The sequence below is a fragment of the Streptomyces sp. NPDC033270 genome (assembly GCF_055576575.1).
Map to the genome: position 1 here is coordinate 1 of NZ_JBVIRA010000037.1, position 54,371 is coordinate 54,371.

Sequence of the window (54,371 nt, forward strand, 5' to 3'; positions counted from 1 at the left end):
AAAAAAAACCCCGGGGGTTGGGGGCCTCGGGGGCCTCCACGGCCTCGGGGGGGGGGGAACCCGGCAAATTTGCCGGGTTCCCCTCAACCGCGGGCTTCTTAGCTCTCCACGATCTCCGCATCCACGACATCGTCAGCCGGAACAGTCGTTTTCGTGAGAATACGGCCAACCTTGCGCAGGCGCCCTTGCAGGTGCTCGGCATCGACCGCCGCACGTCGCAGGTTGGCGTTGTCATCCAGGAGCGCCTCGTCGACCCGCTGCAGCGCATGCTCCGCGGCGTTGACTGCAGCCACAAGGGGGTCTGTCGCCTCCTGGCGTGGCGCGGTCTGCCGGGTTCCACCTGGGGCCTTTGCCGGTGCGGGGATGACTGGCTGGGAAGCCTGGAGATCACGCCACTGCGTGACGACGGCGCGGACACGTTCTTGGGGGTTGGCCTCGACGGAAGCCGTCTCTATTGCCTTGGTGACCCGGGCCTTGATCTGGTGCTCGACCAGGCGCATCTTGCCGGAGTCGAACGCCCTTTTCAGCTGCACGTAATCGGCTGCGGCCTGTTCGTCGGATGTGCTGTGGGCGTACGGGAGCATGGCGCGGACGTGGGAGGCCGGGGCGGGCTTGCCCAGCGCTTCCTGCACCGTTTTGGCGAGCCGCCATTCCTCCTGCAACCGCCGGGCGTCGCGCTCGGTCATGCCGTCGTGTTCTGCGGCCAGGTACTGCACCCACGTGCGGGTTCCGTCGCCCCGGTGCAGGCGCCGGCGCCGCACGATCTCCAGGGACATGCCCAGCATCCACTGCGCGCTCCGGGCGTTGTCGATGGCGCGGTGACATTCGTCCAGCTGCCGCTGCTCCAGGTCGCTGAGGGGCCCGGAAGCCTCCTCTGCAGTCACGTCCCGCTCGGGCAGGCTGACGGCCCAGTGGGCAAGCGTGAACGGTTGGTCGCGCAGCCGTGCTGAGTCTGAGTCTGCTGGCTCAAGAACGGCCACGGTGCCTGTGGTGGCTTCCGCCCCGCCGCCCGTGCCGACGCCAGAGGTGGCGGCGGTGGCCTCTGCGCCCGCTCGCAGGTTCCTGCGCTTAGCCACGCTTGATAAGTCCCTTCGTCTCCATCTCGGTGATCAGTTCGCCGTACGGGCCGCGGGAGGCGTGCTCCACGCTGAACGCCGTTGCCTGCTTGATGTCGTCGAGCATCGGGATCATCACCGTGAACACGTTCCATCCGCTGTCGCGCAGCATGCCGCGAATCTCGTTGGCGGAGCGGACGCCAGTCCGTACGCGGTTGAGGAGCACCCACACGGGCGGGGCCTTGCGGTCCGCGCGGACGTAGGCGGAACGGGCCACCATGTCGGCGATAGGCGTGGACGTGCGGGGCTGGGTGACGCGCTGGTAGTCCGCCATGGACGGCTCCATGTGCACGATCGCCAGGTCGGCGATCTTCAGCACGCTGTCCGCGATGTGCGGGTGGTTCTCGGTGTGGCCGACGTCCACGATGTCGATTCCGTCCGCGAGTGGGGTGACGTCGGTCGCGAAAGTGGCCGTGGCGTTCTTCTCCACGGGGAAGGGAAATCCTCCGGCGGCCAGGGACCACTGGAGGAGGTGCTCGGACTCGTCGGCGTCCCACGCCCGTACGCGATAGTCCACCTCGTGCAGGGCATGAGCCGTCATGCCCGTGTCTGTCGTCTTCCCCATGGAGCGGGGACTGATGTTGGCGATAAGCACGGCGGGCGCTCCCTCGGCGTCTGGTTCTGGCCCGCATGATGCTGCCATGCCGCGTACGGCACAGGGATTCAGGGGAACCCGGCAAATTTGCCGGGTACCCCCTCAACCGCGGGCTTCTTAGCTCTCCACGTGGGCGATGGGCCCCCGGCTGCCGGCAGATCTGATCGAGCGGTTCCGGGAGCCGGCGCAGACGACGGAGGCGCCGCCGCGGCGTTGGCCCGCTGACCCGATGGACGCGTTCCGTGCGGCGGGCGTCAAGGTGTTCACGCTTGATGACCTCGACCTGGGCCCGGATGTGGACGCCTATCACCTGGGCCCTGTTCGTCGCCACATCGGCGGTCCTTGCGCGTTGGTGTGCCCCGCCCTGGCCTACGTGCGCTACCGTACGGATTGCGGTCATCGGACCGTGGGCCCGGCTCAAGGCCCGGTTCGTCTGGCCCAGACCGGACGAGCTCCACCGAAGGTGCTCCGCGCCGAGCCGCCCATCACATCGCATCACCCTTGCTGGCCTCGCTCTTGGCGGCTGGTGAGTCTGGGATCACCGCGAGCCGCGGAAACAGAGCTTGAGATGCCGAAGAACCACGCGCGCAAGAAGGCCCTGGCCGACCTTAAGAACGAGCTGGGCATCAAGCACGCCTGCGCCACCGCGCTCCTGGACCACCCCGACGCCGACGAGCGGGAGACCCTGGTCGAGTACCTGGAGACGTACGTCGACATCAACACGTACAGGGAAGCGGTCGACTATCTGCGCCAGGAACAGAACGACCCCCGCAACGAGGTCATGTGCCAGCGGTGCGGCTGGACGTACGGGATGGTCTGCCCGGAGTGCGAGGAGGGATGCGGCTGCTCCTACGGCTGCACGGGGTGGCGGCACGGCGAATACGCCGGCGACGACGAGGAGTACGACAGCGGCGGGTGCCCGGATTGCGGCGCTGGCGGTGACCCGTACGCCGAGTGCGTCTGCTACGACGACGAGGACGAGGCGGCGTGACCCCGGCGATCGACACCGAGGCCACCGTTCGCGCCGTCCGTCGGGGCCTGGCTGTCTTCCCTATCCCCGCCGGCGGCCGGGTGCCCGAACCGGGGTGGCAGCGGCTCGCCACGTTCGACGAAGACGCGCTCCCTGAGCTGCTCGCCGACGATCGCAACGTCGGGATCGGCTGCCGGGCCTCCAACGTCGTCGCCCTGGACCTCGACATCCACCAGGCCGACAGCCCGGCCCGCAACGGCATCGAGACCCTGCGGGCCCAGCTCGACCGCCGGGGCCTGACCGGCTGGCCTAACACGTTCACCGTCATGACCCCGCATCAGGGCCTGCACCTGTACTTCCGGGTGCCAGCGGACTGCACGATCGGCAGTAGCTCCGGTGGGCGGACCGCCCTCGGACCGGGGATCGACGTGCGCGGGCCCGGCCGCCGCAGCGGCGGCTACCTCCTCGGGCCCGGCTCGATCGTGGGCGGCCTGCCGTACGTCATCGTCCACGACGCACCCGTGGCGCCCCTGCCGGAATGGATAGCCGATCGGCTGCGCACCGGGAAGGGGGACCGATGAACTGGGACAGCACCCTGGACCTGTGCACGTACCAGACGGCCGGGTTCACCCGGGGTGAGCTGGAGGCGATCGACGAGTACCGCGAGCAGGTGACCCTGCGCGGGTACTTCGACCTGGAGGAGCTGCTGGAGGGGGGCGACGATCTGGCCGTCGCGCTGCGCGGCCGGGCGGGGGAGCTGACCCGCTGGCATGACGCGCTTACCAGGCTGATGGCCGACCCCCGGCTGGAGAACGAGCGGCGCCGCGCCGACCCGTATGGCCCCGCCTACGACAAGCACGGCAAGGGCCCGTACTGCGCGGCCGTCGCCCGGTTTCTGGGCTTCGCCGCCGCCGACTACCACCGCCACCGCGCCGGGTACGAGTACGCCGTCACCGTGTGGGCGCTGGGGCTCCAGGCCCCGGACAGCTACCCGCCCGAGTCTCGTCACGTCGATCTGCCCAACAGGTCGCTGAAACTCTGGGGCTGACGGCCCTCGGTGTACCGAACGTCTGACGGGACCGCCGGTGAACGGGCCCGGCCCGGTATCCCCAGCAGGGGCTACCGGGCCGGTGGGCGGTCAGTTACTGGTCCTGGCCTGGAGGCTGCGGGGGCTCGACCTGGCCGGAGTTGCCGGGGGCCGGCTGCTGGCCGCTGTTGCCGGGGGTGAGGGCGTACAGCATGCGCTGGTTCAACTTGTCGGCGACGACCAGGGCGCGCCGGTCGGCGACGCCGAGGGGGAGTGCGACGTCGTCCCCGCCGATGACGGTGTCGGTGTCGGCGGTCAGGGCGTGGGTGCGCTGCTGCTGGTCGATGGCATAGATACGGCCGGCGGCCGCGGCCTTGGGAGTGGCGCCGGTGACTTCGCGGCCGCTGCCGTCGGCGGTGTTGAGCAGCAGCGGGCCGATGGCCACCAGTTCGCCGGCGGCGCGCACGGTGGAGGTGTCGACGTCCTGGCCGGCCTTGGCGGCGGCGAGCTGCTTGCCGCTGTGGGCGTCGTAGACGGTGGCGATCGTGCTGGTGCCGGTCTGCCAGATGACGGCCAGCCGCTTGCTGTCGACGCCCAGGACGCGGGTCGGCTGGGCGCCGCCGCCCTTGGCCTTCTTGCCCTTGCTCTTGCCCGTGGCGGGCGGCTGCAGCTTCAGGCCCTTGCCGGGCTGCTTCTGGCCGGGCGAGAGGCGCCAGACGTGGCCGGTGCCGTCGGCGGCCAGGACGGAGGTGCCGTCGGCGGCAAGTGCGGTGGCCTTCACCGGCAGATCGACGTTGCGGACCTTGCCCTTGCTGATGACGCCGGCCGTCGCCTCGTCGAGGTTGACCAGGGGAGAGTCGCCGGCGAACGAGATGGTGCCGCCGCTGGCGGGAAGGTCCACCGAGGTGAGCGGGTGCTGCGTGCCGTCGAGCGGCCAGTAGTGCAGGGTCTGGCCGCTGCTGAGGGCCAGGACGTCACGGCCGTCGATGCGGGTGAACACCAGGGCTCCGTACGCGCCGTCGGACAGTTCCGCGGTCCACTTCGTGACGCCGGTGGCCGGGTCGAGGACGGCCAGCTCGCCCTTGTCGGTGACGGTGGCGATCGTGCCGTTGGGTGCGACGGCGGGCGTGACGTCGGTGCTGATGGGCAGGGACCAGGCGGCGCGGGTCGTCCAGCCGTCCGGTGCCGGCTTGGGCAGGTTCGCCGGCGGCGGCGTCGCTGGCCCCGAAGCGGTGGCACGCGTACGGGCGTTGGGGGCCTGGGTCACATCGCCGCTGCCGCCGGCGTTGAGGATGACCACCGCGATCAGGGCGATCACGCCGAGGAAGACGCCCGCGGCGATCAGGCCCTTGGTCTGCGACTTGCCCGCGGCTTCCTGCTGCTCGCCGGGGTTCTTGCCCAGGTTGACACTGCCCTTGCGGGGTGCCGGTGCGGGCAGGCGCAGGCCGCGGCGGCGGGCGGGTGCCTCCTCGGGCGCGGCCTGGACGGTTCCGTCGGCGGGGTCGACGATCAGCGGGAAGCGGGTGCCGTCGGTCTCGACGGCGGTGACGCGGATCGGCCGGCCGAGGCGGGCGTACTTGCTGGCGACGTGCTGGACCGCCCACCGGCGGGCCTCGGCGCCGTCGAGGCCCTGAGGTAGGCGCAGGCTGACCCCGTCGACCTCGACCATGCCCTGGCCGGTGAGACGGACCTCGGGCGCCGGCCAGGCGGGGACGGTGGCGGGATCGATGTTCGTGGTCACGCGGACACTCGCATGCTGTCGACTCTCCAGGAACTGCTCGTGGTGCTGCGGGTGAGGTGGATCCACGTCACCCAGTGCTCGTCGGGGCCCTTCCAACCGTCGCGGCCGCGGAAGTGGACGGCGACCTCGAACTGCCGGTAGGCGCTCTTCGGGGTGCTCGCCGGGGCGGTGTCGTGGGCCTGGCGGGCGGTGACGGTGGTGTAGCCGTGGTGGGCGGCCATCTGGTCCCAGCTGGCGCCGGGCGGCGCGACGGGCTGGCCCAGGGCGGTCTTGGCGTAGGCGGGGGTGAGCCAACGTGTGGTCCGGCGCTGGGCGTCGACCCGGGTGCGGTCCAGCTGGGCGTCGTAGGTGAACGCCACCTCGACGACGGCTTTGGCCACCGCGGTGGCGTCCTGCTCGTTCACGCCCTTGGGCAGGCCGCCCTTGGGGGTGCCGGCCTTCCCCGTCGGCATCTCCTTGGGCGGTGAGTAGGTGGCATTCGGGCGGGCGGTCGGCGCGGGGGAGGAGTGGGCCGGCTTCGGTTTCGGCTTGTCCTGGTCCTCGCTGCTGCAGCCGGCCGCGGCCGCGGCGACCAGCACCACCGTGGCGGCCGCGGACACCGCGCGAAGCGTCCTGGTTGTGCTCATGTGAACCTCCTGACGTCCCACGGGAATTTCCGCCAGTACGCGTCCAGGGGCACCTGCTTGACCACGGTTCCCGGGTGGGGAGCGTGGATCATCTGCCCGTTGCCGACGTACAGGCCGACGTGGCCCCAGTTGCCGTCGTTGTTGATGACTATGACGTCGCCGGGCTGCATATCGGCACGCGCAACGGAGGTGCCGGCGCCGCGCTGGGACTGCGAGGTGCGCGGGATGCTCCTGCCGGTGGCGGCATAGATCGCGTACTGGGTCAGACCCGAGCAGTCGAATCCACCGCCGGTAGGTCCGCCGGATCCGCCGCCGCCCCAGATGTAGGGGTACCCCAGGTACTTCTTGGCAGCGGCGACGGCCTTGGCGCCCGCTCCGGTTCCCACCGGGCCGGCGGCGTTGGCGCCCTGGTACTTCTTGGCCAGCTTGAGGATGTTGGAGACGTAGCCCATGGTCTCCCAGTACGGCGGTATGCCGTGGTACTTCCACACCTTGTTGGAGCCGGCGTTGTAGCCGGCCAGGGTCAGGGAGACGATGTCACCCTGCAGCTGCTTGCTGCTGACGCCCGGCAGCAGCTCCTTGGCGATCACACAGTCATAGGTGCCCTGGGAGATGATCGCGTCCGCGGGGTTGAACGGGTCGGCCTTGCCGTCGTTGTCGCCGTCGGTGCCGTAGGTCTTCCAGGTGCCCGGTATGAACTGGGACAGGCCCTGGGCACCGGCGGGGCTCTGGGCTTTGGGGTTCCAGTTGGACTCCGCCTCTATCTGGGCGGCGATGATGGCGGGCGGTATCTGGGAGCAGATGCTGCCGGCCTTGGTGATCCAGGCCCGGTACTTGGTGGGGACCGCGTTACTCAGCCCGCCGCGGGTTCCGCCGCCGTCGACCATTCCGCAGCCGGCGGCCAGGACCACCAGCCCGGTGGTTGCTGATATCGCGCCGACGATACGGCGCTGACGTTGCGTCATGCGCTTCCCCCGTGTTCGAAATCCTACTCACTCGGATGTAACGCCCCATCCGTTCCTATTCGCATAAAGGTATTTGCGAAGCTCGGACTTGAATGTCCGCCATGATCGCTTTGGACCTATTTGGAACCCTGGGAGGTGGTTCTCGCCGAACCACTTCACGACGGTCTGCGCTTCAACTCGGAGAACCGCAGCCACCTCCCCAGGCGTCATGACCTCTGGATATCCCGCCAGATGAGCATCGATCTCATCGAATTGGTGCACCCACCCACTCCCCCTTTGATCTCCGCTAAGCGAGATCGCACGCTATCAGCGGCTGTTCATGGACGTTCGAATTTATTAGTTGCTTTGAGCTATGGGGAAGGTACTGTAAGCGGTTCGCGATCACGCCTTTTGTGATAGCGGAGAAAGAAGGGAACGGGGATGGGGGACGAACGAGTCGATCTGTGGGTGACTCCGCAACCCACCACCATGCAGCCGCAAGATCACCAGCCCGCACCGCAGCCGCAGGCGCCCCGTCCGCTGCAGCCGGCCCAGCGTCAGCTGTCGGTACAGGCCCCGCAAATGCAGCTCGGCACAATCCCGATGGCTCCCGCTCAGGGGGTTATCTGGTGGGCGCTGGGCGTGCACGGCGGCGCCGGCGTCTCCACGCTCCTACGCACCGTCGGCGGCGGCGGTGACGCCCTGCGGCGCTGGCCGGACATCCACGGTGCCGTATCCGGCATTCACGTGGTGCTCGTGGCACGGGCCGACGCGCACGGACTTGCCTGTGCGCAGGCCGCGCTGCAGGAATGGCACACCGGCATGGCCCCGGCCAGCACGCACATCGCCGGCCTGGTGCTCATGGCGGACGCTCCCACCAAACCGCCGCGGTCGGTGCGCGACCGCATCCGGGTGCTGACCGGCGCGGTGGACAACAGCTGGGAGGTGCCCTGGGTCGAGGAGTGGCGCGAGGGTGGCCGGCCCGCCAAGCGGATCAAGGCGCTGGTCGCGTTGGAGGAGACGCTGCGCCAGCTGCCGCCGCCACACATCACCCTGGCCCTGCCGCCCGGCTCGACTGCACAGCCGCAGTACGCTCCTCAGCCCGCGCAGCAGCCGATGCCGACGGCCACCTACTACCAGCAGCAGCCCATGACACCCAGCGGCCGCCCTGGGCCCACCGGCCCGCCCGGGCCGGCTATGCCGCCGCCTGACCCGAGGACCCGCCTCGACCTGAACCAACCAACGGAGGGAACACGTTGAACAAAACGATCATGCTGGCGATCGGGACTTGCCCGCCCGGCGCCTGCACCAAGATCCAGACGATCGGCAACTGGATCACCTGGGTCGCGGCCTGGGCAGCCGGCGTCGCGTTCGTGATCAGCGGCGCGATCCTGTGCTGGGCCTACTTCTCCGGCCACGGCTCGAACCGCGCGATGAAGGCCCTGGGCGGTGCCTGCATCGGCTCCATCATCATCTCCGCCGCGTCCACGCTGGCCAACGCACTGATTCTCTGATCGACATCTAGGGGGAGCGCCATATGGCGAAGCGCACCACCGGCGACGGCGACGAAGCGGCCGGCGGCAACCGGCTCTTCATCGCGTCCGCCGCAATCATTCTCGTCGTGGTCCTGCTGGGCGTCTTCGTCGTTGCCACCTCGGGCGACGACGACAAGGGCGGCGGGACGGCCGGCGCGCAGCCGACCAGCAGTACCTCGACGTCCAGCTCCGGCGGGGCCGGCGACGGCCAGGCCCCGGACGACGGCGCCAAGGGCTGCAAGCCGTCCGACACGGACAAGAACGTGCCGACCACGGCTCCCGACGATGTCTCCTGGGACCTGGTCAACACCGTCGCGCTGCCCCGCTCGAAGAGTGCAGGCCCGCTCAAGGTCGACGGTCAGACCGCCAGCTGCTACGCGCACACCCCTCGGGGGGCGCTCATGGCCGCGGCCAACGGCTTCTACCGCTCGATTCTCTCCGCACCGGACGTCAAGCCGCTCAAGGCCCAGGTCCTGCCCGGCGCCGGCCGGGACGCGCTGGAAAAGCAGCTGAAGAAGGTTGACCAGCCCGTCCAGAGTGGGCAGATGGCCCAGATCGCCGGATTCCGCATCGTCTCCTACACCGACACCACCACCGTCGTCTCCCTCGTCAACGGCTCGCAGTCCGCGCAGTCGCTCAAGTCCTCCGACATCACCGTCCAGTGGTCCGGCGGCGACTGGAAGATCGTGCCGCCGCCCGGCGGCGGCCTGAACACCCCGGGCGACCAGCTCAGCAGCCTCGACGGCTACATCCCGTTCGGGGGCGTGTAGTGCCCGGCGGCCTGTGCGACATCCCGCCCATCTCCTGGGGCTGCGACGGCGCCAAGGAGGTGGTCGGTGACACCGTCGGCAACTGGATAGAAGACCTGCTGAAGTCCCTCGCCGCGGGCCTGGGCAAGATCGTCCAGCAGATCACGTCACTGTGGCTGAAGGTCTCCACCCCCGGCGTCGCGCCCACCACGGGCAAGGCAGGGGAGTCGGTCAACGGGGCCACATCAGTGGCCCAATGGCTGGACACCCACACGCTGTGGCTGTCCTCGGCCCTGACCGGGATCTGCCTGATCATCGCCGGCGCGAGGATGGCCTACTCCCTGCGCGGCAGCGGGGAGGAGATGCGCAACATCCTCCATGGCATGGTCAAACTGGTGCTGATCAACGGGATGTTCATCCCCGGCGTCCAAATCGCCATCACGATCGGCGACTCCTATACGAACTGGATCATCGACCAGTCCCTAGGCGGCAACGCCGACGAGAAGCTGGGTCTGGCCGCGCTGTCCATCGCAGGGCTGTCCAACCAGCTTGGCGGGCCGGGCGTCCCCCTGCTTCTGGTCTTGTTCGCCTGTGTCTTCAGCCTGATCCAGCTGATCATCATGTACTTCCGGGCGGCCGTGCTGGTACTGCTGGCCGGCACCGTCGCCATCCCGGCCTCGACCGCCGTCACGGGCATGGGCTCGCGCTGGCTGGCCAGGTGGCTGTCCTGGACGCTGGCGTTCCTCCTCCTCAAGCCTGCGGCCGCCACCGTCTACGCGGCCGCCTACCGCCTGATGGGCTCCGGCGCGAACCAGGACCTCGGTTCGGGCATCACCGGCTTCGTGCTGCTGTCCGCCACGGTCATCGTGCTGCCCGCCCTGCTCAGGCTGATGCAGCCGGCCGGTGTCGCGCTCACCAGCGGCGGCTCCTTGGGTGGCGGCGCCGATGCCGTCGGCCGCCTCTCCAGCATGGACACCAGCGGCGGCCCGTCCGGGTCCTCCTCGTCGGGCATGTCCGCCCAGTCCTCCCCGGCGGCTGATGCCCCCACTGGGTCCTCCAACGTCGGGCTGAGCAGCTCCACACCGTCCGGTGTCTCCGACGGCGGGTCGCTCGGCAGCAGCGCGGCCTCGGCAGGGACGAAGTCCGCCGGCGCCAGCACCGGGTCCGCGGGTGCCGGTACGGCCTCCGCGGGCGCGGGTACTGCCTCCGCCGGTGCGGGTACGTCCGCCGCGGCCGGCGGAGGCGCGGCGGCCGGCGGTTCGGCCGCGGCGGGTGCCGCGGGCGGTCCGGCAGGAGTCGCCGTCGCTATCGGTGCCCAGGCAGCCAAGGCCACCAAGGACAAGATCGTCGAAGGGTTCGAGGACGCTACCGAGGGAGGTGGCCCCAGTGGCTCCTGAGACCGAAACGCTGCGGACGTACGGCAACTGGCGCCGGCCGCGCCCGCCCGGCCTGGGCGGGCTGGGCCTGGTCCCCACCGCCGTCTTGTTCCTCTTCCTGGCCGTGGCCGGCACCGCCGCACCGCTCAACCTGTGGATCGCGGCCATCACCGCCGTGGTCGGCGCCGTCGTGCTCGTGCCGCTGGCCGTGCGCGACCGCTACGGCCGCCACATGGGAACCCTGCTCTACTCGCGCCTGGCCTGGGGCCGCGGCGTGATGAAAGGTCAGAACGTGTACCGATCCGGCGTTTTGTCGAAGGTTCCCGGCGGCAAGTCCCTGCTGCCGGGCCTGGCGATGCCCAGCGACATGTACGAAGCAACCGATGGCCTGGGCAGGGCCTTCGGCATGATCCATTACCACCAGGTCGAGCACTTCGCGGTGACCCTGTCCTGCAGCGCCCAGGGCGGCTCCCTCGTCGACCAGGGCGACATCAACACCTGGGTGGCCAACTGGGGCGCCTTCATGCAGTCGATGGGCGGCGAGCCGAACCTGGTGGGCTTCCAGGTGGTCGTCGAGGTCGCCCCCGACTCCGGCGAGAAGCTGCACACCGAGATCGCACACCAGCGCTCCGAGGGGGCCTCTCCCCTCGCGCAGCAGGTGATGGCGGACATCGACCGCACGTACCCGTCCGGCTCGCCCACCATCAACACCTACGTCAGCTTCGTCTACGACGCGGCCTCCTCGATCGGCCGCTCGAAGCGGTCGCCCAAGGAGATGGCGGTGGAGATCGGCCGTCGGCTGCCGTCGCTGACCAGCCGTCTGGCCTCGACCGGTGCCGGGGCGGCCAGCCCGCTGTCGTCCACCGAGCTGGCGGAGGTCGTGCGCACGGCCTACGAGCCGGGCGTTGCCCAGCTCATCGACCAGGCGCGGGCCTCGGGCACCGACTCGGGCCTGACCTGGTCGCAGGCCGGCCCCACCACGCACGTCGCCAAGACCAAGAGCTACTGGCACGACGGCGCAACGAGCGTGACCTGGATGATGGGTGAGGCGCCCCGCGGTGAGGTGTTCAGCGACGTGCTGCGCTCGCTGCTGTCCTCGCACGGCGACATCGACCGCAAGCGGGTGGCGCTGATCTATCGGCCGCACTCGCCGGCCGAGGCGGCCGCCATCGCCGACCGGGACTTCCGCGCGGCGCGCAGCCGTACGGAGACCTCCCGCAACGGACAGGCCCGCGCGGAAGCGGAGTACTCCGCGGCCGCCAAGACACGGCAGGAAGAGGCGCGCGGCGCCGGCCTGACACTGTTCGGCCTGGTGGTCACCGCCACCGTGCACGACGGCGACGACGGCGAACACCAGGTGCTGGCCGCGGAGACCGCGGTGGACAACCTCTCGGCGCCGGCGCGGATCGCCCTGCGCTACGCCTGGGGCAGTCAGGACGCCGGTTTTCTGGCCGCGCTGCCGATCGGCGTGATCCTTCCGGAGCATGTCGCGCTGCAGCTGCCCAAGACACTCAAGTAACAAGGGGGGTGCGTCGCATGGCTCGGCGCTCGAAGAAGACTGAGGAAGAGGCCGGGCTGGCGGTGCGCGGCCGCAACTGGGGCCTGCCGGTGCGGATCGGCGCCCGCGGGATGCGCGGCCCGAACGGCGGGCGGACGTCGTACCTGGACATGCCCACCGAGTACCGCGGCACCAGCCGGCAGGTCTGCGGCCTGTGGCCGTTCGTCGTCGGCGCCGGCACCCCCATGATGGGGGTGCCGCTCGGCCGCAACCTGGTGACCGGCGCGACGCTGTGCTGCGACCCGATCGCGTGGTTCGAGCGGGCCGGCCTGATCGCCAACCCCAGCATGTTCACCCTGGCCAAGCCGGGCCTGGGCAAGTCCACCATCAACCGCCGCATGGTCGTGGGGCTGGACTTCCGCGGCACGGTCTCCTTGGTACCGGGCGACACCAAGGGCGAATACACCGATCTGATCCGGGCGCTGGGTGGCCAGGTCATCCAGCTGGGGCGCGGCATGGGCTCGCTCAACCCGCTCGACCTGGGCGAGATGGGCGCGGCCGCGGCCCGGCTGACCGGCACCGCCCGTCGGCTGATGCTCGATGAAGCCACCGGCCGGCGTTCCACGATGGTGGCGGCGCTGGTCTCCATCGTCCGCAAATCCCCGATCACCGGCGATGAGGAGGCGCTGCTCGGCAAGGCGATCGAGATGCTCGATGACGTCGACCTGGGCCGGCCCGCGCTCCTCGACGACCTGGTGACGCTCCTCAAGACAGGCCCCGACGCGCTGCGCTCGATGACCCTCGCCGACAGCGAAGAGCAGTACAGGCAGGCGGTGAAACCGCTGCTGAAGTCACTGATGTCGCTGGTCGAGGGCACGCTGGCGTCCACCTTCAACCGCCAGACCTCTCACCGGCTCTCGCTCGACCGGCCGGTGAGCATCGACCTGTCCTCCATCCCCGCCTCCGAGAAGACCCTGGAGGGGGCGGTGCTGCTGACCTGCTGGGCCGAGGCGTTCGCCACGATCGAGGCACACGACCGGCTCACCGACGCCGGCCTCGCCCCGCGCCGCAACTTCTTCCTCGTCCTGGATGAGCTGTGGCGGATCCTTCGCGCCGGCGTGGGCCTGGTCGACCGGGTCGACGAGCTCACGCGACTGAACCGGCAGATCGGCATCGGCCAGTCGATGACCACGCACTCCACCGATGACCTGCTCTCGCTGCCCAACCCCGAGGACCGCAGCAAGGCCAAGGGCTTCGTCGAGCGGTCCGGGATGGTGTTCCTCGGCGGTCTGCCGCGTGCGGAGATGGACGCCCTGAACAAGATCGTTCCGCTGTCTTCGAGGGAGCGGGAGCTGATCGTCGAGTGGTCGATCCCGCCGAGCATCGACATCAAGACCGGTCAGGAGATGCCCCCGCCGGGCCGAGGAAAGTTCCTGGTCAAGGCGGGCGCCAACGCGGGGATCCCGATCCAGACGGCGCTGACGCAGGCGGAGATCCGGCTCAACGACACCAACCAGAAGTGGGCCAACAGGATCCAGGACAACACCGGCGGCGCGCTGGACCTGGACAAGGCGGAGGCTGGCCGATGAACCGCGGCGGCGGCGAGCGGATCACCCCGGGCCAGATCGCCGCCGCGGTGGTGATCGGCTGCGTGCTCCTGGTGATCGCGGCGGCCTACCTCGCCCTGACCGCCGCGCAGTGGTGGGCCACCGGCGCATGGGAGTTCACCGCGCCGTTCACGCCGTTGCTGGGGCTGGCGACCGGTGAGTGGCGGTGGACGTCGGCGGCCACCGTGTTCGCGCTCATCGAGGCGGCGGCCGCCGCGGCGGTCGGCGTTGTGGTGGTCCGGGCCGTACGGCGCCGGTGGCGGGCGGGTGTGTCCACCAAGGCCACCGACGAAGCGGCCCGCCGTATGTCCACGCGTCGCGATCACGTCGCGCTGCAGGCGGAGGTCGACCGCACCGCGCAGCGGCTGCAGATCGAGGGGGCCGAACCGGGCATCTGTGTCGGGCGGTCAGTCACCACCGGCAAGCGGGTCTACGCGCCGTGGGAGTACCTGCACCTGACGATCGCCGGCCCCGGCCGCCACAAGACGGTCGCCCAGGTGGTCCCGGCGATTTTGCGGGCCCCCGGAGCGTGCATGACGTCCACCAACAAGGACGACATCGTCAAGCTGACCCGGCTCGGGCGCTCGTACAAGGGCGAGACCTGGGTTTTCGACCCTCAGGAGATTGTCGGGGAAACCCCCTCGTGGTGGTGGAATCCCCTTCGGCAGATCAAGAAACTGTCGGATGCCGAGGAGCTGATGGGCGTCCTGGCCGACGCCAACTCCGACGCCGAACAGCGCGCCCGCGCCGACGGATTCTTCGACCCCAAGGGCAAGAGCGTGCTGGCGTGGTGCCTGCTGGCGGCCGCCCTCGACGGCCGGCAGGTCACCGTCATCTACGAGTGGCTGACCGACAGCCAGAACACCGACCCGGACGACATCCTGCGCGCACACGGTGCGACGGTCGCCGCGGTCGGTCTGCAGGGCATGCGCCGACTGCCGGAGAAGACACGCGAGAGCGTGTTCGCCACGGCGGAGGTGTTCGTGGGATGGCTGACCAATCCGGACATCACGCGCTGGGTGACCTGCCCTCCCGATCAGCTGGCGACGCGCGCAGAGTTCCGGCCCGAGGACTTCATCGCCTCCACCGACACGCTGTATCTGCTCTCCCGCAAGGGCGCAGGCTCCGCGGCCCCGCTGACCACCGCGCTGTCGGCCGCCGTCCTGAACACCGCGGATCGCGCGGCCGACCGGGCCCCGGGCAGCCGGCTCAACCCGCCGCTCGTCGCCCCGCTCGATGAGGTCGCCAACACCGTGCGCTGGCGCCAGCTGCCGGACCTATACACCTACTACCGCAGCAAGGGGATCGTCGTGCTGGCCTGGCTGCAGACCTGGGGCCAGGGCGTCGAAGCGTTCGGCGAGCAGGGGATGGAGACGCTCTGGGACGCGGCGGCCTGCAAGACGTACGGCGGCGGCCTGTCCGACACGTCCGTCCTGCTCAAGCGCGTCAGTGACCTGGTCGGCGAGTGGGACGCTCCGCAGATCACGCGCTCGACCGACCCGCGGACTCTCATCGGCGCCCAGCAGATGTCCGAGGGCACCCGGGAGAAGGCGATTCTGCCGGTCTCGGAGCTGGGCCGGCTCGCGCCGCGGCGCATGGTCGTCATGCTTCAGGGCGTCGCGCCGATGATGATCGACGCGGAACCGTACTGGGAGAGCGACCTGGCGCAGCTGGTCGAGGACAGCAAGCGGCTGTACGGAGAGCCGACACCGCCCCCGGCTGATGACGCTGAGAGCGGCGGCGACGTGTCCCTGGAGAAGTCGTCGTGAGTCGACTGACGCTGGAGGGGCTGGAGGACCAGCTCGACGAACTGGTCATGCTCGTCTCGGCGGTGACCGAGGACGGCCTGGAGCGCACCGACCGCCTGGACAAGGCGGTCGGTGCGCTGCGCGAGCAGCTGCAGGACCTCATCGAGCATGTGGCAGCCGCCGAGGCCGAGGAACCCAGCGAAGAAGAGGAACCGCCGCAGCCTGCCAGCTGGACGGACCGGGCCACCCCCGAGGAGTGGGCGGCCCTGGCGGACTGGGTCGACTGGCTCCAAGGTCACTACGAAGTCAGCGGCGAATACCGGCTCCCCCCGTGCTGGCCCCGGCACAAGGGTGCCGCCGATGAACTGGCCGGCCTCCACGGTTCGTGGAAGGCCGCGATGCTGGCGGACATGAAGGCGGAGGGCGTTGGGGACGCTTCCGTCTACTGGCACGACCGCTACCGGATGGAGGCCCTGCGGCGCGCCGTCAGCAGCCTCAACCGGGCCTGTCTCAACGGCAATCACACAGAGCCGAAGCCGGTGCCAGCTACCGACCGCAGCGCGCTGCCCGAGGTGGCAGAACCCCCTGAGGAACCGGAGCGTCAAGACCAGGCCGATGACGAGGGAGAGGAATACGCGCCTTGCCGCAGCGTTCCCGGCCCTGGCGCGGTAACCTTCACTTACCAAGACTGGTAAGTGAAGGTTACCAAGAGGGGGAATCATGACACTGACCACCGAACAGGCCCTTGCGGCCGCCCGGGAAGCCCGCACCGCCGAACTCGCGGTACGCGCCGCCAACAAGGCACGTTCCGCGCTCTCCCATGAGCGCACGGCCCTTGCAGCCCTGGCCGCGGCCGACACTCCCGGCGTCAGCCACCGCGACATCGGCCGCGAGATGGGGATCTCCCATGTCGCCGTGGGCACCCTGGTCACCGAGGCCCGGGAGCTGCCCCCCATCCCCAAGGGGCGGGCCGGTCACAGCCCGCTGCACGTCGCCATGCGCTACGCGGCCGGCGAGATCGACCGTGGCGCCCTCGTCGAGGAACTGACCTCCTGGCCGTACGTCCAGGCCGGCGCGCTCACCGACGGGCTGCACGACGACGCGGCCGCACAGACGGTGCCCGGCTCGTTCGATGAGGTGCACGACGCCCTGGTCCAGGGTTTCCTCGACGACGACGCGTACGACGAGATCCTGCGCCGCCGCGCTGCGCAGCAGTAACTACACAGAGAGAGAATCCCGTTGGATCCGGAGAAGGTAGCCGCGCACCGGCGCGCCCTGGAAGAGGCCGGCCGCGATGGCCGACTGGACCTCGACGCACCCACGGCAACGATCCGCAATCCGGAGTGGTTCGTCCACCTCGACGGCCGGCCGCACCCCACGGCCGCCCGGGCCCGTACACACCGCGAGATCCTCAACGCCTGGCAGTCCGAGACGCCCGAACCGGGCCGCAACCGGATCGCGGTCATCACCGCCGGCCCCTCCGGCGCCGGCAAGTCCAGCGTCCTGCCGGACGTGTGCAAGCGCCTGAGCGCCGAGCCATGGCGGCAGATCGATCCGGACGACATGAAAGACCGACTCCTGCAACAAGCCCAGCGCGATGGCTCCTACGACCAGCTGGTGCCGGAGGGCATGGGCGAGCCGGGGGAGCGGTTCTACCCGCGCGAACTCGCCGCCCTCGTCCATGAGGAGTCGTCCCTGCTCTCCAAGACCGCGCAGGCGCAGGCGATTGCCGCCGGGGAGAACGTCGTCATCGACGGCACACTCGCCAACGGCGAGAAGGCGCACCGCCTCGCCCAGACCTTGCAGCAGCAGGGCTACCAGATCCACATCGTGGATGTGGAGGCTCCCGAGCACGTCGCCCGGGAGCGCGTCGTCGGCCGCTGGCAGGGCCCGTACGAGGAGATCGAGGAACGTGCCGAACAGGGCCAGGACGTTTCCAAGGAACTTGGCGGCCGCTGGGTGCCCGGTGAGGTCCTCGACCCGATGTACGTCAACGGGCCAGATCGTACGGTGTGCGCCGACAACGCCGAGGCCCTCATCGAGCAGCACGAATCGGTACGCGAACTCGACAGGTACTTCACCCCGCACATGGAGTCGGCGCCGCAGCACACCGAGAGCTGGCAGCGCGACGAGTCCGGGCAGGTCACGCACCGCACGTACGGGTCCGAGCAGTCCCAGGACACCGGGCAGCAGCGCGATGCGCCGGCGCAGGAAGACCGCGAACAGGCCCCGCGCGAACGCGGGGATGACGGCCGCAGCCCCGGCGTCCAGCACAAGCTCGACCAGCTCCGGGCCCGGCTGGCGGGCCGGCCGCCGCTACCGTCCGCCGACGGCCCGCAGATTCCCCGGCCCTCGCGGAGCAATCCTGAGCGGGCGGCCAGCCGCGGCCACAGCGAGCCGAACCGCGAACGGGATGAGCAACGTCGACAAAAGGACCGGGACCGCGGGCAAGAGCGCTGAGCCCCTCGACGTCGGCGTCACAGCGCGGGAGCCACGGCGTCCAGCAGTCGCCGCAGCCGCAGCAGCGCGGCGTCTGCTGCCGGGGTCCCGGCCGCCTCCGCCACGGCGGCCGCGGGCGTGAGCACCTCCAGCAGGCGTCCGGTCCGTACGGAGGGCGACAAGGCGCGCAGCCCGGCCCGGAACCCGTGCGCATCCCAGTGGCCACGAGCCAGGTCCTCGGCGAGCTGCTGCTCGGCTGGCATTGGCTGCCAGGATCCGGTGTGCAGTGCTTGAAGTAGCGCGGCGGCGTCCCGGTCCAGCGCCCGGGCAAGGGCATCGGTCATGTCCAGCGCAACGAGTCGGGCGACGGAACGACGCGGCCCTCGCGATTCTCACAAACGGTCATCTGTGAGAGTTCTGCGAGAGGCCCGAAGCGTGATCCGTTTCCGCAGGTCGCCGTTCGCAGAAGTCCTCTCAAAACTCGGGCGTTCTGCGAGACACTTCTGACACACTGATCGCGTGGACCTGACGCCCGATCAAGCCGCAGATGCGGTAGAACGCAACGACTGCCCGAAGTGTGAAGTACCCGCCGGGAGCGCGTGCCGAACGCGCGGCGGGAAGACCGCGACGAAGTACCACACCCCGCGGTTCGTCCTCATCGCCGCGCTGCGCGAGGAACTCGAAGTCCTCGTCCCCGCCGGCCGCGGACCGGGACGGCCGTGGAAGCAGGGCCCCGCGCCCGCGGCAGTGCCCGCGCAGCGCGACGGGAAGCCGATCAGAATCGGATACGCCCGTACGTCGACGGCCCGCCAAGAACTGGCGAGCCAGCTCGAAGCCCTCCACACGGCCGACTGCCACAAGGTGTTCTCCGAGCAGATCAGCACCCGCATCAAGGTGCGGCCCGAACTGGAGGCCGCGCTCAAGCTGGCCCACCAGTTCAAGGAGGCCGCCCCGGACACGACGGTCATCTTCACCGTCCACGAGCTCAAGCGCCTCGCCCGCAACGCGGCGGAGCTGATGACGCTGTCCGGCGAGCTCCAGTCCGGCGGCATCCAGCTCGAACTCCTCACCGGCCCGCTCACCGGGATCTACGACCCCAACGGCATGGGCGCCATGTTCTTCGCCGTGCTCGCCGTCGCCGGGCAGATCGAGCGCAACTACATCCGGGAGAAGACCCTGGAGGGCCAGGTCAGCGCCGCGAAGAAAGGCAACCACGGCGGGCGCCCGAAGGTCATCGACGACGACATGCTCACCTTCGCCCTCGCCCTGAAGGACAAGGGCGTGCCCGTCCCCGACATCGCGAAGAAGCTCACCATCAAGACCGGCAAGAACAAGGACAAGCACCCCTCCGTCGCCTCGCTGTACCGGGCGTTCGCCGAGGCCGAGCAGGAGGCGACCGCGTGACCGCGCCCGGAGCCGCCGAGCCGGCCGCCACCTTCCGCGTCACCCTCCAGTTCCACGAAGGCGGCCCGTCCTCCAGCGGCTGGTGGCCCGACCTCGAAGTCGCCGAGCGGAAGTTCACCGAGTGGCTCGGTACGTACGGCTCCCTCGACCAGGTGCTCATCCAACTCGTCGAGGAGAAGGACGACGGACGGGAGACCGTCCGCAAGACCTGGACCAAGGAGCACGGCGAGGTGTCCGGCTCCGCATGAAAGCCGCTGGTCAAAGCCCCAACCGCCCAGACATGATGGGGACGTTCCAGCCAACGACGAGAGGATCACCCGCCATGGCTCTGCCCCCGTTGAGTCCTGAGCAGCGCCGGGCCGCGCTCGACAAGGCCGCCGCCGCGCGGCGCGAACGCGCCAAGGTCAAGGACGCGCTCAAACACGGCAAGTTCTCGCTGCGCGAGGTGCTGGCCAGCGACTCCGAGTCCATCCGCAAGATGCCGGTCCGCGCCCTGCTCGAATCGCTCCCCGACATCGGCAAGGTACGGGCCCAGAAGATCCTCACCGAGATGGAGATCTCCGAGAGCCGCCGGGTGCGGGGCCTCGGCGTCCAACAGCGGGAACGTCTTCTCGAACGGTTCGCGCCGCAGCGCTGACCGGTCGCGCTCTGTCGCCACGAGCGGGTGTCCGGCAAGGTGGGGACGTCCGGCAAGACGATCAACGGGAGGGGTGGCTTCGTACGCGGCAAGGAGCAGCGTTTCGACAGCAGTTCGGGCGGCACCGAGGACGCCGACGCCCCTTGGATGTTCGCGGCTTCGGGAGGCGCCGCGGACGCCAGGGAGGCAGCGACCCTGATCCAAGCGTCTGCGGCTGGTCACCGGCTGAGGACAAATGCGCTGGCTACGGGCGTGGGCGGTCGGTCGTGACCGCGCCGTTGCCGACCACCACGCCGCAGGTCAGAGGTGCCGCCCGAAGCCGTGAACATCGCCTCATCGCACGACCGTGCGACGCCCGGAGTCGTGTCGAAACGACGACGTGACTCGCGTACAAAGCCAGGAGGGGACACGGCGATGGCCTACGAGGACCGCACGTACCACGGCATCCAGGGAGTTGGCAGCGACGAGGACGAGTGGCAGCCCGCCCGGCTCCTGGTCGAAAAGCCCGAGGACGGCCCCACCCAGCGCGAGAACGTCACCGTGCTGCGCGAGCTCAAGGCGACCGACGAGGACGAACTGGGTGGCTTCGGCTGGGGCTACAACGGCGGCGGCACCAGCCGGACCGCCGCGGCGGTCCTGGCCGACGCCCTCGACCTCGGCACCCCGGAGAAGGCCGGCCTGTCCATGAGCGAGTGGCCGCAGGACGACACCCTCGTCGCGCTCCGCGAGGACTTCTGCATCGACTTCCTCTCGCAGTTCTGCGATGAATGGCGCCTGGGCCGCGCCGCCGTCCTGCGCTGGGCCCGCGGCTGGTACACCCAGCGCGGCATCTCCGAACTGCCCGCAGCCCTGCGCAACCTGCCGCCGCTCGTGGACATCGACGTCTGACATGGGCCGGAACACGACGAAGAAGGCGAAGGCCAGGCAAGTCGCACCGCTGTCCGCCGACCGGCTCCGCGAGGGCTGGCCCGGGCCCGCGGGCACCCGAATCCGGCGGGCGCGGGCCGAGGACAGCGAGGTCGCGAACGCGCTGCTGGAAGCCGCCGGAGTACGGCTCATCCCGACCTTGCGGTCGGCGATCGAAGACGGGACGGAGGGCACCGCGCTGCTCGACGGCCTGGACGGCACCCGGAAGACTTTTCAGCAGAGCTTCGCGCACAAGACGGCCGGACACACGTCGGGCGAGTCGATGAGCAGCACCAGCCTCACCCTGGTCGCCGCCGACGGCCAGGACCGGCCGGTCGGCGTCTTGTCCGTCACCGCCCCGGCCACCGTCATCGGCAAAGCGATGGACGCCGGCTACCCCGGAGACAGAGCCCTGGCCCTGAGCCTCTTCATCGCCAAGGTCCACGGCCTGGCCGTCACCGAGGAGGCCCGCGGCCAGGGGATCGCCGGTGTGCTGATGAAACGGGCCTGGCAGGTCTATCAGCAGCTCGACTACTTCCTGCTGTACGGCTCGTACGAGACCTACCGCGACCTGGGCGCCTTCTACACCCGGTGCGGCTACACCGTCCACGCCCCCGGCGAGGCCATCTCCCTCGACCGCATCGCCCTGCCCTTCAGCGTCGGCGTAGAAGACAGCGAGTGCATCTTCACCCGCTGGCGCCCTCGCCACTGACCAAGCAACGCAGTACGGCGGAGGAACCCCGGCGATGCGATCACCGGGGTCCTCCGCCGTAACCAGGCCCCTGAGCTGGGACCGCGGCCTACTCCACCAAGCCGTGCTCGGCCAGGACCGCCATGAGCTCCTTGCTCTGCACCGCCGGTGTCCCACGCAACACAGGGGTGCCCGGCGCCGACTCCCGGCCCGTCCGCTGCGCGGCCACGCGCTCGACCGCCGCCCGCATCTGCTGCTGCATGCGCTGCTCCACCACCTGCACGTAGGGCTCCGGCACCTCACGCGTGTCGTAGATGCCGATGAGCGCCACCTCGTCATCCGGGCCGCCACCGGAACCGTAGGTGCGGCACGTCCAGCCCAGCTCGCGCGCCGCCTTCCGCAGTGCGGCCCGGAACAAGTCCACACCACCCAACTGCGCGGCCGTCTCGCTCGGCAGGTACACCTGGACCGAACCGCCGTACCCTCCGGCGCCTTCGGGACTGCTGCGTTCCAAGAGCGGCACCAGGACCTTCGCCAGCCGCGCGCAGCGCTCATCCTTCGCGTACGACTGCCTCGCCCGACCCACCGCCTACACTCCCGGCCGCTGGTTGAACAGCGCCGCCAGGCCCAGTTCCTCGTCCGAGGCTGCCATCACCGTGTCGATGGTGCCCTTCGACAGCTCGTCGGCGAGGTCGAGCACCTTCTTGTTCAGCTCGCGAAGTTCGGCAAGCTGACCGGTGAGGGTGCTCAGCTTCGTGCGCCGCGACGGGCTGAGGTCGGGGAGTTCGCCCCACTCGGCCGCCTGCTCCTCGAACAGGGTGAGGTCGTCGGCCTGCTCGGTATAGACCCGCTTGATCCTCGCCACGTCGCTGTTCGCCAGCACGTACGGTTTCGTGCGGGCCTCCTCCAGCGTCTCCAGGTGCTCGCGCACGTCGACCGCCCACCGCCGGGTGTGGTCGATGAAGAACTCCAACTTGCTGATGGGGTGCCAAATCCGCTCGGGCATCACACGGAACTTCTCTCGTACGACAACAGACCCGGCGACCCTAGCCGCCCGCGACAGTCCGCCACCTCGGATCAGCCCAAGACCCCACGACCGTGCGCCTGACCTGCTGGGCGCTCAAGATCGAGTGCTTAGCGTTAATGGCTGTACCGATGTTCCCCAAGCCCGGACCCCTCCGACGTGTCAGCGGTCCGCTGACATCCGGCCAGGTTGGGCGTGATCTCTGATCGGTCCGCGCGGCGTGGACTCGTTCCTCGACACTGGGTGCATGACGACTGATGCCGCAACCGCCGCCTCCGGCCACCCTTGACCTGGTTATCCGCGGTCTGGCCCTGGCCGACGAGTCAGAGCACCTGTACCCCCTGTGTGGGCAGCAGGGCAGTGTCGAGGCTCGCCTGGATCACCACGAACGGCGCGTTGCGTTCTACCGGGAGGCGACGGCCGCCGGCTTTCCTGAGGCGGCCGCCGAACTCGACTACAACGAGCGCGTGCTGGCCCAGCTCCGCGCTGAGGCGGGGGATGGACTGACGGGGAACGCAGACATGACTGAGGGCCCGGCGATGCCGGGCCCTCAGTGCTCGGTCGGACGGTCAGCCGGTGGCGGGGTAGGCGATCAGCGTGCGGTGCTCGGCCTGGTCGAGGCCGACGCCGGTGTACTCGTTGACGGCGACCGGGGCGGCGCCGGGGGTGCTGCGGTCGGCGCCGGTCTTGGCGTCCAGGGCGACGGGGCCGTTGCTGGTCGTGCCGTACACCACGCCGTGCCAGGCGGCCGTGACGGTGGGCGCGACGCGGTTGCCACCCTTCTCGGGCAGGCTCCACAGCTGCTTGCCGGTCGTGGCGTCCAGCGCGAACGCCCGGGGCTCCTCGGTCTGGCAGACGGTCACCGACGCGTCGTCGTAGTGACACGTGAGGCTCGACGAATCGCCGGTGAGGTCGGCGGCCTTGCTGCCGTCGGGCTTCAGCAGCACGCCGATGCTGTCGCCGCTGTTGTAGTCGCTGCCGGTGATGGCGACCAGGTGGGGGCCGGCGGGGCGGACGATCAGCTCGTATCCGTCCAGCTGGCTCCACTTCTGCTTGCCGTCGTGGTTGATGTCGAGGCCGATGACCTGCTGGCGGACGGAGTCCTTGCTGGTGACTGCAAGGGCGGTGTCACCGATGACGGCGGCCGCGGCGACCTTGTCGTTGTGCCAGGTCGCCTTGCGGCTGTCGAGGTCGACGGCGTACGTGGCGCCGTGTTCGCCGTTGCCCACGCTGATCACGGCGGTGCTCTTCGTCGCGGCGACCACGCGGGCCCGGGTGGACGGCTGGCCGGCCCAGCTGGGCAGGTCGTCGAGGTCGAGTGTCCAGGCGGCCTTGTTGGTGGCGGTGTCCACTGCGTCCACCTCGATGCCGGCCCGGCTGGGAGTGGTGCCCTTGCCCGGGAATTCGACCAGGAACGGGACGAGTGCTTGCTGGCCGTCCTGGGTGAGGACCGGGGCGTTGGTCTCTGTGTCCTTCTCGGCGATCGACTTGTGGCGCGGCCGTACGGTCGACGTCGCCTTGCCCGTACTGGTGTCGATGACCTGGAGGCTGTCGGCGGCCGCGACGTAGGCCCCGGTGCCGTGCAGCGCGAGCGGCAGCGGCTTACGGATCGTGCCGCCCATGCTGATGCTGTCGCCCGCGGCGGACTGGGGGAGCGGCGCGCCCTTCGTGGCGAACTTCTGCGGTGGGTCGTAGCTCTTGCGCGGGGGAGCGCTGGCGGCCGGCTTCTTCGACTTCGATGCCTTCGGCTTGTGGTCGGCCCCTGGCTCCGCGGCTCCGCCGCACCCGGCCACCAGCACCAACGTGGCCGTGGCTGACAGTGCAGCGGAGACCTTCAGGATCGAGCGCATTCGAGGTATTCCTCCATTGTCCGGGGCCTGATCGCCCTGCCGAAACTACGTGTCGTGCCGCCACCGCTCAGCCGCTGCGCGGATTTTGACCGGATCGGAATCAGCGCTCGGGGCCGCCGCGGCCGCGGTCGTCGCGCTGCCGGTGCTCGCGTTCCTCGCGTTCGCGGCGGTCGGCCGCACGGCGCTCGTCCTCGCGCCCGTTGTCCGCCTGCGGGCTCGCGGGCCGGCCTTCCGCGGTCCGGTCGAGGATGTCCGCGCGCTCTTCGCGGCCGCGGTCGAGGCGTGCGCGGAGGTCGGCCATCGCGCGGCGCCGGGCCTCGTGACGGTCCTCCACGCTGCTGCCCTGCTCGGTGTCCTGCTCGGGCTCCGGCCGGTCGGCCAGGGCGGCTCCGCGGGCGGCGGCGGCCTCGGTCGCGCGGGTGCGGCGGCCGGTGGCGGCAACCTGCTCGTGCAGCTCGTCCCACGCGGCCGCGTCCTGCTGGCCGTTGGGGCGCGGCCCGATGCCGGGCTCGATGGGGCGGGTCTGGTGGCGGGTGCGCCATGCATCGGCAAGCGCCGCGGTGCGCTCCCAGGTCTCCCGTAGTTCGGTGCCCTGCTCGGGCACGGGGCCCAGCGGCCGCGCCCATGCCGGCGGGTCCGCGGCCAGTTCGCGGCCGGTCTGGGCAAGGCGGTCGGCCAGGATTTGGCGGCGCTCGGACAGGTGGGTGCGCCACGCGGTGGGGGTGTGCGCGTCGCGCTCGATGTCGCGTGGGGCGAGCCACTGCGGCACCGTCTCGTTGCCCTCGGGCAGGGCCTCGACGGGCCGGGGCAGCAGCGTGCGCAGCCTCTGCTCCGCCCGGATGCGCTGGTGGATGAGGTCGGCGCGCTGCAGCTGGATGGCCGCCTGGTCCTGCTCGTGCGGGGCGGTGCGCATCTCGTCGAGGGTGGCCTCCACGGGCTGGCGGGAGGTGTGGGCGTGACCGGTAGCCGGCTCTCGTTGCCAGTCCTCGCGGGCCCGGTCGAGTCGGCTCATGGACGCCCGCAGAACCTGTTCCTTGCGCAGCGCATGGAGGTCTTCGGCGGCCTCCCGTGCGGCATCACGGTTGCCGTCGATGGCGGCGATACGGCCGTCGCGGCGCGCCTGGGCGATGGCGTCGGAGAGCTGCCGGCGGGTGAGGTCTCCGTACGTTCGCCCGGGCCAGGCTGGGTTGGGCAGGCCGTCAACCACGACCGGCTTGGGCTGGCCGGCCAGCCGTGCGTCGGCGCGGCGCAGGTCATCCAGGGCGGCGCTGCGGCGGGCTTCGGCGCGGTCGGCGAGATGCTGCAGCTGGGCGTCGGTGAGTTCGATCAGCGGCCTGGTGGGCTGGTGCTGCTCCAGCCGTTCCCGGGCCTCACGGGCCTCGGCCAGGCGGTTGTCCAGGCGCCAGGATAGGACTGCGGATGCGTCCTCGGCGTCCCCGAAATCGCGCTGGTGGTAGGCGTCGTGGAGCAGCTTCTCGGGCGCGAATCCGGCCCGTTCGATGTCCCGCAGAGCGCGCGTCACGGAGGGCCAGGCGTCCTCGGCGATCAGGTGCTCGGCGGCCGGCCCCAGCACGTTGCGGGTCAGGCTTTGGTAGCGCAGCCCCGTCGCTCGGTCGTGGACGTCGTGGTACTCGGCGGCGAGTGTGCCGATGTTCCAGGCCCGGTCCTGCTCGGTGCGGATCGTCTCGCGTGCGGACAGCGATGCCTGGGTGTTGCGGGCGATGGCGGCCAGCACGTCGCGCATCCGCTCGCCCTTCTCCAGCACGACGTAGATGCGGTTGGTCAGGCGGCCGCGCGTCGTCTGAACGTAGGCGGATTCGCGGGTCGTGCTGCGGCTGAAGAGACCCGATCCGGTATCCACCGTGGCGCCTTGGCCCCGGTGGCCGGTGCTGGCGTAGCCCAGTTCGGCGTAGCGCTCGACGTAGTCGGCGGGCAGCGTTGTGCGGCCCCGGTGGCCGGTGTGCCGCACGACGAGATCGCCGTTGCGGCGGACCTTCTGGACCTCCCACTGGTCGCCGTTCTTAACAAAGTCCCGTCCGCGATGAAGGACGTTCCGCCGATCGTTGCGGCGGGTCACGATGAAGTCCCCGCGGTGGGCTTCCAACCCGTCCCGCAGTTCCACCCCACGGCGCATGTCGAGTTCACCGTTACCAGCGCGCCAAGCCTGGGCACGGGCGTTGAGCTGGGCGACGGTGTCATTGTCGTCGGCCATCATCATGGCCGTGTGGCCCTCGCTCTGGTCCTGCTGCCAGTCCCGGAAGATGGCGTGCAGCATCTCCTCACGGCTGCCTGCAATGACGCGGTTGTTGGCCAGGTACCAGTCCCATGCCTGCTCGGCTTCGCCGCTGCGCAGGATCAGCGATGCGGCGGCTTCCTGGGGATTGTCGAAGCGGTGCACGGTCTCCAGCTCGACCGCTCCCACCTCGTTGGCGAGCAGTCGCAGCGCGCCGCCAGACTCGACGGATGCCAGCTGGTACGGGTCGCCAACCAGGCGTACGACGGCGCCGGCCGCGGCGGCCTCGTCGACCACTTGGGCCAGTCGCAGGGTGCCGGCCATACCGGCCTCGTCGACCACGATGACGTCGCCCGGGTTGAGCTGGAACTCGGGACCAACCCGTCGGCCAGCACGGGCTCGTTCACGGGCGCCAAGCCATTCGTGGAGGGTGAACGCGGGTGCATCAATACCGTCCGCCAGCTCGGCGGCGGCACGTGCTGAGGGGCCCAGGCCGATGACGCGTCCGCCGCTCTCTCGGACCGCATCGGCGGCAACCCGCATGGACGTTGTCTTGCCTGCACCGGCCGGCCCGATGGCCACCGCAACCAGCCGCTCGGACGTGGCAAAGGTGCGCGCCATAGCCTGCTGCCCGGCATCCAGCGGACGGTCGGGGTGCGCCTCCTGATAGGCGCTCTCCACCCGTGCGTAAATGTCCGGGGTGGCTGCCGGAATGACGTCGGTACGCGCGGCGGCGACCATGCGGTCCTCGGCGGCCAGGACCTTGTCGCTGGTGTAGAGCTCGGTTTCGCGGTGCCGGTAGACGGAGGTTCCGTCAGCTCGCTGAAGCGGAGCGAACTCCGGATTTGGATCGGGCGGGGTGATCTCGATCGACCCGTCGGTGAGCACCTTGTGTGTGATGCGCTCGACGAGATCCCGGCCCGGTTCGGCACCTTTGAGCGTCTGGGTGACCCATCGCTGAGCCTCGGCCAGGACTTGTCGCCGGCCCCATACACTGCGCTCGTCGGACACCGTCGCCAGGACCTGCCGGGCGGCGGCGTCGATGTCAACATGTGCCGCTGCTGCGCGCCCCGGCTTCACTTCTCGTGCGGCGTTCTTGGCGGCCTGGAGCAGGGTGTCGATGCGGTCCTTGCCGAGGGCCTCGACTGCCTGCTTACGCCAGCGCTCGCGCAGCGTTGAAAGGGGCTCGGCCTTCTTCTTGTCGGGCCGGCCGTCCTGTGCTGCCTGCTTGGCAATGGCGTACATCTTCTTGGTGGAGGGTTCCCGCCCGTGGGTCCGGCGGTACTCCTCGACCAGCTCCTCGGTACGCCCCTTGATGTCGGTGCCGCGCGTGGACTGGAGCTGGATCAGCTCCTCGGGTATGCCCGCAATGCTCATCACCGGGCGCTTGCCGGGCGTGACTTCCCGGGCTGCTGCGCGCAGCTCCAGACGCGTGCATATCCGCTCCAGCACTCGCGCGTTGTAGTACTCGCTCGCCGAGACGACCATCCTGTAGAGGAGGGCGCCGTCGATCGACCGCCACTTCCCATCAGCACCCTGGACCTTGTTGGAGATCACGACGTGGTCGTGGAGCATCGGGTCGCCGTTGCGGTTCTCGTAGTGGCGCCACCGGGTGGCTATGAGTCCGCTGGCGACGTCCTCCTGGGCGATCCCGTTGACCCCGGTTCGGGTCATGATCGCGTTCTTCTCTAGCCACTCCAGCGTTTCGCCGATCGCGGCCTCGTGCTCCTCCTCGATGGCCCGCTGGACCTCGGGAGAGCCTAGGCTCCAGGCGGCATTGGCTCCTGGCTCCAGCTTGAACACTGAGTCGTATCCGGCGACGGCCTGGTTGGTCTTGGAGTGCTCCTGGCTGGAGATCCACTGGCCCAGCTCTTCCTTGCTGGATGGGCCTCGTCCGTGCTCCTCGCGGAAGGTGACGGCGCCTGCCTTGCCTCGCAGTTCGGCACGCTCGGCGGCATCTGGTTCGCGGAGGTTGAGTCGCTTGAACGTCGCCAGCTCCTCGGCCAGCTTGCGTCCGAACGCCGTGTCGGCCTGGTTGTAGCGGTAGTAGGAGCGTCCCAGCTTGGCGGCCCTCATGGCCTTCTTGGCGCTGTCGCCGGCGGCGATGCGCTCTGCAACGATTCGGTCTCGCTCCGGGTGGACGCCTTCGCCGAACAGAGCTTTCATCTGAGGTTCGGTCACGACGCCAGAAACGCCCAGGGCCTGGATGCCGGAACCCATCCAGACGCCGGGCGGGTTGCCCGATTCCAGGTAGTAATCACCCAGCTCTTGACTGGCTGGGCGGCGGACATCTGCGGACGCGGTTTCACGCAGATAGTAGGTATAGCCGTCCCCAGCGCTCAGCTTATGGACGGTCATCATGGCGCGTGATCTTACCTGCAGACGCTCCCATTGGGGAGGCAATACAACCCCTGGTACATTCATAATGCAAGAGCTCCGACCGAGATGAAGTCGTGGGAGTGCATCGATGCTGCACTGTGCGAGCTTGCGATGCACTGCAGCGAGATCGCTCACGCGACTTCATCTCGGTCACACACAATTTTGTGTGGCGACTATCCACAGGTGGGCTCTCCGAGCACGCCTGTGGATAGTCGCTCGCGCGGTGCTCCACTACGCGAGCGTCTTTTGCTCGCGTAGTGGAGCACCGCGGAGATACAGCCGCTCCATCGGAGCGTCCTTTTCCCGGTGTGGACGGACCCCGCTCCGGCCCCGCACGGGCCCCGGCGCCGCCGGCCGCGCCGGTTGGCGGCCGCCCGCCGGTCTGCGGCGGGGCAGAATGGCGCGCACCAGTCGGAAGCAACGGGAGGTGCACGTGGCGGAAAGCGCCCCGAAGAAGCGAAAGTCGGCAAAGGCGATCCAGGCCCGGAAGGCTGCGGCCGAACTGGCGGCACAGTTCCAGGCCGCCGAGGCGACGCGCCTGGACATCGCCGCGCAGCGCATGCTGCTCGATCAGCAGATCACCGAGTTTGAGGAAGAGACAGAGCGCCAGGTCGCGGCGCTCCGGGCGCGGCGCGAGAAGCTGACCGCACAGAAGCGCGCTACGGCGGAACGGCTCGTGGTCAAGCTGCTGGAAACCGGCGTGAACCAGGCTGAGGCTGCGCAGCGCCTCGGGATCACGGTGGACCAGGTGCGCACGGCCAAGGCCAACGTCGACCGACGGGTCCTGGCTGCGGTGGCTGCCGAGCAGCAGTCCGCCGAGGATGCCGGCGGGGCGGATTCCGCCTCGACCGATGCTGGCGCCGGCGACGCTGCGGGGGCCGGTTCGGCTACCCTTCCGCAGCAGCAGAACGGACAGCAGGATTCGGCGGCCGCGGGTGTGACCCAACCGCCAGGATCGGCGGTCTGAGAGCAGAACGCGGAACGGCTCCACCTCGAACTGAGGTGGAGCCGTTCCGCGTTGCGGGCTATCGGGTAGCTGCCCAGGCGGCGTACTCCTGCCGGATGTACGCCCGGAGATCCTCGGCCGGGCTGTCGACGGTGACGTCCGCGAGGAAGAGCGGGCCGGCGGCCGACTGGTGCTCGTCGTCGTGGCGGGCCAGCTTCCGCGCGGCGCTGATCAGATCCTGCGCGGCCTTCCCGTCCGCCGGCGAGACGGCAAGGCTGCTGCGGTCCGCCAGGGCGGCGCGGCGCAGCAGCCGCTCCCGGATCGGTAGCTGGCTCATCGTGCGGACCAGGTCCTCGTGCTCCTCCTGGAGCGGCGGGGCCTGCCGGTAGGCGTCGGGGGTCATGCGGTCCTCTCCGTTCCGGTATCACGGGCCTGGGCCAGGGTGCGCAGTGCGGTGCGCTCGCTGATGTCGAACCGCTGCCGGATGTCGTTGATGGTGACCTTCCCACGCTCGCCGCGGTCCGCGGCGTCGAGCCACTGGCGTACCTCGTCGGCGCGCTGCTGGGCGGTGCCGCGCCGGTCGGCTCCGCGCTGGTCGCCGGCCTCCTTGCGGGCCTCGACGTCGCGTCGGCTCCACCGGGGCCCGGGTGGGAGGTAGCCGTCGGTGGCGTACGCGCGCACGGTGGCCGGGTCGATGCCGAGGATGGCGCCTGCTTCGCGGTCGTTGAGCTGGTCGTCGGGGTGCGGCTTCGCGGTCTTCTCGGTGGGGGCCGGCGGGATCGGCTCGCCGGCGTAGTAGGCGGCCACCTGGGCGGCGTCATACAGCTTGAGCCGCTCACTGGGATTGACCGGCTTCAAAGCCCTGCGGAATGCAGGCGCCTCGTTCCGGCGCCAGGTGGTCAGCGCCATGCCCTGCTCGTCAGCAACTTCAGCTTCGCTCTTCACGGCGCGGCCCTCGGGAATCACGCTCGTACTCCTCGCTGTTGGGTGGGCCGGCCTCTGCGGCCGAACCCTTGGATGTGACGGGTAGGCTGTGCAGCAACATCCCCTCCTCGGAGGTGATGGGGTGGGCCGGTGGACGCTGCCCTCGCCTCCCTCGGGAGTCGGGGAACCACCGGCCCGTTTCTCGTCTTCGGCCAGCTAGGCCGCGATTGCGAATTCGCCGGTGCGGGCCATGGCGGCGAGACGTGCCTTCTGTCGGCCGATTCCGCGGCCGGCGAGTGGTGTGGCGGCCTGCGGCCATACGACCTGTGCGCGGGCGGTGTACTTGGCTCCGGCCAGGATCGTCACCTGGGGTGCGTCGTGGATACCCATGGCGCGTGCCTGCTGCCGGAGTTCGGCGCCGGTGATCGCCCCGGGGTCGTCCATCGTCATGTCGTACGGGTCGATCTCCTCGTCCAGGGGCACCAGCCCGTACTTGGCGCTGAGCACCAGGACCGTTCCGCCGTCGGCGGCCAGGGCCTCCGCGGCCTTGCGGCATGCCCGGTGATACGGGCCGGTGTAGAGGTCTCGTGCTGCCGCTCGGCGGGTCAGCTTGGCACCGGAGCAGGGCACGATGACCAGAGGGCCGGCGAGCGCCTCCTCTGTCGTGTTCTCCGGCTCCTCCTCGAACAGCGTGAGCTGGTCGGCGTCCTGGGGCTTGGCGGGCTGCTGCGGCTCCGATGCGGCCGGCTGGCTCGGAGTGTCGGCCGGCTCCATGGCTTGGCCGAACGCCAGATGCTCGGCGAGCGTCCACTGGCGCCAGTAGCGGTACCGGCTCGGGGCGTCGCGATCGATCGGCGCCCACTCGTGGGCGCAGTAGTCCACGCGCATCTCCGCCAGCGGCGTACGCAGCGTGCGCCGGGATCCCCGCGGCCGCCACGTCACGCAACGGCGGCCAATCCGGACGATGGTGCCACGGGAACCGTTCTTGCGACGCCACTGCTTGGACATGTCGCGGTACTCGACCCGGGTGCCGGGGCCGAGGATGCCGGGGCCGGCCCAGCTGATGTCGGTCTGCTCGAATTCTCGCTTCGACGCAGGGGCCTCCGCCTCTGCGGCCGCGGTCTGCTGGGTCTCCGGGTCGGCGACCGGGGCCGGGGCTTCGGACGGGCGGCGGTTGGGGTCATCGACAACCGGGAACTCGCACGCGGCGTCTTCGTCGTCGGCCTCGATGGCGGCACGCTTGCTGTGCTCGTCCACCACCGTCCACCGGCCGGTGACGGAGTAGCCGCGCTGCTCAGCGAAACCGATGGCCACCTCGGGACTGGCCTGCGCACCGCCAGCGAAGCAAGCGGGGCTCCGACCCGGGTAGACGTCGCGCTCCGTACCGCACGCGCAAGCCAGGTGATATCCCAGCTGGCGGGTGATCTCGTGGGTGGTGACGTACGCCCAGACCATCCGGTGGTCGCACTCGGCCGGCTCGACGGGGGCCGGCTCCGGCTCCGGCTGGAACCGCTGCTCGATCTCCCGGGTGCGCTCCTTCTCCGCCGCGATGGCGGCCAGGCGCTCGGCCAGCTCGGCGTCCCGTCGCGCTTCCTCGTCCCCACCGATCAGCGGCCGCAGGTTGGTGGACTCGAACCGCTTCTCGACCGGCTCCGGCTGGGCGGCGTACCACGCTCGCAGGGCGGCGCGGCCGTCGCGGGTCGGGATGACCGACCAGTCGCTCTCCCACAGCTGCAGGAACCCTGCCTCGATGAGGGCCTCGACGCGGGCCTTGGCGACGGTGCGGCCGCGGCCGGCGCGCGGGTCGTCCATGTCCTTCTTGAAGTAGGCCGCGCCGTCGTAGTGGAGCCAGTCCATGTCGGCCCAGTGCACCGCGTCCGCCTGGGCCTGGGTCCACTGGAGCGCGCCGGCCTGGATGGCGCGCCGGGGCGCGTCCATCACGTCCTGGCGCTGGCGCTCGTGCTGCTGGGCGTGGAACTCGGCCTCGCGCAGAGCGTTCAGGCGGGCGTCGTCGGGGTGGTCGGCGGAGCGCTCGGCAACGGCGATCGGCGCGCCGCCCCCTCCGCACCACAGGCAGAACACGGCCCAGCGGGTGTCCCGCAGGTTCCGGCTCTGGATGGTGACCTGGTGGGGGAGGTTCGAGGTCTGGATCACGGGGGTCTCCTCGGTGGGGTGGTGGGGTGTCGGTTCGGGCGCCGCCCCGTTCCGACATGACATATATTACCGCAACTAGAACCAGAACGCAAGGAAAACCCCTGTTCAGGGGTTGTTTTCCGCTCCGTTCGCGATGCGTTCGGGCCTCGGATTCCCGGGGCCCGAACGCGGGTCTCGCCTACCGTGCGGGCTGGTTCAGCAGGAAGTGCGCCACCACCGTGGCAACCTCCTTCGCGGCGCGTTCCATCTGGCTGGCGACGCACCGCAGATACTCGACCCTGGCCGTGCCGCGCTCGGGCCGGCCGGTGGTGGCGCTGTGGCGGTAGCCGCGCATCACCTCTGCCACGAACGGCAGGAACTCCTCGTCGAGGTGGTCACACACCGAGTCGGGCACCAGGCCGTCCAGGCATGCGTCGTCCAGGCGTCGCGCACCGTCGAGCGTGCGGCGGTGCGCGTCCGCGATGCGCCCGTGCAGCGCCTCTACCTCGGTGCGGCGGGCCTCGATCTCGGCCGCGATCTCGGCGTGGACGCGGGCCATCTCGGCTTCGCGCTGCGCGATCCGCTCGAAAACCTCGGGGTCGACGGTGGCGACGTGTTCCCGGATCGCCGTCACCACCTCGCCGTAGGTGCCGGCCACCTCTCGGCCGGCCACCTCGACGAACCATGACGGTCCGCCGGGGATCAACTCGCCGGTGTTGCTGAACTCTCCGGACGGCCGGCACTTCGCGGGGAAGCGGTGCCCTTCACAGACCAGGGTGGACAGCGTCGCGTTGCGAACGGTGGGGTCCTTGCGTGCCAGCTGCTCGCCGACGTGGAGCTTGGACAGGTCGCCGGCGTACGCGGGGAAGAGCTGGAGCTGGTTCATGGGGGCCTCCCTGGTTGAGGTGGTGGTGGGGTGTCGGTTCGGGCGCTGCCCCGTTCCAACATGACATACATTACAGCAACTAGAACCATGCGGTCAAGGGAAATCCCCTGCTCAGGGGCTATTTCCACGCTCCGATTCGGCGACTGACGGGGCCTCGGTTCTCGCCGGACCGGATCCGGTCGCGCTGGGCTCCCGGGCCGGGTCGCCGACCGGTGGCGGGGCCCGGACCTCCCGGACCCCGCCGACCGCGGGCTACCGCGCGGGCACGCTCAGCAGGAAGTGGGCGACGGTCCGGGCGATCTCGTCTGCGGCGCATTCCATGCCCGCGGCCAGGGCGCGCAGGAACTGGATCCTGACGGTGCAGCAGTCCAGGGAGCGGGGCGTCTGCCGGTATCGCCGGATCCCCTCCTCGACCCAGCGGGCGTGTGCGCTGACGCGGCGCCATTCCGCCTCGGGCAGCAGGTCGCCCGTGAACGCGTCCAGCGCGCGGGTGGCGCCGTCAGCTGCGCGCCGGTGGGCGACCTCGATGCGGTGGCGCAGGGATGCCACCTCGGTGCGCCGAGCCTCGGCCTGGGCGGCGACGCGGCGCTGGGTGCGGGCGACGATGAAGGCGACGACGGCGCGCACGCAGGCGGCGGTGTCGTCGGCGATGGGTGCGCCGTAGGTTCCGAGGTGGATGGTCTCCAGGACCTCGGGCTCCGCGGGGTTGGGCAGGTGGACCGCCCACCAGGGGCTGATGTGCTCGGCGACGGTGTGGTGGGCGCTGCAGTCTGCGTCAGCCACGTGGATGGCGCTACCGTCGCCGAGGTCGATCACGACGGCGGAGTATCCGACGTCGGTGAACTTGTGGCGTGCGGCGTATCCGGCGTCACGCAGGGCGCCGATCATGAGGTCGGCAACACAACGGTCGGTCATGGTCGTACTCCTCGATGTCGAGTGACGGGGTGTCGGTCCGGGCGCTGCCCCGTTCCGACATGACATACATTACCGCAACTAGAACCATCGAGCAAGCGAAAAGCCCAGGTCAGGGCGCGTTTTTGGCGAATCCGGCCCGCGCTGAGCGGAGCGCCCCCACGGTCTGCGCCACATCGCGGCAGCAGCTGCTCCCCCTCAGCCCCTACGGGCCGTTGGGTCTCCTCACGCGCCTGCATCCGTGACGGTGGGAGTACGGCGCCCGACCCCTGTACGGCCCGACTGGACGGCAACGGGGGCCGGCCCCTCCCCCTCCCTCTCCGTAGCCGGCCGTCTTTTGGCACCCAGGAACCGCCGCAGTCGCCGACGAGAGGCGGCCACGCGTGCCATGTGACCGTGGGCGCCCCTCGACGGGTCGAGGCGGTCAGAACAGCGGGAGTTGGGCGGCGCTGGGGTCGCTCGCCTCGACGGCGGCCAGGTAGGCGTCGGCGTCGTACCCACCCGCCAGGGCCTGGTGTACGAGCGGGCGCGGGTCGCCGTCGCGCATTGCGGCGGCAAGCGCCGGCAGGTCGAGCCCGTCGCGGAGGGCGGCCTGGATCGCCTGCGCCCGGCCCAGCGGTCCTCGGGTATCGGCCCGGCCCTGGTGGGCGCGGCCGGCGCTGCGGCCCTGCGCGGCCATCTGCGCCAGGTTGGCCCGCTGCGACGCGCCGGCCAGGTGCTCCAGGCACACGCACAGCGACTCGTTGCACGCGTGCGCTATGACGCTCGACGCCGGCAGCGGGTCGGGGCCTACCGCCTGCTCGTAGAGCCACCGGTGGACGCGGACCGTACGCTCCCGGCCCTCGGAGGTGATGACGGCCTTGGCGTAGCCGTCGCTCGTCAGCGCACCCGTCCAGTAGCGGCATCCGTGCGGCACCAGGATGCTGCGGGCCTTCACGTACGACAGAGCACGCTCGGCTGGGCTCACTACGCTCCCTCCCCCGATGCTGTGCCACCGGCGCGCCGTGCGCGCCGGTGGCTCCTGCTACCCGCCGAGGGGGAGTTGCGTGTGGACTTCCCACTCGTACATCCGCCGGTCCCGGTGCAGGACGATCAGCTCGACCTGGTCCACGTGGACAGTGGCCGGCTCGGTCGTCACGGTACCGAGGGCCGCGTGCACGGGAGCGGCTGGCCCGTCGGCGCTGCTGTAGGCGATGGTGATGTGCGGGCCGAACCCGTCAGCGGGCTCGGGGACGGTCTCCCAGACGCTGCCGATGGCGTCGCGCAGCACGGTCCGGACCGCGGCCGGCGGGCCGCTGGGCGCGGCCTCCCAGCGGATCGCCTCGGGGGTGACCTCGGGGCGGTGCACCGTCAGATCGAACGGGGGGACGGCGGCGAGACGATGCTGGGCGGCGGTGAGGATGCCGCGGAGATCGCCCTCCGGGACGCGGTCGACGAAGTTGAGCCCCTGCGTGGTCAGGTGGAGGGACTCGTCGGGCACCAGGTCCAGGCCGTCGACATCGGCCAGGGCGCGCCGGTAGTCGGCGGCCAGGCGGTGCAGGCCGTTCGCCTGCCGGAAGGTGAAGTGGAAGGTGTAGAAGCGGCTGCCCGGGCCCCATCCGGGCCTCCACCACCAGTGGTTGGCCATACGGTCGGTGAGTGTCATGGGCCGCATCCCATCAGTCACCCACCCCTCCGGCCAGAGCGCCCGGCGCGCCTGGCGGCAGGGCGAAGCGGCGGGGCGCCGATTCGAGACACCAGTGCTCGACCGCTGCTTGCAGGTGACTCGTTGCCCGCCCGTCCGCCATCGGGGATCGTGCGACGTCGCCGGCGAACTCCCGCAGCCGCGTCGCCACGGGGGCCAGCCGCTGCTCGGGCGCCAGGGCGAGCACGGGCTGAAGGGCCTCCAGCGCCCCCTCGGGTTGTCCGAGGGCGACGTGCGCGGAAGCGAGGGTGATGCGCATCTGGGCCTCCGTGCCGTAGGCGCGGCGGGTGGGCAGGGCCAGGGCGGCGGCCGCCTCGTCCCGTGCCGTTGCTGCGCCGCCGGTGCGCAGCTGTACGCCGGTCGTGTAGTTGACGCGCCGGAAGTCGTCGCAGCTGAACAGTCCGCCGATGTCGTCGTCCGGGCCGTGCTGCGCGGCGCGGGCCTCGTCCACGCGGGTCAGCGCCTCCTGGGCTTCACCCGTGGCCCCAAGCCTCGCCCAGACATCCGCCTCCTGGCAGGCCAGGAGCACCCCCACAGTGCCCGGCGGGCGGTGGGAGGCTCCCCGGCGGGCATGGGTGACGGCCTCGCGCATCCGGCCGTCCCACAAAGCCACCTTCGCCCGCGTGGACAGCGTCCAGGCGCGCAATCCGTCGTGGTCGGCCAACTCGGCGCACAGCCACGCGGTGCGGCCGTGGGTATCAGCCTGGTGAGGCTCTCCCAGGTCCGAGCTGATCCACGCCAGCAGTCCGCACAGATAGCCGGCCAGCACGTACAGCTCGCGAGTCTGCCGTGGGTGCTGGTGCCCCTCCAGCAGCGCGAACACCTTGTCGCGCAGGGTCCTGGCCGAGGTGAAGACGCGAAGCGGTGGATCCGCCGCGAGGTAGGCGCGGGCCAGGGAACGGGTGTTGGCCAGCAGCTGCTCGCACGCCAGGTCACCGACGTTGGTGGACTCCGCCCACATCGCCCAGGCCGCCGACTCGTCCGCGGCGGCCGCCGCCAGGGCGGCGCCCTGCGGTTCCGCCGCCGACGGTGGCGGGGCGAGCGTCGACGCCGGCGGCGCCGGCGCGGGCGCGGGCGCGGGCCGGTGCTCCAGCACCTGCAGATCGGCCGGCGGAAGCGCACGGCGGTCGTCGTAGTCGAGCAGATCGGCGACGTCGCACCCGTACAGCTCGGCCAGCATCACCAGCACTTGCGGAGAAGGCTTCCGGCCTGAGGGGGCCGGCCACTTCTCCCACTTCGCAACCAGCGATGCGTCCGCGGCAACCTCCACCCCACGGCGGGAACCCCCGAGGTCGCTAAGGCGGTCCGCGGCAGCCTGCAGCGTCAGGCCGTGCGCATGCCGCCACGCCTCACGCGGCCGCATCCGAAACCGCGTCCTCATCTCCATGCTGATCTGCGCCAGCTCACAGCCGGCCTCCGTCATCTCCTGCCGGAGCCGATCCCGGTCGCGTTTCGCGCCGGTCGGATGTGGGGCCATTTCCGCTCCTCGACGGTGTTCCTGCCCCTCACGGTAGAGCGGCGCCGGACCACGAACGCGTCAACTGGACGCTTTACACGGGCCCTTGGCGACCACGCCTGCCGCACGCATCGGCGTTGCCGCAGGTGGCGCCACCCGGCAGCGTCCACATTTTTTGGACTCCAGCGCCCGCGACAAGGACGGCGCGCCTTGGAACTGTGGAGTCCCAATCCTTCCTGTCGTCTCGGGGACGACAGTTCGCCGCTCGCATGAAGGGGCCGTCATGACACGCCCGACCAGCAACAACGCACAACGCGACGGCTATCTGGAGGGTTCGGCCGCGGCCTCGGACCTCGCGGCCGCGCTGGCCCGGCTGGACATCGTCCTGCCCTCGCTGCGCGGCACCGTCATGTTCAACGGTCGCGGCTTCGTGGAGCTGGGTGGCTGCAGCGCAGATCTGGCGTCCCGGCTGGCGCAGGGCATCGACGCCGCTGTCGATGCTCTGGAGGCATCAAGGGCGGGGGCGGGGCAGTGACCGTCGTGTACGACCCTGACGGCCGTCTCGACGCGGACCTCGGCCTGCCTCTGGACCGCGCGCCGCACATGCGGCTGGTGCAGGCCGCGATCGCCTGGTCCGGCCCCGCCACCCTCCAGCCCCGCGACTACGACCAGATCGCCCTCCAGCTGACCGGGCACGGCTGGGCGGTGGCGGCCGAAGTCCGGCGCTACTGCGCCGGCCTGCCGCCGCACGCCGAGGCGCGCGTCCTGGCCGAGGTGGTGCTGGAGGAATCAGACCGGCGCCTGGCACAGCCTCGCCTGGGTACCGCCCGGTGCGTGCAGATGCGCGCCCGACAGGTCCGCTCCCTCTACGAGCGACTCGACCGGCTGCAGGCCGCCCGGCCGGCTGCCGCACCACCCCCCTGACCGCCTGCAGCTTCCCCCGTAGCTCAGGCGAATGAAGCCCCGGCGCTCCGTACTCCATCGCGGAACGCCGGGGCTTCACCATGTCCCCGGACGTCACCGTGGGCGGCCTTCCGCCCACCACCATGTCAGCGGTTCACTGACGCCAGCGTTCGGTGCGTCGCCGACGCGCTCAATGCCGTCGGCTCGCCGCTGAACCAGTTCCGCGGCGGCCTCCGGGAATCGGAGGCCCGCGCCCTCGTGCAGCTCGGACACGATGGCGCCCGCGACGGCGGGCAGGCCCTGACGCACCGCGGTCGAAAGTGCGGCAATGGCGCTGTCATCCACCGCGGGCACCCCGATAGCGGCTGCGGCGGTCTCGTACTGCTGGCGGGTGTACGGGCCGACACCGACCGCTGAATCGGCGGCCGCCAGGGCGGCGGCCTCGCTTGTGTTCCGCGGTTCGCTCATCGCGTCACTCCTCAACTGCTGCCGGCCGGGCGTCGGGCGCGCCCCTGGCGGTGGTCCAGCATGCCGTAGACGCCCCGCGAGTGACGTCAGCGTTCCGCTGACATGGGAACGCAAAAAGGCGGGCCCCGTCCGGAGACAGGGCCCGCCTTGGTGTTCTTCTCAGTGCACGATGCGGACCGCGGTAACGGTCAGCACGGCCGAGGAGACGTAATAGACCACGAAGGTGTCGGCCACCGTCACCTCGCGGTAATCGGGGTCGTCAGCCTTGAGCTGGACGGAACCGTGCCCGTACGGGTCGTTGCCCAACGTGTTGTCCATGGCCCGCTCGAACCCGGCGCGGGTCTCCGGCGCCATGGCCTTGCGGGACGCCTCGGCCTGGGGGGCGTACTGGATGCGGTAGCGGCTCACGCCACCCCCGTACGGTGCTCGTCGTCCTGCGGCACGCAGCCGGAGAAGTCGCCGGCCTTCAGCCGGGCCACAACCGCATCGTCCTCGTCCTCGGCCTCCTTGGGCAGTGCCCAGCGGGCAAGCACACGGTGCAGATCGTGGACCGGCGTGCTGCGCACCTCGGCGTCGAACGCTGCGACGTCGGCCTCGTCGAGGGTGGCCTGGATGCCGTCTATGGTCGCCGGAATCTCCACCGGCCGGCCATCGACGTACGTGGTCCAGGTCGCCGTCGTGATGTCGCTCATGCTCGCCTCCTCGGCTCTGCGTTCCACCGTAGCGCCGGGAGCGGTCACCGCTCGCCCCTGCGCGTGGTCTCACCGAAAGCAACGAACCGCTGAAGATCGCGTTCGATGGCCGGCTTTCCGGCGGTCGTCGCGGTGATCACGCGGTCGAGGAAGCGCTCGGCGGCAGCCGCCTGGGCGGCGGTGAGGTCGATCCGCCCGTCCGGGCCTGCGGCGGTCACGGCCTGGAGCAGCGTCTCGACATCCGCGTCCCGCTCCATCTGCAGCACGGCCAGCGCGCGGGCCAGGCGGTCGGTGACCTGCTGGGCGGTCTCCGGCTGACGGTCGTAGGACTCGCTGCCGTACTCCTCGCCGGCGTCCGTGAGCAGATTGCACAGGTCGAGGTAGCCCTGCTCCCGCGCCACGGCCTTGCGGCAGTCGCCGAGCATCGCGGCCAGGACGTCGAAGTCGGCCTGGTCGACGGGTACGACGTACAGCGGGGTTTGCTCGTAGCCGTCGGGGCCGTAAACGCGGTTGCGGCCCTTGGCCTCCTCGCCGCTGCGCATGGCGTGCCACTCGTTGCGCAGCCCCACGGGCAGGGCGGTGAAGATGTTGTTCCAGGCGGCGCGTGCCTTCTCGCCGTCGAGGCCAGGCGGCAGTCTCCAGGCGTCCTCGTCGCCGGCGCGGGCGGCCCGGGTGGTCTCTTCGAGCCACATCAGCAGCGGCTCCTCCAGTGAGAACAGATCGCTGAGGAAGTTCTCGTCGGCGGGCAGCAGACGCTGCGCGCTGGTGTCGTTCATCGTCGGTGCGCTCCTAAGGTTGAGCGGGGGACGAGACCGATTCGCGCGGTCTCGTCCCCCGCCATCATTCCGCGCGGCACTGTCAGCCGTGCGAGGTTCCGCGGCGCTGGCCGCAGCGCGGGAAGCGGGCCGCCAGGCCCTTGTCGCTCACTTCCGCCGCCTCGTGCGCGGCTCGGCCATGCACGTCGTGACCACGGCGGCACCAACGTTGATGGCCCGGTGCAGGGCCTGGTCAAGCTCCATCAGGGCCGTCCCCGGCCCGGACAGCTCCGCGGTCACGGATCCGTCCTCGGCGACTCGGGCCGCTGTGCAGTGCTCGATGTAGCCCAACTTGCCGGTCTTCTTGGCGAGCCAGAGAAGAGGCGCGCGCCTGTCGATGACGGCGTGGGTCACGGCGTTGATCACCGTGCCGGCCAGGAGCGCGCGACCGGGGAGGCGGTAGCCCAGGGCACGGGTCGCCGCGATCGTTCCCGCGAGCTGCCCGGCGGTGTACGACGCGACGTGCCGTGCCACGCTGCGGCGGCCTAAGGCGCTCTCGGTCATGGTCGGCCAGCCGGCGCGGTCTTCGGACTCCTCACCGACGGGGGTGCCGTCCCGGTAGACCATGCGGTCGCCCTTGAGGTCCTTGCGTGATGCGTCCTGGCTGCGCTGCCCCCACTGATCCCACAAGGGGTGGAGTTCACCGAAAACGGCGATCAGCGCGCCGAGAAGGGCAAGCCGTTCGAATTCGCGCCTCATCGAGTCGCCTCCGTCCGTGCCGGCCGGGGGGCCGGGGAGGTCGGCAGGATGGGGCGGTCGATGTGGCGGTGGGTGATCTGGACGGGGATACCCTCGGCGCGCAGCCGGTCGCCGATCTCCTCAGAGATCGCGACTGACCGGTGGCGGCCACCTTGGCAATGGACGTGGACCTCGATGTGCCCGCTGGTTCCGAGGCGCTGCCGGATCCGGTCGATGGCCTGGTCGACGAGCCGCGGGGCGCCGGGGGTAGCCATCACGTAGGTCCGTACGGACTCGTCGCGGCCGGTAAGGCGTGTGAGCTGCTGGCGCACGGCCGGGTCTTCCGGCGGGTTGCGCAGCGGCCGGGTGTCGACGACGACGGCGGGCAGGGTCGTCGGGGCGTCGTGGTGGCCGAGGCCGTACGAGGTGATCACGACCGTGCTGGTCGTTGCGGAAGTACGGGCCGGGCGGGACATGGGAGCTCCTGATTCGGGTGTGGAGTTGGTGGTCACCGGTCAGTCCTCCGCGGTGGCGTGGTCGCCGGCGGGCAGGGCTTGGACGGCGTAGACCGGCAGTCCGCCGAGTTCGCGCAGTGCGCGCTCGCGGCCGAGGCGGACCTGGAGGCGGCGCAGCAGCTGTCGGCCCTCCTCGGCGAGCTTCGAGGAGCCCAGCAGATGGTCGCGCACGCGCCTGACCGCGTCACCGAACTGCTCGACCTCTTCGGCCCGGATCGGGATGCTGGCGGGCGGCACGTCCCCGGCCAGGACGCTCGCCGCGCCGAGACGCTGGTAGAGCTGGGAAACGAACTCCTCTGTTCGGTAGGGGTCACGCGACGACGCGGCGAGCATGACGCGCTCGATGATCTCCACCTCGGCGGGGGATGCGGGGGCGGTCAGCGGCGGCTCGGCCGGCGCCGGGGCCGGCCGCGGTGCGGGCGCCGGGTGGGGCCGGGGCGGGGTGTGGGTGGAGTCGGGGGCGGTGTGGGTGCGGCGGAAGATCGCCATGGTGGGCGGAATCCCTTTCCTGTGTGTGGAGTTGGGGTCAGAGCCAGCGGAAGGCGTCGCGGACGTCGCCGGCGGCGGCGCTGAGGTTGTCGGCGTTCAGCCGGTCGTCGGCGTCGTACGGGTCGTCCATGGCGTCCGTGACGGCCGTGCTGGCGGCGTCCAGGACCTCGGCGAACGCGGTGTGCACGCCCGCCTTCTTGAGAGCGTCGACCACGTCGTAGTGGTCGGCGCCGCGGCGCTTGATGGCGTCGGCCAGCAGGTTCAGCGCGGCGGCCGCGGCCGGGGCGAGATAGACCAGCTCACCGTCGGCGCCGGTGCCGGCCCGGTCGGCGGCGGACTCGATTCCGGTGATCTGGGCCAGTTCTGCGGACGGTTCCATGTGTTCTCCGATCTGTTCGGACGGCGGGCTCACCGGTGGTTGTTGATGGAGCCCTTGGACCACCAGCCGTTGTTGTTCACGGTCTGGTGGACGGTCTGGTTGGTGGTGCCGGCGGTGGCGCGGCCGGCACCGAACATGAAGCGCAGGAAGAGGACCACGGCGGCGATGGAGCCGCCGCCGATCCCTAGCGCCCAGGCTGCGGTCATCAGTCCCTCGGAGTGGTCGGCGATCAGGCCGGCGCCGTAGCCGATGCCGGCCCCGGCGGCGCCTACCCCTATCCCGCCGGCGGCAGCGACTAGCGCGGCGCCCTTGGCCCGGCCGGAGACGCGGGTCTCGACCGGTGCGGCCGCCGGCTGCTGTGCGGCGGGCTGCTGGGCGAGTTGGGCGGCGGCGATGAGCGCCGCCAGCTGCTCGGGCGGGACGACGACGCCGAGCTGGGCGCCGTCGCCGGGTGCGGGGGCGAGCGGGGCCTGGACGGTCGGGCGCGGGGCGGTCCAGGGCTGGTCGGCCCGCGCAAGGGCGGTGATGTGCTCGGGGGTGGTGTCCACCGGGTCCTCCGGGGGCCGGGGCGGGCGGTCGTCGACCGCCCGCGCGTTGGTCACGTTCTGTTGCCGTACTGGGTAGTGGGTAGTGGGTACCGGGTAGTGGGGCCCCAGTAAAAGTGCTGGTAGAGGGCCGTTTTGGGGCTCTGGGGGCTTGTGCTGGGTAGTGGGGTGGACCCCACTACCCAGTACTCAGTAGCCGCGTGTGACTACTCGGCGTGGTCGGGGTGGATGAACACCGACTGCGGCCCGTTCTCGCGGTAGACCAACTCCCCGCGGGCGACGGCCTCCTGGAGGGCGGTGCGGACCGTCTTGCGGTCGCGCTTGACCAGTCCCGCGATGGCGCCGACCTTCAGCCCGGCCGCGCCGGCCGACTCGATGGCGTCGACGGCCGTGGGCAGCCACTCCGGGCCGACCGCGGGCGGCGCCGGCTCCGGCTCGGCGGGACCGGCGTCCTTGGCCTGCGGCTCCTGCGGCTCGGGGGCCTTGTCCTTGTAGGACAGGTTCAGCGACCGGCGGCGGCCGCCGTCCTGCTCGCCGTCGTCCCCGCGGCCGGCGTCGTCGTCGCCGGCGTTCGGGGTGGTGCCGCTGCGGTCGGGCTCCTCGGTGCTGCCGTACGTCCGGTCGATCTCCGCCATCAGCTTGGCGGCCAGGGCGTCGGGGTCCTCCTGGGCCCGGCGCTGGTAGGACAGGCCCAGGGACTTGCTGCGGCGGGAGGACTCGGGCGCCTCGGGCTGGTCGACAACGGCGGTCGCCGTCTGGGCCGTTGCGGCTTCCTCCTCGTCCTGCCCGCCCTGGCCGTTGCGCACGGCCACGGCCGCGGCGACCAGCCACCCGGCGCGCTCCTGGCTCCACCGCTCGGTGTAGTCGGTGCCGCCCAGCTCGACCGAGATCTGGTCGAGGGTGCTGCGGTAGGCGTTGGTGGCCAGCACCGCGCGCCGCACCATCGACGGCATGGTCTTCCAGCCCTTGAACTCGGTCGGGGCGAAGCCGTCCGCGCCGCTGTCGCCAATGACGCCGGCGCCCTTGGCGTTGAGCTGGGAGGCGTCGATCTTCACGCGCGGGAAGACCTTGGCCAGGTTGTGGCCCGAGTTCTCCCCGCTGGTGAGCGCGACGGAGACCGGGGAGAACCGTTTGACGACGGTGTCACCGATGGTGCTGACGTTGCCGTCCACGGCGGTCAGTACGGCGCGTGCTCCCATGGCACGGGTGGTGCGCATGACCTCCTTGACCAGGCCGGCCAACTCGCGTTTCTTCGGCTCGCGGCGGTTGTTGGCGTGGGCCAGGGCCTCGGCGCCCTCGTCCATCACGACCATGATCATCGGAACGTCGGCGCTGACCGGCAGCAGCGTGGTGTCGTGCTGCCGCATCAGCTTCTGGTAGCGCACCTGCCGACCCTTGTTGATCCGGATAACGGCCTTCAGCATCCGGATCGCCTCGTCGACGGTGGCGGCCAGCCAGTCGACGCCCGGGTTGGTGCCGGCGGGCGCCACGTCGTCCGGGTCGTCCGGCTCGATCAGTCCCTGGGCCTCCAGCCACGGCGTCACCCACGGAATGCCGATAGCGCCCTGCTTGAGGTCGATCACCCAGGTCAGCACGTCGGTGCAGCGGGCGAACCCAGCAAGGATGGCGTCCAGGAACGTGCTCTTGCCCGATCCGGGCGGGCCGAGCACCAGCGCGCACGCCTCGCGCAGGAACACCCGGATCTCCTCGCCGTTGGGCCGCAGGCCCCACGGGATGCCGGTCAGGATGGACAAGGGGCTGTAGTCCTCCGGGTAGAGGCGCTCCTCGCGCATGATGTTCTTCGTCATCACGTCGAGGACGACCAGGCCCTGCGCCTGGCCCTCCTCGACGTGGACGGTGCAGCCCAGCGGCAGCCGGGCATCGGCGGCCAGGGCCCGGGAGCGGGCGTTGACGCGGTCCCAGGTCACCCCGGCCCCGGGGAGCTCCGCCTCGATGCTGAAGCCGGCGCCGGACGGCCAGTGTTCGACGGCGACCACCTTGACGGCGACCCCGGTGACCCTCCTGATCCGCTCCTGCCACTCGGTGGCCAGCTCCCGACGGGAGCGGTCCAGCTGGGCGGCGGCCGCCTTGGCCTCGGCGGAGAACCGCTCTTCTTCGGCGACTTCCTCCCAGGCCGCGGTGTGCGACGCGGCGGCCCAGGTGCCCACGCCGATCGCGGTGAGCGTCCCGGCGGCCGCCCAGGACAGCGGCCCATGTGCCATGGCCCAGGTCGTCCAGCCTCCGGCCACCAGCCAGGACGCGGCGCGCGAGACCATCGAGCGGACGGTGAGCTTGCGGTGGACGCTGTGGCCGATGCCGTGGCCGATGGCGCCGGCCGCGCCGATCACCAGCGGCCAGCCGTCCGGCATGCCGGCCGCGGTGCCCAGCATCGCCACCGCGGCCGCGCCGGTCGTCGCCGACAGGGCCCCGGTGATCGGCCCGTGCCCTCGGGCCCAGTCCAGCGGCGGCAGCCGGCTGTCGGTGCCGGCCTTCTTCTTCGTGTTCTTGAGATTGAGGTGCTTGGGGCTGCGGCGCTCTCGGGGGATCGTGTCTGTCACCTGGGTCTCCGATCGGGAAGGCCGTGGTTGAGGGGAACCCGGCAAAATTGCCGGGTTCCCCTCAACCACGGGCCAGGAAGAGGGCCGGGCCCACACACCAGCGGTGTGCGGACCCGGAACGGGACGGCGGGCGGGCTAGTTGTTGGTGGTGTCCCAGCCTTCTTCGGCGTTGTTGCGCGGCTCCTCGTGGCGCCGGATGTCCTGCTCGTGCACGGCGCGGAAGGTCTTGAACGCTTCCTCGGCCTCGTCGATCGCGTGCTGCAGGGCCTTGTAGATGGCCTCCATGGCTTCGCCGACTTCCGGTTCCAGCGGGAACTCGTCGTCGGACTTCTGGGCGAGGATGGCGAAGGTGTTGGCCACCGACTCCAGCGCGGCCGGGAACCCCTGGATGGTGTCGTGGACGTGCATCATGCCGTCGGGGTCGTAGCTCTGCGCTGCCGCTTCCATGTCGGCGGCGGACTCGTTGAAGAGGAAGCCGGGGCCGGCGGTGGTGGACATGCTGGTGGAACCTCCTGTGCTCGCGCCGCTGTGGGCGTTGTGGTTTCTCGGTGCGCGGCGAACCGTCGCGGCGATCGGCTCGTCGTCCTGGTCGTCGGCGGCGGCTTCAACCGCCGCGTCGTACTCGTCTCGGATCCGGCTGTCGCGGGTTCGCCGGGCCCGGTCCGCGGCGGCGGCCAGTCGGCGGTAGATGCGGGGGCCGGGGTACTGCAGCCACTTCCAGCCCAGCCACACGCCCAGCGGGTGGCTGACCAGGCCGATGGCGAAGAACGGCAGGGAGATGCCGACCGCAAGGGCCTTGCGGGCGTAGCAGCGCAGTGCCGAGGTGGTCAGCCGGCGCCACATCCGGGCCCGGGCCCGGGCCCGCTTGCGCAGGGCCTTGATCCGGCCCAGGCGGCGGTGTGTCCGCTCGTCCTTCGCGCGGCGGGCCGCCTCGCGGGCCTGGCGCTTGGCTTGGCGGGCCCGCTCACGCATCGTCAGCTTCTCGGCGCCGTCCTTGCGGCTGGCCTTCTTGTCCTTCTTGGCCTTGTCCTTCGTGTCCTTCGTCTGCGGCCCGCGGCCGCCGGTCTTGTCGGGCTTCGGGGACTTCTTCAGGTTCAGGCTCTTGCCACCGGATGCTCCGGCGCCCTTGGGGCCCTTGCCCTTGGCGGCCTTCTTCTCGGCCTTGCGCGCCGCCTTGGCCGCGCGCCGGGCGTCGGCCAGGCGCCGGGTGTCGGCGGTGTCCTTGGCGCGCTGCTGGGCGCGGGTGGGGGCGGCGGCCTTGCGGTCGTCCCGGGCGGCCTTGACCGCGCCCAGCTTGCCCTTGGGCTTGGTCGGCTGGCCGGGCCGCTGCTTGGCGGCCTGGCCCGCGGCCCGCATCGCTCGCGCGCCGCTCTTGCCGGGGCCGGCCGCTCCCGTACGGGAGTTGCTGCCGCCCCGGGGCCGGGGAAGGGCACCGCCGGCCTTCCCGCCGCTTCGGGCGGCTCCGCCCGAAGCGGCGCCCGTACGGCCCGCGGCTTTGCCGGCCTTCCCACCGGCGGCCGTCGCCTTCTGCGTGGCCGAACGGCGCTTGAGGGCGGCCGCCCCCATCGCGGTGGCGGCGAGACCCGCGGCCGCCAGACCGGTGGGCACGGCCCCGGCGGCCACTACGGCGGCGGACACCGCCGCCACCGTGGAGTTGGCGCCGATGACCGTCAACGGCACGGCGGGGATGCCGCCGGGCACGTGCGGGGTCGGGGTTGCCGACCGTACGGCCGGCGCCTCGGGGTCGAACTCCGGCTCGACGTCGGTGTCGAGGCCCCCGTCCAGGTCCTCCTCGACGTCCGTGTCGAGATCGAGGTCTTCGGTGGTCGTGCTCACTGGTCAACCTCCTTTCGGTGGGGCAGGGCCGGGAGCGGCCAGAAGTCGGCGGGCGCGGCCTCGACGGGCTGGGCGCAGGCCGGGCACGGCTGCCACGGCCGGCCCTTGAGTTGGGCCTGGGTTTGCAGGAACCACTCCCGGGTGACGCCCTCGACGCCGATGCCGATGAACGTGGCGGCCATGAGCGTCAGGCCGAGGCTGGATCCGGTGGGCCCCTGCACCAGGTGCGGGAGAGCGGAGTTGAGGTCGCCGTGGACGTACAGGCCGGCAACGGCCCCGGCGGCGAGCGGGGTGAATACGGACAGGGCGCTGAGGGCTTCGGCCGCCAGGAAGCGGACGGCGCGAACGAATCGAGCGGACATGAGTCCTCCGGGGAAGGGCCCGGGACGCGCACCGGCTACGGGTGCGGGCGCGTCCCGGGCAGAGAGGGAAGCGGGGCGGTCAGCGCCGGCCGGGCCGGACGATGCCGTGCTCGGCGAGTGCCTCGGCGAGGAACTTGCGGGCCGTTCCCGGCCTGCATCCCAGCGCCTTCGCGGTCTTGCGCGCGGACGGTTCCCGCATCAGGTCCCCACCGGCCGCGGCGACTTCGGCGACCAGCTGGCGGACCGTTTCCAGGCGGTCGTCGGCGACGCTCTCCTTGACCTCCGAAACCGGGTCCTGCCCTTGCGGGAAGCGGGTTGTAGCGTCCTCGGCAACCGCTTCCTCGGCGGGGCGGGACGCACCCAGCGGATGCACCGGCACGCGGTGTGCGACCCAGGTTCCGTCCGGCCCGGGAACCGCCAGGGCGACCGGGAGGAACGGTGCGGGGATCACCTCGGGCGCATCGGCGGACGCGTCCTCGTCGACCGTTTCCGCCGGGGCCTCGTCTGCCGCCGGAACCACCTCGGGGACTGGCGCATCGCGGAACAGGAAGCGCCTGCGGCCGTCCCAACCCTCGGCCAGCGACCGGAGGTACGCGGCACGGCGGCCGCGCCGGATCTCCTTGATCGACGGCTCGCCGGGACCGGCCCCGTGGACCCTCGTCCACGTCTGCCGGTACGCCTCGGCCATCGGCACCCCGGTGCTGTCGGAGATGCGGCGGGCGCGCCGGACCAGGATCGGGTGACGGCGCCTGATCCTGCGCCACCGGGCCACGTCCTCGGCGGTGCGCCCGGAGACGGCCGTCCTCTTGGAACGCATCACGACCCACCACAGGATCACCGCGCCGAGCGACGCCACCGCGTACGCGCCCGCCCGGTACACACCGGCCGGTGTGCTGTCCTCAATCAGGTGGCCCGACGCGTTCACCGCGGCCGCCACGATCGCGGTGGCCCAGGTGGCCCGCATCAGCCCCTGGCTTGGGCGCTTGGCCTCGATCGCCTGCCCTGTCAGGCCAGCGAACGTCAGCGTCATGCCCTCGGTCATGACTGGCACGCCACCGGCCGCCCAGCCCATGCCCAGGTGCGCGGCTGCACCAGCCTGGCCGCTCCAGCCGACCACCATGGACACCAGCACCACCGGCAGGCCCCACAGCGGCATGTGCGCCGCGAGACGCGACTGGACAGCGATGGTGCGGGCCTGCCAGGCCGCCCGGCGGTCCTTGCGGCTCTTGGCTGCCGCCTTCTTCCGCTCCGCCCGCGCCTGGGCCTTGGCGCGGCGCCGCTGCTCCTTCAGCTGCTGCGCGTGCTCAGCGTTGCGCCGTCGCTCCTCGTGCTCCTGGCGCCGGTCTTCCCGCCGCTCGGCGCGCTCGTCCCTGTTGTCGCGGCGCCGCTCCTCCCGTCGGGAGGTCGGCAGCGGGGTCGATCCGAACGGCGGCTCGGGCGACGGTGTTCCGTTGGTGGGCGGTGCTTCGGTGCTGTACGTCGTCACCGGGTCTCCTTTCGAATCAAGGGGGGCGGGTTGAAGGGGAGGTGCGCGGCCGCGACGGCCCGCAGCGCGGCGCGGTAGGCGCGGCGCAGCGGCCGGCCCCGGCGGGCCCGGGTCACGCGCCGGGCCGGTCGGGCAACGCCCATGTCCAGCAGCACCAGGCACGACTCAATGTCGGCCGGCGTCCAGTCGGCCCGGACGCCACGGCGCAGGATCGGGAACATCACGCCGTCACCGCCTTCGCGGACTCGCTGGCGGCCTCCGTCAGCCGGCGCTCCAGCTCGCGGCGGATCAGGACGTACGCGTGCTGGGCAGGCAGGCCCTTGTCGTAAGCGGCCTGCCCGGCACCCAGCAGCGCGTCCTCCGGGGCCTCGACCAGCGCGCCCTTGCACGTCTCGCAGTTCTCGTTGAGGTGGAGGATCAGCAGCGACCAGTTGCTGACGTCGCAGGTAAACAGCGTCTTGTTGTCCGCGTGGCAGTAGCGATCGGCCAGCTCCTGGAAGTGCGGCGGGCGCTCCGTCTCCGCCAGCCGGTGGGTGCTGACGATCCAGCCGACCCGGGGGTCCTTGTCCGCCGGGACCGGCCGCCAGGGCCCGTCGCCGATCGTCGGGTCGGCCTTGCGCGCGGCATCCTCGGCGGCCGGGCGGGCGCGGTAGACGCCGTGGGCCTTTCCGTCGCGGACCAGGACCTCCACCGGCGCCTCCGCGGCGGTGAAGTAGAAGTCGATGACGTCCTGGAGCATCTGCTCGACCTTCCGCAGCTCGGCCAACTCCTCGTGGGTCCGCATCAGGCCGGCAGCCAGCTCGTCCGCGCGCTTCTCCTCGACGTCGCGCTCGCGCTCCAGCTTGGCGGCCTGGGCCTGGACCAGGAGGGCGCGGGCGTCGAAGTCCTTCAGCAGCTGGTTGCGTTCGCCCAACATGCGGGCGAGTCGCAGCTGGACGGCCAAAACGCGGGCCTCGGCGTGGTCACGCTGGCCGGTGATCTCGGCCAGCCGGCGCTTGGTGATGAACCGGATCATGCGGAGTACCCCCTGAAGGTGCCCGACCGCGGCCGGGTGAAGTAGCGGTAGGCGAGACGGACGACGACGCGGCCGAGAAGTCCGGCGGCCGCGATGGCGGCCGCGGCCTTCACCAGCGCGACCAGCGCGGTGACGATGGCGACCAGCGCGGGCTCCAGCACCAGGCCGGCCCCGAAGGCCAGGCCCAGCAGCGCGGCGATCAGTGCGACCAGCGCCGCCGAGTGCAGCTCGTCGGCGCGCTGCAGCAACTCGCGCCCGATGTGGGTGAGTTCGGTAAGCGTCATCACCGCACCGCCATCGCCTGGCCGTGGCGGCGCAGGTCCGCCTCCGCCTGCTGGCGGGCTTCCTCGGCGCGCTTGACGGCCTCGGCGGTCTCGGCGGCTTCCCTGGCCGCCTGCTCCTGGGCGTTCATGCCGCCACCGCCTGGAACAGCGACTCGTCCTCGTAGCCGCGGCGGTTGTCCTCGTCCTCGATGTCGTCGAGGACAGAGCCCGTGGCCAGCTGGGCGATGGCGTGCGGGACGTCGGCGAAACCAGCGTCGGCCATGTCGCGCAGGGCCTCGGCGCGGGCGTACTCCTCGGTGAAGCACAGCAGCAGCGCCTCGCGCCGCTGCTGACCGGTCAGGTTCTCGGGGATCTCGTACTCGGCGCCCAGGACCAGGTCGACGTCGAGCCGGAGTCCGGTCGACAGTCCGATCAGGGCGTCGCGATCGGCGCTCCCTCGCGGGATTCGCCTGATGATCACAGGGTCAGTCATGATGTGCATGCGGATCAACTCCTGTGAAGAGTTCTTGGTCCGTGCGCACCCCCGGCACATATGGCGTCTCCAGCGCCGTGTCGGGGGTCGCGCCGTACTTGGCGCTGTGCCGGTCTTTGCCTTCCGTCAGCTCGCTCTACGGCGTCTGACCGTCACCCATCCGCCCTTCTCGGCGCGGTAGGGCAGGCCCACGGGTTACCGGCCGTTCCCTGCGTATTCAGTTCTCAAGGCGATCGAGCTGTCCGCCGGCCGTGCCCCGAAGGGCCGGTTCCAGGGGCGCATTTACGGCATGGCCATGCCGTTAAGCACGTAGATCGAGGTGCTTTAAACCTAGGTTTTTTGCGCCTCGGGGAAGATGACACCATGCCGGGAAGGGGATGTCAATAACCCTAGGTTTTTTGCTGTTTCGCCTGGACATGGAGGCGCGGAGAGGGTTAAAACCTAGGTCTGTTCTAGTCTGGTGGTGACGCCACGAACTGAGGAGAAACGCATCCCGATGACTGAGCCCCGAGCCACCAAGTGGCGACAGCTCGCCGCAGAGCTGCGCGCCGCGATTCTGGACGGGACCTACCCGCCCGGATCGACACTGCCGCAGCTCAAGGCGTACGCGAGCGAACTCGGCATCCACCACGAGACCGTTCGCAGCGCGTACAAGGAACTGGAGAGGGAGGGGCTCGTCCGGACGATCCAACGCCGCGGTTCCGTCGTGCTGGAGCCACCAGTGCGTCGCCGCATCACGCGCGGAGTGACGGTCACCCGTGACCCCGCACGGGGATACGTATTCCCTGCTGCAGCACGCCCGGACGAGCCATGGGAGGCCCACGGGCGCCCGTTCCGCAAGGTGCTGCCTGCGCCGGCCGAGGTGACGGACCAGTTCGGCCTCGACCCCGGCGCCGAGGTGCTGCGCCGGCGGCGCGTCACCAGCCCCGTCGGTGAACCGCCCTTCCAGCTCGTCGATACCTGGATCAGCCCGGCCGCTGTCGAGGACGCTCCGAAGGTCGCCGAAGCGTCGCCTGGGCCCGGCGGCTACCTTGACCGGCTCGAAGAGGCAGGCCACGGCCCGATCGGCTGGGAGGAAACTTCCCGTGTTCGGATGCCAGACGCCGAAGAGGCGAAGCTCCTGGAGATCGCGAAGTCCATCCCGGTGCTGGAGTCCGTGATCGTCGGCACTTCAGCCCGCACCGCCAAACCGATCGAGGTGACGATCCGAGTGATCCCGGGCGATCGAGTCGAGCTGGCGGGAAAACTCCAGCGGGGTGAGTCGGCTCAGTGGCCCGTCACCCCTGTCGAGATCCCCCCGAAGGCCAGCTAGCGCCTGCCCGCATTTGTCACCTTTGGGAACGGGCTTCGTCGCTCGACACACCCGAAATTCACGCGGGCACGGCACAGGTCGCGCAAGGGGGGATGATGACCCGCAACACACGAACAGGCCCCCAGCGGGGGCCTGTCGATCGCGTCGCCGGTTGTGGTGGTCGGCTCCGTGATCAAGCACCTGACAAGGAGGTGCCTGTGATGGTCAGCAGGCTACGCGCACCCACCGGCAGCAGCTGGACCACGCTCGGCGACACGCCGCCCACTTCACGCGCCGCGGACGGTGGCGTGTCTATGCCTCAGCCTCCGTGACATGACGATGGCCGGCCCTGCGCCAACAGGACCGGCCATCAAATCGACTCGCTCGCCCTCTACAGCTACGTGAGTCGTACGTCGGCGGTAACGCCGGGCTCCCGACCCCGTCAGGGGGCCCGGTCACCGTCGCCCAGGATAGCCAGCATCTGCCGGGAAGGGCACCACCTCCCCCGCGCATACCGGCTATCGGGTGATCCCCACCGATGTGCGACTCCTACCCGATTGGGAGCCCCGCACAATGCAGTACCTCCGCGCCCCCGGACGTGTCCGGTCTGGCGCATACACCAGCCCCATGACGCACCACACGCCTAAGACCTGCGCCTCCTCGTTCGCCACCGCGTCGGAGGTGGCCCGATGAGCGACTACGAGCGGGACGACGCGAACGGCGAAGAGTTCGGCGACGAACTGATCGGTGAGGACTGGCCGACGTACACCACACCCGTCCCGGTGTGGGTGCTGCTGGCCGGCCTGTCGCCCAAAGCCTTCACGATGTACGCGTTCCTGGCGGAGCACATCAACGCCAACATCCGCGACCCGCGGAAGCGGATCGCCTGCCCGAAGCAGAAAGCCATCGCGCTGATCCTGGGCCTGGAGGACGATCGCGGCGTCGCGCGGTACCGCAAGGAACTGGAGGCGGCCCAGGTGATCCGGGTGGAGCAGTACCGCTACCAGGGCGGCATGCGCCGTGGCTACCGCTACTACGTCCGGTACAACCCGCCCGCCGGCTACACCGGTCACATGGTGCTCGGCCAGTTCTACGACGCGCACCCTGAGGTCGCGTCGGCCGCCAAGTGGGAGGGCCGTACGAAGGCCGCCAAGAAGGTGGCGGCTGCGACGATTCCGACCCAAGGGGCAGCGCCGGCGCCTGCTGGCCAGCCTCCGAAGAAGCCGACCGCCCCGCGCAAGAAGGGGAAGACAAAGGCCGCCGTGACGCTGGTGCCGGAGGTGATGCAGGTACTGACGGCGTTCGCGCCGGAGCTGCGGGCCGCGATGCGCGAAACGGCCCACACCGACGCGCCCAAGACGCTGGTCACGGCGATCGAGAAGCAGCTGCGGGAGCGGACCGCCGAGCAGCTGGTCGACCGGGTCTCGCGCCGGTGGCACTCCCATGGGTACGCCCGGAAGTTCGAGTCTGGCCGGCTGGAGCGTCCGGTGGGCGCTGCGGTGGCCATGCTCCGGCACGGCGAGTGCCCGGATCCGGAGTGTGAGGACA

60 protein-coding genes (1 of these 60 running past the window's edge) are annotated in these 54,371 nt (G+C 70.7%); 23 read left to right on the forward strand and 37 right to left on the reverse strand.

Annotated elements, in window-relative coordinates:
- Positions 1-98: 98 nt before the first annotated feature.
- Positions 99-1,076, reverse strand: coding sequence for a hypothetical protein (locus ACZ5XZ_RS35345; RefSeq protein WP_468985866.1), 978 nt, complete (start codon positions 1,074-1,076; stop codon positions 99-101).
- Entirely contained in the window at positions 1,069-1,656 is a 588-nt protein-coding gene (locus tag ACZ5XZ_RS35350) for a ParA family protein (protein WP_468985869.1), read from the reverse strand. The genes ACZ5XZ_RS35345 and ACZ5XZ_RS35350 overlap by 8 nt, the downstream gene beginning before the upstream one ends.
- Before the next feature lie 622 nt (positions 1,657-2,278).
- Here ACZ5XZ_RS35350 and ACZ5XZ_RS35355 point away from each other — a divergent pair.
- Genes ACZ5XZ_RS35355 through ACZ5XZ_RS35365 form a run of 3 tightly spaced genes read left to right on the forward strand, consistent with a single transcriptional unit; the run spans position 2,279 to position 3,728 of the window.
- Positions 2,279-2,701 (forward strand): hypothetical protein, encoded by a 423-nt coding sequence (locus ACZ5XZ_RS35355; RefSeq protein ID WP_468985871.1) that lies wholly within the window; start codon positions 2,279-2,281, stop codon positions 2,699-2,701.
- Complete coding sequence (locus tag ACZ5XZ_RS35360; protein ID WP_468985874.1) at positions 2,698-3,261, forward strand: bifunctional DNA primase/polymerase; 564 nt, start codon at positions 2,698-2,700, stop codon at positions 3,259-3,261. Before ACZ5XZ_RS35355 ends, ACZ5XZ_RS35360 begins: the two co-directional genes overlap by 4 nt.
- Positions 3,258-3,728 carry a hypothetical protein gene (locus ACZ5XZ_RS35365; protein WP_468985875.1) on the forward strand — a complete coding sequence of 157 codons (471 nt, stop codon included), beginning with the start codon at positions 3,258-3,260 and terminating at the stop codon, positions 3,726-3,728. Before ACZ5XZ_RS35360 ends, ACZ5XZ_RS35365 begins: the two co-directional genes overlap by 4 nt.
- 94 nt (positions 3,729-3,822) lie before the next feature.
- Here ACZ5XZ_RS35365 and ACZ5XZ_RS35370 read toward each other — a convergent pair whose 3' ends face one another.
- The 4 genes from ACZ5XZ_RS35370 to ACZ5XZ_RS35385 are packed head-to-tail and all read right to left on the reverse strand — an operon-like array spanning position 3,823 to position 7,249.
- Complete coding sequence (locus ACZ5XZ_RS35370; protein ID WP_468985877.1) at positions 3,823-5,448, reverse strand: WD40 repeat domain-containing protein; 1,626 nt, start codon at positions 5,446-5,448, stop codon at positions 3,823-3,825.
- Positions 5,445-6,074: a hypothetical protein gene (locus tag ACZ5XZ_RS35375; RefSeq protein WP_468985880.1), complete on the reverse strand. Its 630-nt coding sequence runs from the start codon at positions 6,072-6,074 to the stop codon at positions 5,445-5,447. The genes ACZ5XZ_RS35370 and ACZ5XZ_RS35375 overlap by 4 nt, the downstream gene beginning before the upstream one ends.
- The gene (locus tag ACZ5XZ_RS35380; RefSeq protein WP_468985882.1) at positions 6,071-7,039 is read right to left on the reverse strand and encodes a C40 family peptidase; all 969 of its coding nucleotides are present in this window, start codon (positions 7,037-7,039) and stop codon (positions 6,071-6,073) included. Before ACZ5XZ_RS35380 ends, ACZ5XZ_RS35375 begins: the two co-directional genes overlap by 4 nt.
- Before the next feature lie 27 nt (positions 7,040-7,066).
- Complete coding sequence (locus ACZ5XZ_RS35385) at positions 7,067-7,249, reverse strand: helix-turn-helix domain-containing protein (RefSeq protein ID WP_468986002.1); 183 nt, start codon at positions 7,247-7,249, stop codon at positions 7,067-7,069.
- Positions 7,250-7,621: 372 nt separating this feature from the next.
- Here ACZ5XZ_RS35385 and ACZ5XZ_RS35390 point away from each other — a divergent pair, with 372 nt between their 5' ends.
- Genes ACZ5XZ_RS35390 through ACZ5XZ_RS35435 form a run of 10 tightly spaced genes read left to right on the forward strand, consistent with a single transcriptional unit; the run spans position 7,622 to position 17,991 of the window.
- Positions 7,622-8,278: a hypothetical protein gene (locus ACZ5XZ_RS35390; RefSeq protein ID WP_468985884.1), complete on the forward strand. Its 657-nt coding sequence runs from the start codon at positions 7,622-7,624 to the stop codon at positions 8,276-8,278.
- Positions 8,275-8,532: a hypothetical protein gene (locus ACZ5XZ_RS35395; RefSeq protein WP_468985886.1), complete on the forward strand. Its 258-nt coding sequence runs from the start codon at positions 8,275-8,277 to the stop codon at positions 8,530-8,532. The genes ACZ5XZ_RS35390 and ACZ5XZ_RS35395 overlap by 4 nt, the downstream gene beginning before the upstream one ends.
- Positions 8,533-8,555: 23 nt before the next feature.
- Positions 8,556-9,323, forward strand: coding sequence for a DUF8175 domain-containg protein (locus tag ACZ5XZ_RS35400; protein ID WP_468985888.1), 768 nt, complete (start codon positions 8,556-8,558; stop codon positions 9,321-9,323).
- Positions 9,323-10,699, forward strand: a complete 1,377-nt coding sequence (locus ACZ5XZ_RS35405) for a hypothetical protein (protein WP_468985890.1) — start codon at positions 9,323-9,325, stop codon at positions 10,697-10,699. The genes ACZ5XZ_RS35400 and ACZ5XZ_RS35405 overlap by 1 nt, the downstream gene beginning before the upstream one ends.
- On the forward strand, positions 10,689-12,197 hold the full coding sequence (locus ACZ5XZ_RS35410) for an SCO6880 family protein (protein ID WP_468985892.1): 1,509 nt from the start codon (positions 10,689-10,691) through the stop codon (positions 12,195-12,197). The genes ACZ5XZ_RS35405 and ACZ5XZ_RS35410 overlap by 11 nt, the downstream gene beginning before the upstream one ends.
- 17 nt (positions 12,198-12,214) lie before the next feature.
- Positions 12,215-13,765, forward strand: a complete 1,551-nt coding sequence (locus ACZ5XZ_RS35415; RefSeq protein ID WP_468985893.1) for an ATP/GTP-binding protein — start codon at positions 12,215-12,217, stop codon at positions 13,763-13,765.
- Positions 13,762-15,552 (forward strand): type IV secretory system conjugative DNA transfer family protein, encoded by a 1,791-nt coding sequence (locus tag ACZ5XZ_RS35420; protein ID WP_468985895.1) that lies wholly within the window; start codon positions 13,762-13,764, stop codon positions 15,550-15,552. The genes ACZ5XZ_RS35415 and ACZ5XZ_RS35420 overlap by 4 nt, the downstream gene beginning before the upstream one ends.
- Positions 15,549-16,226: a hypothetical protein gene (locus ACZ5XZ_RS35425; RefSeq protein WP_468985897.1), complete on the forward strand. Its 678-nt coding sequence runs from the start codon at positions 15,549-15,551 to the stop codon at positions 16,224-16,226. Before ACZ5XZ_RS35420 ends, ACZ5XZ_RS35425 begins: the two co-directional genes overlap by 4 nt.
- A 25-nt stretch (positions 16,227-16,251) precedes the next feature.
- A complete protein-coding gene (locus ACZ5XZ_RS35430) occupies positions 16,252-16,749 on the forward strand; it encodes a hypothetical protein (RefSeq protein ID WP_468985899.1) in 498 nt (165 codons plus the stop codon).
- Between the two features lie 21 nt (positions 16,750-16,770).
- Complete coding sequence (locus ACZ5XZ_RS35435; RefSeq protein WP_468985902.1) at positions 16,771-17,991, forward strand: zeta toxin family protein; 1,221 nt, start codon at positions 16,771-16,773, stop codon at positions 17,989-17,991.
- 17 nt (positions 17,992-18,008) lie between these two features.
- Here the strand turns inward: ACZ5XZ_RS35435 and ACZ5XZ_RS35440 are convergent, their stop codons facing one another.
- Positions 18,009-18,314 (reverse strand): hypothetical protein, encoded by a 306-nt coding sequence (locus ACZ5XZ_RS35440; protein WP_468985904.1) that lies wholly within the window; start codon positions 18,312-18,314, stop codon positions 18,009-18,011.
- Between the two features lie 175 nt (positions 18,315-18,489).
- Between ACZ5XZ_RS35440 and ACZ5XZ_RS35445 the strand changes: the two genes are divergently transcribed.
- The 5 genes from ACZ5XZ_RS35445 to ACZ5XZ_RS35465 all read left to right on the forward strand — a co-directional run bounded on the left by ACZ5XZ_RS35445 (position 18,490) and on the right by ACZ5XZ_RS35465 (position 21,629).
- On the forward strand, positions 18,490-19,374 hold the full coding sequence (locus ACZ5XZ_RS35445) for a recombinase family protein (RefSeq protein WP_468985907.1): 885 nt from the start codon (positions 18,490-18,492) through the stop codon (positions 19,372-19,374).
- Positions 19,371-19,622 carry a hypothetical protein gene (locus tag ACZ5XZ_RS35450; RefSeq protein WP_468985909.1) on the forward strand — a complete coding sequence of 84 codons (252 nt, stop codon included), beginning with the start codon at positions 19,371-19,373 and terminating at the stop codon, positions 19,620-19,622. The genes ACZ5XZ_RS35445 and ACZ5XZ_RS35450 overlap by 4 nt, the downstream gene beginning before the upstream one ends.
- Before the next feature lie 74 nt (positions 19,623-19,696).
- Entirely contained in the window at positions 19,697-20,011 is a 315-nt protein-coding gene (mihF, locus tag ACZ5XZ_RS35455) for an integration host factor, actinobacterial type (RefSeq protein ID WP_468985911.1), read from the forward strand.
- A gap of 414 nt (positions 20,012-20,425) precedes the next feature.
- On the forward strand, positions 20,426-20,899 hold the full coding sequence (locus ACZ5XZ_RS35460) for a DUF6166 domain-containing protein (protein WP_468985912.1): 474 nt from the start codon (positions 20,426-20,428) through the stop codon (positions 20,897-20,899).
- 1 nt (position 20,900) lies between these two features.
- A complete protein-coding gene (locus ACZ5XZ_RS35465; protein WP_468985915.1) occupies positions 20,901-21,629 on the forward strand; it encodes a GNAT family N-acetyltransferase in 729 nt (242 codons plus the stop codon).
- 88 nt (positions 21,630-21,717) lie between these two features.
- On the opposite strand, the gene ACZ5XZ_RS35470 is transcribed toward ACZ5XZ_RS35465, so the two are convergent.
- From ACZ5XZ_RS35470 to mobF, 4 genes are all read right to left on the reverse strand, one after another.
- Entirely contained in the window at positions 21,718-22,131 is a 414-nt protein-coding gene (locus ACZ5XZ_RS35470) for a hypothetical protein (RefSeq protein ID WP_468986003.1), read from the reverse strand.
- A 66-nt stretch (positions 22,132-22,197) separates the two neighbouring features.
- A complete protein-coding gene (locus ACZ5XZ_RS35475) occupies positions 22,198-22,614 on the reverse strand; it encodes a hypothetical protein (RefSeq protein ID WP_468985917.1) in 417 nt (138 codons plus the stop codon).
- Positions 22,615-23,201: 587 nt separating this feature from the next.
- Positions 23,202-24,482, reverse strand: coding sequence for an outer membrane protein assembly factor BamB family protein (locus ACZ5XZ_RS35480; RefSeq protein WP_468985920.1), 1,281 nt, complete (start codon positions 24,480-24,482; stop codon positions 23,202-23,204).
- Positions 24,483-24,582: 100 nt separating this feature from the next.
- Entirely contained in the window at positions 24,583-29,076 is a 4,494-nt protein-coding gene (gene mobF / locus ACZ5XZ_RS35485) for a MobF family relaxase (protein ID WP_468985922.1), read from the reverse strand.
- 451 nt (positions 29,077-29,527) lie between these two features.
- On the opposite strand from mobF, the gene ACZ5XZ_RS35490 reads away from it, so the two are divergent.
- Positions 29,528-30,061, forward strand: coding sequence for a hypothetical protein (locus ACZ5XZ_RS35490; RefSeq protein ID WP_468985925.1), 534 nt, complete (start codon positions 29,528-29,530; stop codon positions 30,059-30,061).
- A gap of 58 nt (positions 30,062-30,119) precedes the next feature.
- Here the strand turns inward: ACZ5XZ_RS35490 and ACZ5XZ_RS35495 are convergent, their stop codons facing one another.
- From ACZ5XZ_RS35495 to ACZ5XZ_RS35530, 8 genes are all read right to left on the reverse strand, one after another.
- The gene (locus ACZ5XZ_RS35495; RefSeq protein WP_468985927.1) at positions 30,120-30,443 is read right to left on the reverse strand and encodes a hypothetical protein; all 324 of its coding nucleotides are present in this window, start codon (positions 30,441-30,443) and stop codon (positions 30,120-30,122) included.
- Positions 30,440-31,006: a hypothetical protein gene (locus ACZ5XZ_RS35500; protein ID WP_468985928.1), complete on the reverse strand. Its 567-nt coding sequence runs from the start codon at positions 31,004-31,006 to the stop codon at positions 30,440-30,442. The genes ACZ5XZ_RS35495 and ACZ5XZ_RS35500 overlap by 4 nt, the downstream gene beginning before the upstream one ends.
- Before the next feature lie 174 nt (positions 31,007-31,180).
- Entirely contained in the window at positions 31,181-33,118 is a 1,938-nt protein-coding gene (locus ACZ5XZ_RS35505; RefSeq protein ID WP_468985931.1) for a DUF6884 domain-containing protein, read from the reverse strand.
- A 178-nt stretch (positions 33,119-33,296) separates the two neighbouring features.
- The gene (locus tag ACZ5XZ_RS35510; RefSeq protein WP_468985933.1) at positions 33,297-33,983 is read right to left on the reverse strand and encodes a hypothetical protein; all 687 of its coding nucleotides are present in this window, start codon (positions 33,981-33,983) and stop codon (positions 33,297-33,299) included.
- A 252-nt stretch (positions 33,984-34,235) separates the two neighbouring features.
- Positions 34,236-34,898, reverse strand: coding sequence for a hypothetical protein (locus ACZ5XZ_RS35515; protein WP_468985936.1), 663 nt, complete (start codon positions 34,896-34,898; stop codon positions 34,236-34,238).
- A 421-nt stretch (positions 34,899-35,319) separates the two neighbouring features.
- Positions 35,320-35,862: an HNH endonuclease gene (locus tag ACZ5XZ_RS35520; RefSeq protein WP_468985938.1), complete on the reverse strand. Its 543-nt coding sequence runs from the start codon at positions 35,860-35,862 to the stop codon at positions 35,320-35,322.
- 57 nt (positions 35,863-35,919) lie between these two features.
- Positions 35,920-36,540, reverse strand: a complete 621-nt coding sequence (locus tag ACZ5XZ_RS35525; protein WP_468985940.1) for a 2'-5' RNA ligase family protein — start codon at positions 36,538-36,540, stop codon at positions 35,920-35,922.
- A 13-nt stretch (positions 36,541-36,553) separates the two neighbouring features.
- A complete protein-coding gene (locus tag ACZ5XZ_RS35530; RefSeq protein WP_468986006.1) occupies positions 36,554-37,759 on the reverse strand; it encodes an XRE family transcriptional regulator in 1,206 nt (401 codons plus the stop codon).
- Positions 37,760-38,318: 559 nt separating this feature from the next.
- Here ACZ5XZ_RS35530 and ACZ5XZ_RS35535 point away from each other — a divergent pair.
- Entirely contained in the window at positions 38,319-38,570 is a 252-nt protein-coding gene (locus ACZ5XZ_RS35535; protein WP_468985942.1) for a hypothetical protein, read from the forward strand.
- Between the two features lie 5 nt (positions 38,571-38,575).
- Complete coding sequence (locus ACZ5XZ_RS35540) at positions 38,576-38,959, forward strand: DUF6415 family natural product biosynthesis protein (RefSeq protein WP_468985945.1); 384 nt, start codon at positions 38,576-38,578, stop codon at positions 38,957-38,959.
- A 93-nt stretch (positions 38,960-39,052) separates the two neighbouring features.
- Here the strand turns inward: ACZ5XZ_RS35540 and ACZ5XZ_RS35545 are convergent, their stop codons facing one another.
- The 18 genes from ACZ5XZ_RS35545 to ACZ5XZ_RS35630 form a co-directional block, all read right to left on the reverse strand.
- Positions 39,053-39,406, reverse strand: coding sequence for a hypothetical protein (locus ACZ5XZ_RS35545; RefSeq protein WP_468985947.1), 354 nt, complete (start codon positions 39,404-39,406; stop codon positions 39,053-39,055).
- 159 nt (positions 39,407-39,565) lie between these two features.
- Entirely contained in the window at positions 39,566-39,814 is a 249-nt protein-coding gene (locus ACZ5XZ_RS35550; protein WP_468985950.1) for a type II toxin-antitoxin system RelE family toxin, read from the reverse strand.
- Positions 39,811-40,098: a hypothetical protein gene (locus ACZ5XZ_RS35555; protein WP_468985953.1), complete on the reverse strand. Its 288-nt coding sequence runs from the start codon at positions 40,096-40,098 to the stop codon at positions 39,811-39,813. The genes ACZ5XZ_RS35550 and ACZ5XZ_RS35555 overlap by 4 nt, the downstream gene beginning before the upstream one ends.
- A gap of 44 nt (positions 40,099-40,142) precedes the next feature.
- Positions 40,143-40,874, reverse strand: coding sequence for a hypothetical protein (locus tag ACZ5XZ_RS35560; protein WP_468985955.1), 732 nt, complete (start codon positions 40,872-40,874; stop codon positions 40,143-40,145).
- Positions 40,875-41,021: 147 nt separating this feature from the next.
- A complete protein-coding gene (locus ACZ5XZ_RS35565; RefSeq protein ID WP_468985957.1) occupies positions 41,022-41,612 on the reverse strand; it encodes a hypothetical protein in 591 nt (196 codons plus the stop codon).
- A complete protein-coding gene (locus ACZ5XZ_RS35570) occupies positions 41,609-42,067 on the reverse strand; it encodes a RapZ C-terminal domain-containing protein (RefSeq protein ID WP_468985959.1) in 459 nt (152 codons plus the stop codon). The genes ACZ5XZ_RS35565 and ACZ5XZ_RS35570 overlap by 4 nt, the downstream gene beginning before the upstream one ends.
- A 39-nt stretch (positions 42,068-42,106) precedes the next feature.
- Positions 42,107-42,595: a hypothetical protein gene (locus ACZ5XZ_RS35575; protein ID WP_468985960.1), complete on the reverse strand. Its 489-nt coding sequence runs from the start codon at positions 42,593-42,595 to the stop codon at positions 42,107-42,109.
- A gap of 37 nt (positions 42,596-42,632) precedes the next feature.
- Positions 42,633-42,974, reverse strand: coding sequence for a hypothetical protein (locus tag ACZ5XZ_RS35580; RefSeq protein WP_468985962.1), 342 nt, complete (start codon positions 42,972-42,974; stop codon positions 42,633-42,635).
- Positions 42,975-43,003: 29 nt separating this feature from the next.
- Positions 43,004-43,576: a hypothetical protein gene (locus ACZ5XZ_RS35585; protein ID WP_468985965.1), complete on the reverse strand. Its 573-nt coding sequence runs from the start codon at positions 43,574-43,576 to the stop codon at positions 43,004-43,006.
- Positions 43,577-43,725: 149 nt separating this feature from the next.
- Positions 43,726-46,077 carry a P-loop NTPase family protein gene (locus tag ACZ5XZ_RS35590; RefSeq protein ID WP_468985967.1) on the reverse strand — a complete coding sequence of 784 codons (2,352 nt, stop codon included), beginning with the start codon at positions 46,075-46,077 and terminating at the stop codon, positions 43,726-43,728.
- Between the two features lie 135 nt (positions 46,078-46,212).
- On the reverse strand, positions 46,213-47,913 hold the full coding sequence (locus ACZ5XZ_RS35595) for a hypothetical protein (protein ID WP_468985968.1): 1,701 nt from the start codon (positions 47,911-47,913) through the stop codon (positions 46,213-46,215).
- Entirely contained in the window at positions 47,910-48,275 is a 366-nt protein-coding gene (locus tag ACZ5XZ_RS35600; protein WP_468985971.1) for a hypothetical protein, read from the reverse strand. The genes ACZ5XZ_RS35595 and ACZ5XZ_RS35600 overlap by 4 nt, the downstream gene beginning before the upstream one ends.
- Positions 48,276-48,354: 79 nt before the next feature.
- Entirely contained in the window at positions 48,355-49,761 is a 1,407-nt protein-coding gene (locus ACZ5XZ_RS35605) for a hypothetical protein (RefSeq protein WP_468985973.1), read from the reverse strand.
- A complete protein-coding gene (locus tag ACZ5XZ_RS35610; RefSeq protein ID WP_468985976.1) occupies positions 49,758-49,985 on the reverse strand; it encodes a hypothetical protein in 228 nt (75 codons plus the stop codon). The genes ACZ5XZ_RS35605 and ACZ5XZ_RS35610 overlap by 4 nt, the downstream gene beginning before the upstream one ends.
- A complete protein-coding gene (locus ACZ5XZ_RS35615) occupies positions 49,982-50,776 on the reverse strand; it encodes a hypothetical protein (protein WP_468985977.1) in 795 nt (264 codons plus the stop codon). Before ACZ5XZ_RS35615 ends, ACZ5XZ_RS35610 begins: the two co-directional genes overlap by 4 nt.
- Positions 50,773-51,060 carry a hypothetical protein gene (locus tag ACZ5XZ_RS35620; RefSeq protein WP_468985979.1) on the reverse strand — a complete coding sequence of 96 codons (288 nt, stop codon included), beginning with the start codon at positions 51,058-51,060 and terminating at the stop codon, positions 50,773-50,775. Before ACZ5XZ_RS35620 ends, ACZ5XZ_RS35615 begins: the two co-directional genes overlap by 4 nt.
- A complete protein-coding gene (locus ACZ5XZ_RS35625; RefSeq protein ID WP_468985982.1) occupies positions 51,060-51,188 on the reverse strand; it encodes a hypothetical protein in 129 nt (42 codons plus the stop codon). Before ACZ5XZ_RS35625 ends, ACZ5XZ_RS35620 begins: the two co-directional genes overlap by 1 nt.
- Positions 51,185-51,532 carry a hypothetical protein gene (locus tag ACZ5XZ_RS35630; protein ID WP_468985984.1) on the reverse strand — a complete coding sequence of 116 codons (348 nt, stop codon included), beginning with the start codon at positions 51,530-51,532 and terminating at the stop codon, positions 51,185-51,187. The genes ACZ5XZ_RS35625 and ACZ5XZ_RS35630 overlap by 4 nt, the downstream gene beginning before the upstream one ends.
- A gap of 460 nt (positions 51,533-51,992) precedes the next feature.
- Between ACZ5XZ_RS35630 and ACZ5XZ_RS35635 the strand changes: the two genes are divergently transcribed.
- Together ACZ5XZ_RS35635 and ACZ5XZ_RS35640 are read left to right on the forward strand one after the other, a co-directional pair.
- Positions 51,993-52,844, forward strand: a complete 852-nt coding sequence (locus ACZ5XZ_RS35635) for a GntR family transcriptional regulator (RefSeq protein WP_468985987.1) — start codon at positions 51,993-51,995, stop codon at positions 52,842-52,844.
- 668 nt (positions 52,845-53,512) lie between these two features.
- Positions 53,513-54,371 carry the 5' portion of a hypothetical protein gene (locus tag ACZ5XZ_RS35640; RefSeq protein WP_468985990.1) on the forward strand. It continues 617 nt past the right edge of the window, so 859 of the gene's 1,476 nt are visible here — the first part of the coding sequence; the start codon lies at positions 53,513-53,515; the stop codon falls past the right edge of the window.

What these genes read in the sequence shown, in the direction of transcription:
- ACZ5XZ_RS35350 (WP_468985869.1), bottom strand. Translation starts at nt 1,656, where the DNA reads ATGACGGCTCATGCCCTGCACGAGGTGGACTATCGCGTACGGGCGTGG.
- ACZ5XZ_RS35355 (WP_468985871.1), top strand. Translation starts at nt 2,279, where the DNA reads ATGCCGAAGAACCACGCGCGCAAGAAGGCCCTGGCCGACCTTAAGAAC.
- ACZ5XZ_RS35365 (WP_468985875.1), top strand. Translation starts at nt 3,258, where the DNA reads ATGAACTGGGACAGCACCCTGGACCTGTGCACGTACCAGACGGCCGGG.
- ACZ5XZ_RS35375 (WP_468985880.1), bottom strand. Translation starts at nt 6,074, where the DNA reads ATGAGCACAACCAGGACGCTTCGCGCGGTGTCCGCGGCCGCCACGGTG.
- ACZ5XZ_RS35380 (WP_468985882.1), bottom strand. Translation starts at nt 7,039, where the DNA reads ATGACGCAACGTCAGCGCCGTATCGTCGGCGCGATATCAGCAACCACC.
- ACZ5XZ_RS35385 (WP_468986002.1), bottom strand. Translation starts at nt 7,249, where the DNA reads ATGACGCCTGGGGAGGTGGCTGCGGTTCTCCGAGTTGAAGCGCAGACC.
- ACZ5XZ_RS35390 (WP_468985884.1), top strand. Translation starts at nt 7,622, where the DNA reads ATGGCTCCCGCTCAGGGGGTTATCTGGTGGGCGCTGGGCGTGCACGGC.
- ACZ5XZ_RS35400 (WP_468985888.1), top strand. Translation starts at nt 8,556, where the DNA reads ATGGCGAAGCGCACCACCGGCGACGGCGACGAAGCGGCCGGCGGCAAC.
- ACZ5XZ_RS35415 (WP_468985893.1), top strand. Translation starts at nt 12,215, where the DNA reads ATGGCTCGGCGCTCGAAGAAGACTGAGGAAGAGGCCGGGCTGGCGGTG.
- ACZ5XZ_RS35420 (WP_468985895.1), top strand. Translation starts at nt 13,762, where the DNA reads ATGAACCGCGGCGGCGGCGAGCGGATCACCCCGGGCCAGATCGCCGCC.
- ACZ5XZ_RS35430 (WP_468985899.1), top strand. Translation starts at nt 16,252, where the DNA reads ATGACACTGACCACCGAACAGGCCCTTGCGGCCGCCCGGGAAGCCCGC.
- ACZ5XZ_RS35440 (WP_468985904.1), bottom strand. Translation starts at nt 18,314, where the DNA reads ATGACCGATGCCCTTGCCCGGGCGCTGGACCGGGACGCCGCCGCGCTA.
- mihF (WP_468985911.1), top strand. Translation starts at nt 19,697, where the DNA reads ATGGCTCTGCCCCCGTTGAGTCCTGAGCAGCGCCGGGCCGCGCTCGAC.
- ACZ5XZ_RS35460 (WP_468985912.1), top strand. Translation starts at nt 20,426, where the DNA reads ATGGCCTACGAGGACCGCACGTACCACGGCATCCAGGGAGTTGGCAGC.
- ACZ5XZ_RS35465 (WP_468985915.1), top strand. Translation starts at nt 20,901, where the DNA reads ATGGGCCGGAACACGACGAAGAAGGCGAAGGCCAGGCAAGTCGCACCG.
- ACZ5XZ_RS35475 (WP_468985917.1), bottom strand. Translation starts at nt 22,614, where the DNA reads ATGCCCGAGCGGATTTGGCACCCCATCAGCAAGTTGGAGTTCTTCATC.
- ACZ5XZ_RS35480 (WP_468985920.1), bottom strand. Translation starts at nt 24,482, where the DNA reads ATGCGCTCGATCCTGAAGGTCTCCGCTGCACTGTCAGCCACGGCCACG.
- mobF (WP_468985922.1), bottom strand. Translation starts at nt 29,076, where the DNA reads ATGATGACCGTCCATAAGCTGAGCGCTGGGGACGGCTATACCTACTAT.
- ACZ5XZ_RS35495 (WP_468985927.1), bottom strand. Translation starts at nt 30,443, where the DNA reads ATGACCCCCGACGCCTACCGGCAGGCCCCGCCGCTCCAGGAGGAGCAC.
- ACZ5XZ_RS35510 (WP_468985933.1), bottom strand. Translation starts at nt 33,983, where the DNA reads ATGAACCAGCTCCAGCTCTTCCCCGCGTACGCCGGCGACCTGTCCAAG.
- ACZ5XZ_RS35515 (WP_468985936.1), bottom strand. Translation starts at nt 34,898, where the DNA reads ATGACCGACCGTTGTGTTGCCGACCTCATGATCGGCGCCCTGCGTGAC.
- ACZ5XZ_RS35525 (WP_468985940.1), bottom strand. Translation starts at nt 36,540, where the DNA reads ATGACACTCACCGACCGTATGGCCAACCACTGGTGGTGGAGGCCCGGA.
- ACZ5XZ_RS35530 (WP_468986006.1), bottom strand. Translation starts at nt 37,759, where the DNA reads ATGCTGGCCGAGCTGTACGGGTGCGACGTCGCCGATCTGCTCGACTAC.
- ACZ5XZ_RS35535 (WP_468985942.1), top strand. Translation starts at nt 38,319, where the DNA reads ATGACACGCCCGACCAGCAACAACGCACAACGCGACGGCTATCTGGAG.
- ACZ5XZ_RS35545 (WP_468985947.1), bottom strand. Translation starts at nt 39,406, where the DNA reads ATGAGCGAACCGCGGAACACAAGCGAGGCCGCCGCCCTGGCGGCCGCC.
- ACZ5XZ_RS35555 (WP_468985953.1), bottom strand. Translation starts at nt 40,098, where the DNA reads ATGAGCGACATCACGACGGCGACCTGGACCACGTACGTCGATGGCCGG.
- ACZ5XZ_RS35560 (WP_468985955.1), bottom strand. Translation starts at nt 40,874, where the DNA reads ATGAACGACACCAGCGCGCAGCGTCTGCTGCCCGCCGACGAGAACTTC.
- ACZ5XZ_RS35565 (WP_468985957.1), bottom strand. Translation starts at nt 41,612, where the DNA reads ATGAGGCGCGAATTCGAACGGCTTGCCCTTCTCGGCGCGCTGATCGCC.
- ACZ5XZ_RS35570 (WP_468985959.1), bottom strand. Translation starts at nt 42,067, where the DNA reads ATGTCCCGCCCGGCCCGTACTTCCGCAACGACCAGCACGGTCGTGATC.
- ACZ5XZ_RS35575 (WP_468985960.1), bottom strand. Translation starts at nt 42,595, where the DNA reads ATGGCGATCTTCCGCCGCACCCACACCGCCCCCGACTCCACCCACACC.
- ACZ5XZ_RS35580 (WP_468985962.1), bottom strand. Translation starts at nt 42,974, where the DNA reads ATGGAACCGTCCGCAGAACTGGCCCAGATCACCGGAATCGAGTCCGCC.
- ACZ5XZ_RS35600 (WP_468985971.1), bottom strand. Translation starts at nt 48,275, where the DNA reads ATGTCCGCTCGATTCGTTCGCGCCGTCCGCTTCCTGGCGGCCGAAGCC.
- ACZ5XZ_RS35615 (WP_468985977.1), bottom strand. Translation starts at nt 50,776, where the DNA reads ATGATCCGGTTCATCACCAAGCGCCGGCTGGCCGAGATCACCGGCCAG.
- ACZ5XZ_RS35620 (WP_468985979.1), bottom strand. Translation starts at nt 51,060, where the DNA reads ATGACGCTTACCGAACTCACCCACATCGGGCGCGAGTTGCTGCAGCGC.
- ACZ5XZ_RS35625 (WP_468985982.1), bottom strand. Translation starts at nt 51,188, where the DNA reads ATGAACGCCCAGGAGCAGGCGGCCAGGGAAGCCGCCGAGACCGCCGAG.
- ACZ5XZ_RS35630 (WP_468985984.1), bottom strand. Translation starts at nt 51,532, where the DNA reads ATGACTGACCCTGTGATCATCAGGCGAATCCCGCGAGGGAGCGCCGAT.